Source organism: Flavobacterium sp. FG68, assembly GCF_057808895.1.
The window spans coordinates 115,343-173,013 of record NZ_JBMDIY010000002.1; the positions used below are offsets into that span (position 1 = coordinate 115,343).

Genomic DNA, 57,671 nt, shown 5'->3' on the forward strand with positions numbered 1-57,671 from the left:
AAGCAAATATCAAAATCACCGATATCGAAGGAAATTTAGTTTACGAAACCACTTCTGAAGGCGGAACTATAGAATGGGACACAACAGCCTTTGGAAAATATAAAGTAGCCTCTGGCGTATATATGGTTTTTATTTCTGCACAAGACGGAGGCGAAACAAAGGTCAAGAAAGTTATGATTATTCGATAGTATTCAGTCGCAGTCACAGTTTTCAGTTTTAATTTAGATTTCTTCAATCTAAAATCAACAATCTAAAATCTAAAATTCGTTGCAAGTCAAAACCAAAGCAATAGTAATCTCATCTTTAAAATTTCAGGAAAAAAGCTTGATCGTAAAATGTTTTACACTTTCAAGCGGACTGAAATCTTATTTTGTGCGCGATGCTTTTTCGAGCAGAAAAGCAAATCAGAAAATTGCTTATTTCCAGCCGTTGTCCATTTTAGAAATCGAAGCCGTTCATAAAAACAAAGGAACGCTTGAAAACTTCAAAGAGATAAAAAACGGAATCCCTTTTCAAACCATTCATACTGATATTGTAAAAAGTACAATGGTCATGTTTCTTTCAGAAATACTTCATTATTCTATTCAGGAAGAAGAAAAAAACGAATCCCTTTTTTTGTTTTTAGAAACCGCTTTAACTTGGCTTGATAATCATGATGAAATTTCTAATTTCCATTTGATTTTACTTTTAGAAATCACAAAATACTTAGGTTTTTATCCTGATGTTTCAGAAATTGATCTGCCTCATTTTGAAATGAATGATGGTGTTTTTACGCTTTTCAATAAAGGAAATGTACTTTCTGAACACGAAACCGGCTTACTTAAAAAGCTAATCGATTTAAAGTTTGATAATACCGAAAAAATCTTTCACGTAGTCGAAAGACAAATTTTATTGAAGGTATTAATTGATTACTACAGCTTTCATTTAGAAGGATTCAAGAAGCCAAAATCACTAGAAGTTTTGAAAGAAATATTTTCTTAAAACTGATTCGTATTTTTATATATTTGTGCAGCGAATTTTTATTAAAAAAATCTTAATTTTTCTTTTAATAAGTTAATTCGCGAACGATAAGCCTCAAACAAATATTAATTTTTTAACGAATCAATCACTATGAAGAAAATTACTTTTTCGATTATTTTGCTTTTATTAGTCAGCGTTTCGGCCATTTCTCAAAGGAAATACGACGAAATTGTTAACACAGAGAATGCCGTACAGGATTTGGTACAAAACGGAATTACAGGAATCGTTGTTTTTAAAGAAGGCGGAACTGTAAAAGGTTTGGATCCTGAAACTAAAAAAGTGGTTTGGACTTTGACCAAAGAGGATTTTGGAGGTAAATCTGCAGTGGATATCATAGCCGACACAGATCTTACAAAACTTTTTGATGATAAAAGCACTTTAACAAACGTTGCCGGAAGTCCTTATGTTGAAGCTTACATCAATAGTAAATACCTTATCATTAATACTGATACTGGAAAAGTGGTTTACAATTCATCAAAAGAATCTTTTTGGGTAACACAATCAGATTTTATTCCTGAAACAAATGAGTATTTGCTTACTTTGAAAAAAGATGGCGACATGGCAATTGCATTATTGGATATGACGACTGGCGAATTAAAATGGACTACTACTGTAGACAAAGCAAAATCATTATTTAGCTTTTCTTTAAAAGAATCTGTAAACACAAACGTTGCTACAGTACACGGATCAGTAATTTACTATTTACTGTACGGAAAATTATATTCTTTTGACAGAGCGACAGGAAAATTAAACTGGAAAGGAGAAGAAGATTATTCTAAATTCTTTTTAACTCAAAATGATAAAAATATTGTTGTAGTGAATAACACTGGAACTTTTTCGAATAAACAATATTTAAATGTATTGAATACAGAAACAGGAAAAAGTATCTGGAAAGAATCTATCAAAACAAAAAGAGTTGTTTATCTGGAAGATTGGGGAACAAAAATATTAGTGGCACATTACAGCGGATTTAACTTTTTTGATTTAAAAACAGGAGAAAAAATCTGGAAAAAAGATGCTCGTGGAGACGGATTGAAAAGAGTAATCCCTATCGATCAGGATTTCTTATACGTTGCAGAAAATGAAATGATGTTGATCAACAAAGACGGAGAAAAACTTTGGAAAAAATTCATCGAAATCTCTGATGATAAAGAAGACCCAATTTATTACTTAGGAAAAGTTGGTGAAAAAGTAATGTATCTTACAGGAACTTACGGAAACATGGTAGATTATAAAACAGGTGTTAAACTTTGGAAACGTAATATCTCGTTTGACAAAGATCGTCCGGTTTTGCCTACTTATGATGAAGCTACAAATTCGTACTTAGTATATAATGACGAGAAATTGTACAAATTTGATCCAAGCATTAGTGACAAACCAGAGCCATTTGCTAAAGTAAACATCAAAAAAGAAAAAGAATTAAACAGTATCGAATTATTCCCTTGGGGAGTTGTGCTTTCAGGACCACTTGAAGTTATGGGGGTTAATATGGATGGTACAGTTAAATATCACCTTACTTATTCACAGCCTGGAGAAGGAACAAGACGTCTTATTAAAAGTGCTGCTATTGTTGGAAGCATTGGTTTAGGTGTTGGTTCTGGAGTAAGTTCAGTTAAAGGTGCTGATTTGACTATGACATATCGTGATACTGACGGTAACATGAGAACTGTAGTTGCAAAAGGAGATCAGACAAATAAGGATCAGGCAAAAACTTATGCAGCTGGATCAGCGGCTTTAGGTATAGTAGCGGCTAAATTTAACTCTCGTTTTAATGCTATGAAACAAAACAGAGACTACTCTTATATTTTTGCAAAAGCAGATACCGGAGAAAAAATTCTTGTAAAAGTGAGTAAAGTAGACGGTCTTGAAGTTGATAAAATTATTTTCAACAATAACAAACCAATTTATGAAGTAGATCCTGCAACACAAAACATTTTTTATGTTTCGGATAAATCTATTCAGATCTTTAATAAAAAATAAGAAAAATAAAAACCCAAAGCCATCAGGATTTATTTCTGGTGGCTTTTTTTTTGCCTATGAAAAAAATAATACTCTTAATTACTTTGCTTGTAATTGGCTCAATTCAGGCACAAGAAAAAATAAGCTCAAAAAAGAAGAAATTTTATATACCCGTAATTAAGTATTCAGAATTTCCTGTTCTGGATAATGTTTTAACGCAGACCACTTTTTATCAAATGGATAAGCAGTTGATACAAGAAGAGCCTATATTGAAGAAAAAATTCTTTAATATAGAAGGCTTTATAAAAGATCCTGCAAACGGAAAACTAAAAATTTATTTAACCGTTGAACTACCGCAATATAAAGCAACAAAAATTGACAGTATATTTGATAAAGAGAAGAATGGCTGGGTATTTCAGGCTTTTTCTAATTATAGTGTAAAAATAAAAGTAGAAGCGAAATGTGCAGATAAACTTCTATTAACTCAGGATTTTAATACTGTAGAATCTTATTTACTTGCCTTTGGATCTAAAAAAGACAATTTGAAAGGTGCAGTTGATATGAACAATAAAAAGCTTGCACAAGCAGAGAAAGATGATAATTATACAGTTGCAGAATTAGGATTAGACCGGGTAATTTACAGTTCTGTTGAAGCAATACAAAGATATCTTAACTACACATTAAGGTACAAAACAGGTGAAGATAAAGTCAAGTTTGAATTTGTAACATCTAAAGGACATTCAGAATACAACCAGATGCTGGCATTTGAGAACGAAATCACAGCTCAAATGGCTAAAGTAACTTTGGAAAAAGGCTTAGACGAAAAACTGTTATTACCGCATTTGCAATATCTGGAAAGTTTATTAGTAAAATATCCGCCTTCGCCCGCAAATGAAAACATCCGATTTATAGTAACAAACAATTTAGCCGAAACGTATTTTTTACTTGAAAATAAAGAAAAAGCATTATTATATGCTAATTTACTTATTGAGAATGACAAACAGGATTCCAGAGGAACTGCTATCGTAAAAAGTGTAAATAGAGGTTTTTTTGTCGATAAAAAAATAAGAAGCCACACCACACGTTTTGCCGATCTTCAAAAATTAGGACTTAAAATTGCAGAAGAAAAAGAAGAAAAAAGATTAGCCTTTTTTGAAAAAATCCAGCAGCAAGATGCCGAATGGGAAAGTGAAAAAGCACGTCGTGAAGCTTATTTAGAAAAAGCAAAAACCCAAAGATTTAATCTTTTGGATTCAATTCCATATCAGTCAAATGCTAATTTACTGGCAAAAGTAGTAGATAATTTAGGCGGAAGCCAGGCTTTGAAAAAAGTAGAAAAAGCACATTATTTTTCTAAACTTTCAATAGAAGGAAATAACATACCTCAAACAGAAGAAAAATGGGCAACAAGCACAAATTATCTTTTGAAGAAAAAAATGCCCGAAACCTATTATGAAATTGTAAATGGTGCCGAAGCCTGGAGTCACGACGATCGTGAAAGTGGTTTAAATGCCAAATGGGCAAAATCGACAACTTATGATTACAATAATTTATCTAAGAATGTTGATTTAATTAATTTCCTTACAGATTTAAGACTGGATTTGTGGAATAATTTTGAAGTTTTACAAGATGAAATGTATGAAGGAAGATTATGTTATCATTTGAACTATTTTGAAAAAACCTTAAGTACAGGAAACAGAACAATTCCTAAAACAGATTATCACGTTTTTATTGATAAAGAAAATTACAATATCGTTTCGACAGAAAAAACAGAATTTGACAACGGAAATAAAAGCTTTTTTGAAAAAAGACTTTATGGAGATTATCGTCCAATCGCAGCATTAAATTCAGGAAAAATCCCGTATAAAATTAATTACGAAATTGAAGATTTTAACGGAGAAACCATTTATCAGGAAGTACGTGAAAAAGTAGAAATAAACCCTGTTTTTGGAAATAGAATTTTTATGAAAGAAGTCTATTTCGGAGGATTTAAATAAGAATTTATTCTTCTGAAGAAAATAATTAGAATTGGTTAGTTTTTGGAATGTGGACTCAAAATTTTGAGATTACTGTCAAAAATTGACCAATTCTTTTGTTTTTGTACCCATTATCTCAACAAAAGTTTGTGAAATTTAAAGAAATTGATGGACAATAATTCAAAATTCCTTACTTTCGCACCTCGTTTAAGAAAAGGATAAAATGAGTACAAAATTTACTGAGTACAAAGGACTTGACTTGCCAACTGTAGCGTCGGAAGTTCTTGATTTTTGGAAGAAAGAAAATATATTTGAAAAGAGTGTAACTACTCGCGAAGGTGCAGAGCCTTACGTATTTTTTGAAGGTCCGCCTTCAGCAAACGGATTACCAGGAATTCACCACGTGATGGCGCGTGCGATTAAAGATATTTTTTGCAGATATAAAACTCAAAAAGGCTTTCAGGTTAAAAGAAAAGCAGGCTGGGATACTCACGGTTTACCTGTTGAATTAGGAACCGAAAAAGAATTAGGAATTACAAAAGAAGATATTGGTAAAACAATTTCTATCGAAGAATATAACGAAGCGTGTAAAAAAACCGTAATGCGTTATACGGACGTATGGAATGATTTGACCGAAAAAATGGGTTATTGGGTAGATATGGAAGATCCATATGTAACGTATAAACCAAAATACATGGAATCTGTTTGGTGGCTTTTAAAACAAATCTACGATAAAGGTTTGCTTTACAAAGGATACACGATTCAGCCATACTCTCCAAAAGCAGGAACAGGATTATCTTCTCACGAAGTAAATCAGCCGGGAGCTTATAGAGATGTTACAGATACTACAATCGTAGCGCAGTTTAAAACTTTGCCAGAAACGCTTCCAGGCTTTTTACAAGGTTTTGGAGATATTCACATCTTGGCATGGACGACAACTCCATGGACATTACCATCAAATACAGCTTTAACAGTTGGGCCAAAAATCGATTATGTTTTAGTAAAAACATTCAATCAATATACTTTTGAGCCAATCAATGTTGTTTTAGCTAAAAACTTAGTTGGAAAACAATTTGGAAAAGGATTTTTCTTAAGTGAAGACGATGCTGATTTTGATAATGTTAAAAACGGCGACAAAAAACTTCCGTATAAAATCTTAACCGAAGCAAAGGGAGCTGATTTGTTAGAAATTCGTTACGAACAATTATTGCCTTATGTGTTGCCATATGAAAATGCTGAAAACGCATTTAGAGTAATTGCCGGAGACTTCGTAACTACAGAAGACGGAACAGGAGTTGTGCATACAGCGCCTACTTTTGGTGCAGATGATGCTAAAGTAGCAAAAGAAGCAAAACCGGAAGTTCCGCCAATGTTGGTTTTGGATGAAGAAGGAAATCCAGTTCCTTTAGTTGATTTACAAGGGAAATTCACTTCTCATTTAGGTGATTTAGCAGGTAAATATGTTAAAAACGAATATTACGATGCAGGACAAGCTCCAGAGAAATCAGTAGATGTTGAAATTGCAATTCGATTAAAAGAAGAAAATAAAGCCTTTAAGGTTGAAAAATACGTACATAGTTATCCACACAGTTGGAGAACTGATGAGCCGTTGTTATATTATCCACTAGATTCTTGGTTCATAAAAGTAACCGATGTAAAAGATAGAATGTTCGACCTGAACGAAACTATCAACTGGAAACCTAAATCTACTGGTGAAGGACGTTTTGGAAATTGGTTAAAAAATGCCAACGACTGGAACTTATCTCGTTCTAGATATTGGGGAATTCCATTGCCAATCTGGAGAACGGAAGACAAAAAAGAAGAAGTTCTGATTGGTTCTGTTGAAGAATTATACAATGCGATCGAAAAATCGATCGAAGCTGGTTTTCAAAAAGAAAACCCATTTAAAGGTTTCGAAATCGGAAACATGTCTGAATCAAATTATGATTTAATTGATTTGCACAAAAATGTAGTCGATCAAATTACTTTAGTTTCGGCTTCAGGTAAGCCAATGAAACGCGAAAGTGATTTAATTGACGTTTGGTTTGATTCTGGAGCAATGCCTTATGCACAATGGCATTATCCTTTTGAAAACAAAGATAAAATTGACGAAAACAAAGATTTCCCTGCAAATTTCATTGCAGAAGGAGTAGATCAAACTCGTGGGTGGTTTTATACCTTACACGCAATCGGAACTTTGGTTTTTGATAAAGTAGCGTATAAAAACGTAGTTTCAAATGGTTTGGTTCTTGACAAAAATGGACAAAAAATGTCTAAACGTCTGGGGAATGCAACAGATCCTTTTGAAACAATTGCAGAATACGGCCCGGATGCCACACGTTGGTACATGATTTCAAATGCAAATCCTTGGGATAACTTAAAGTTTGACATTGAAGGAATTGCTGAGGTTCGCCGTAAATTCTTCGGAACATTATACAACACGTATTCATTCTTCTCGTTATATGCTAATATCGATGGTTTTAAATACGCTGAAGCAGAAATTCCGTTAAACGAAAGACCGGAAATCGATCAATGGATCATTTCTGAATTGCATTCATTAATCAAATTTGTAGATGAATGTTATGAAGATTACGAACCAACAAAAGCAACAAGAGCCATTTCTGATTTCGTTCAGGAAAACTTAAGTAACTGGTACGTTCGTTTATGTCGTCGTCGTTTCTGGAAAGGTGAATATGCCCATGATAAAATTGCAGCTTACCAAACGCTTTATACTTGCTTGTTAACAATCAGCAAATTAAGCGCTCCCGTAGCTCCTTTTTTCATGGATAAATTGTACAGAGATTTGACAGCTTCGACAGGAACTGAGGATTTTGCCAGTGTTCACTTGGCTCAATTTCCAAAATTTGTCGAAAACTTTGTTAATAAAACGTTGGAAAGCAAAATGCAGAAGGCGCAAACAATCTCATCTTTGGTTTTATCATTGCGTAAAAAAGAGATGATTAAAGTACGCCAGCCTCTGCAAAAGGTAATGATTCCAGTACTTGACGAGAATCAGAGAGCTGAAATCGAAGCGATTTCTGACTTGGTAAAAGCCGAAGTAAACGTGAAAGAAATTGCACTTTTAGACGATGATTCGGGTATTTTAGTTAAGCAGATTAAGCCTAATTTTAAGGCTCTTGGACCACGCTTTGGAAAAGATATGGGGTTGATTTCTAAGGAAATACAAGCTTTTTCTGCAGATCAGATCAACCAATTGGACAAGCAGGGAACGTTAGATATTGTTATTGCTGGAAATAATGTAACTTTATCACTAGAAGACGTCGAAATAACATCGCAGGATATCGAAGGATGGCTGGTTGCAAATTCAAACGGAATTACAGTTGCACTAGACATTACAATATCTGAAGAATTGAAAAACGAAGGTATCGCGAGAGAATTAGTAAACAGAATTCAGAATATCCGTAAAGATTCAGGATTTGAAGTTACTGATAAGATCAAAGTACAAATAAAAAGAAACGGTCCATTAGAGGAAGCGGTTTCTAAAAATGAAGACTATATTAAGTCTGAGACACTAACAGATAATTTGGTTTTTGTTGACGCTTTAGAAAACGGCACAGAAATTGAGTTTGATGATATTAAAACATTGATATTAATTTCAAAATAAGTATAATACCATGATAGATGAAATTACAAGATACTCTGACGCTGATTTGGCAGAGTTCAAAGAAATAATCCAAAGCAAAATACAAAAAGCGCAAGCAGATCTTGATTTAATTAAGAGTGCTTACATGAATGATTTGAATAACGGAACTGACGATACTTCTCCAACTTTTAAAGCTTTTGAAGAAGGAAGCGAAACAATGTCAAAAGAAGCAAACTCTCAGTTAGCTATTAGACAAGAGAAGTTTATTCGCGATTTAAAAAACGCGCTTTTCCGTGTTGAAAACAAAACATACGGTATTTGCAAAGTAACAGGTAAATTAATCAGCAAAGAAAGGCTTAAAATCGTTCCTCATGCGACAATGAGTATCGAAGCTAAGAATTTGCAGAGATAATCAAAAATACATAATACAATAAGCGCTCCTTTTAGGGGCGTTTTTTTTTGTTTAATGTTTTGACTTGTTTGATTTTGCTGATAAAACAACGTAATGAAAGAAATTATTTATAATTAGTCAAAATAAATTGATTTAAAAATAAATTTATTTTGTAAGAATGTGATAAGTATAATTACCTAAGAAATTTTACAATAGTCACAAAAAAAACCGTCTTTATCGATGACGGTTTTTAAAAGTAAAATTGTTACGCTAGATTTTTTTCTAAATCTGCTTTGTGTTTTCTTAAAACCGCTCTTGTCATCCCAAGATTTGCTTTTGTTGCATCTGCAGCAAGATAAATCATGAATTTTTTGTTTGGCGAAATGTCAATAATGTGAATTTGGTTTGAAAGCGTAATCAAAATATCTTCTATATCCTGATTTAAACCTAAGGCTTTTACCGCATTCAGTTTTGCTTTTACAACTTCGAGATTATAAGCAGCTGCCAGTTCAGGATCAAAAGCTGAATCTACTGTTATGTTACCAAAGCTTAATCCTGTCTCAATTTCTGTTACAGCTACAGCAATAAAGCCGTTTACGTTAGTTTTCATTTCATTCAAAAAAACGTTTAAAAAGTCGTTACTCATAGTTCTTGGGGTTTGTGGTTAATAGATGTATGTTTATTTTAATAGAGAATTTTTGCTTAATTCTACAGATAATTCATCAGTAGAGTGCATTAAGATACCAAGGTTGCTTCCTTCACGTGAAAATGCAATCACGAAGTTAGAACCGCTGATTTTATTTCCGACGACAACCCCATCGGAACTTTTTAAGTAAAGTTGTTTTAAAGAGCCTTTTTCCAGGTCAATTAGAAATTTTTCGCTCATGGATAAAATTCCTGCACTCATTGCAGCAATACTGTCGCTGTAATCCAGATTAAGAGAAGTGATTAGTTTTCCTTTTCCGTTTAAGATTAAAGCTGCACTGGCTTTTGTTTCGACCAAAAAGTTGTTTAGAATAGTAGTTATTTCATTCATAGTTTTGTAAGATTTGAGGAAAGAGTTAAAATTAATTCGTTTTTGGTATATATTATCAAATGTAGTTGTGAATATTCCTAAACAATTGTTAATTCTTTTTAACAAATATAAATTAAATTATGTATTATTGTAAAACCAAATCGTTAAATATTTTATTTTTTTACTTAAAAAACTTACACTATGGCTAAAGTATTGAAATTCAAAGATGTAAATTCCGATGTTGAGCACAGAATGAAGGAATTTGAAAAATTACGCGTTAAATTTAAGGCAGAAGTTAAAAAAGCAGAAGCCAAGAGAGCTGCCGCTGGAAAACCCAGTAAAGGAATTTTTAAATCTATCTCAGAATTCTTTTCAGATAGTCCGGCAAATGCTGTTGCAAAAAGATAGATTAAAAACTAATAATAGAAGCAAATTATTTTGTTTAAGTTTTATTACAAAACAATTAACGTTCCCAAGGGAGCGTTTTTTTTGATTTAATTGTTATTTTTGCGCATCAAAAAATCATAAAATGTCATTAAGAAAAGCGTATTTCCTTATATTTTTAGTTCTAATTGTCGATCAGCTCTCTAAAATCTATGTAAAAACAAACTTCGTTCTAGGTGAAGAAGTGGTGCTTTTTGATTGGTTTAGAATTCATTTTATTGAAAATGAAGGAATGGCTTGGGGAACAAAAATTCCGGGAGAATACGGAAAATTGATTTTGACTGTTTTCAGAATCTTTGCCGTATTCGGAATTGGGTACTGGCTTGCTGATGCTGTTAAGAAACGTCACTCCACTTATTTGATTGTTTCAATAGCTTTAATTTTTGCCGGAGCCGCAGGTAATATTATCGATTCTGTTTTTTACGGAGTTATTTTTGATGACAGCACACATAATCTGGCAACACTTTTCTCGCCGCATCCATATGGAACATGGTTTCATGGTTTGGTCGTAGATATGTTTTACTTTCCTATTTGGGAAGGGGATCTTCCATCGTGGCTTCCAATCTTTGGTGGAAAACATTTTATGTTCTTCAATGCTATTTTTAATGTTGCCGATATGGCGATTTCTACAGGTGTTGGAATCTTGTTAGTTTTCAATAAAAGAGCATTTCCAAAACACTAAATAGATTATATTTAAAATTCAAAATAAAAATTCCAAATTCCAATGTTTGAGTGTTCATTGCACGCAGATATTGGAATTTGGAATTTTTATTTTTTGGAATTTGAAAACTTTACATTATTGAGGTTTGATATTATTGTACTATTTTTACAATACAAAAAACCAAACCTATGCAAAGTCCGTCTTTTTCCATTTATGATGCATCTGCAGGATCAGGAAAGACGTATACTTTAGTTAAAGAATATTTAAAAATTATTCTTTCATCAAAAACTCCCGATGCTTACCGTAATATATTAGCCATAACTTTTACAAACAAGGCAGTTCATGAAATGAAAAGCCGTATTGTGGGAAGTTTGTCTGAATTTGCAAAAGACGAACCTTCTGCAAAAGCCGTCGATTTAATGGAAGATTTGTCACGAGATATCGGACTTTCAATTATTCAGATTAAAGTAAAAGCGCAAAGTATCATCAAGCATTTAATTCATAATTATGCTGCTTTTGATATTTCTACCATTGATAAATTTACACATAAAGTAATTCGTGCTTTTGCACACGATTTAAATCTTCCCATGACTTTTGAAGTCACTCTGGATACCGAAAATTTATTGGTAGAAGCCGTTGATGCCATTATAGCCCAGGCAGGTCAGGATGAAACACTGACTAAATTGCTGATCGATTTTACAATGGAAAAAACCGACGATGATAAAAGTTGGGATATTTCCAGAGAAATTCTTGAAACCGGACGCTTGGTTTTAAATGAAAATAATCGAAATGAAATTCTTCATTTTAACGATAAAACAATAGAAGAATTTATTGAGATTAAAAAGAAAATGCTCGCGTTGTGCAAAGAACTGGAATCAGAAAACGAGCAATTTGCAATAGAAGCACTTTCATTAATTGATAAAAACGGAATTGATTTAAAATCATTTTCAAGAGGAACATTTCCAAATCACTTAGAAAACATTCGAGACGGAAAATTTAATCCACGAAATAAAACTTTTCATGAATTTGATGATATTGCCATTAATAAAACTGCAAAAGACAAATCATTAATTGAAAATATAATTCCGGAATTACTTCAAATTTTGGTCAAGGTTTATAAGAATTTTGAAAAACGAGATTTCTACAAAGCCTTTTTAAAAAATATTACGCCGCTTTCTTTGCTAAATACAGTGAGCAACGAATTGGCAAAAATTCAATCAGAACAAAATGTTTTATCCATTTCAGAATTCAATGCGATCATTCATCGTGAAATTCAGAATCAACCTGCGCCATTTATCTATGAACGTTTGGGCGAAAGATATCGCCATTTTTTCATTGATGAATTTCAGGATACTTCAGAAATGCAATGGCAGAATTTAATTCCGTTAATCCATAATTCACTTTCCGGTGAAGATGATTATGGTAATAAAGGAACTTTAATGATTGTGGGCGATCCTAAACAATCTATTTACAGATGGAGAGGAGGAAAAGCCGAGCAGTTTATTGAACTAGGGAAAGAAGAAGTTTCTTTTTTTAGTCATGAAAAAGTGCTGAAACATTTAGATACAAACTACAGAAGTTATAGCGAGGTTATTAATTTTAATAACGCCTTTTTTAAATTGATTTCTTCTGAATTTATAAATGAGGATTATAAAGATTTATATGAAAATCATAGTTTTCAAAATACAAATTCAAAAAAAGGAGGTTATGTAAATATTTCTTTTCTTCCAATAATCGAAAAAAATGATTTTGCCGATGAAGAAGAGGTTGTTGAAAAATCAGATTTATATGTTTTAGCGACTTTAAATACAATTCAAAAAGTACTTCGGGAAGGTTTTAAATATAAAGACATTGTTGTTTTAACTAGAAAAAGAGATCAGGGAATTGCAATTGCAAATTATCTGACAGAGCAAAATATTCCGCTTTTATCATCAGAGACATTAATGATTCAAAATGCGACAGAAGTTCGTTTGATAATTAATCTTCTGAGATATTTAAACAACAATGCCGATTTAGAATCGAAAGCTTACTTTCTTCATTTTTTAGCTGAAAATAAAGAAATCGAAATGCCAATTCATGATTTTATTGCTCAGGGAATGTCACAGCAATTTGAAGAAGATTTTGAAAAATGGCTTTTGACATTTGATGTTTCGCTTTCTTTTGAAAATGTTCGAAAAAAATCACTTTATGAAGCTGTAGAAATAATCATTTCAAAATTTGTACCTCCGTCAGAAGGAAATGCCTACGTGCAGTTTTTTCTGGATATTGTTTTAGAAAGAGATATTAGAAACCAAGCCGGAATAGCTGATTTTTTGAATTACTGGGATAAAAATGCTGAGAAATTCAGTATTCCGTCACCGGAAGGAAATGATGCAGTTCGAATTATGACCATTCATAAATCAAAAGGTTTGGAGTTTCCGGTTGTAATTATGCCTTTTGCAGAAGAAGATTATAACAGAAAACCAAAAGATAAATTATGGCTCGATACCGAAGAATCTGATTTAGGCGTGCCAAAAGCCTTAATTGATAATAGTAGTGCAGTTGAAGGTTTTGGTGAAAGTGCTTCGGTAGTTTTTAATTTGAAAAAACAGGAAGAATTATTAGATAATATTAATGTTCTATACGTTGCCTTAACACGCGCCGAAGAGCAATTATATATTATTTCCCAATCTTTAAAAGAAAGAAAAGACGGTGAATTTCCAAATAATATGGCATCGTATTTCATTAAATTTTTAATGCACGAAGGAGTTTTTGATTCTGAAAAGCTGGAATATGAATTTGGAAATAAAACAAAACTTTCTAAATCTGAAGAATCTGTTGATACTCTAAAGATAATTCCAATAGTAAAAGAAGTTTTAAATCCTAAAAATATTAAAATAGCACAGCGTGAAGCCTTAATGTGGGGGACACATCAGCAGGAAGCAATTTCGTATGGAAATATTGTGCACGAAATTTTGGCTTTTATAAAAGATAAGTCAGATATAGATCTTGCAGTTGTAAAAGCACTTGAAAATGGTTTAATTACCATTGATCAATCTGAAATGGTTTTAAGAACACTAAATGAAATTGTAAATCATGACGAATTAAGTATTTGTTTTGATGGTAATTATAAAGTTTTAAATGAACAGACCATAGTTCAAAAAGAGGGGAAGATTTTAAAACCGGACCGCGTTGTATTGACTAATAATAAGGAAGCTTATTTACTGGATTATAAAACTGGTGCAATTAATTCAAAATATCAGCAACAAATTCAAGAATATCAAGATGCTATTGAAGATTTAGGATACAAAGTGTTAAAAAAGGTTTTGGTATATATAGGATCGGAAATTGAAGTGGTAAATTTGTGAAAATATTAATCAGATGTTAAAGAAATAACTACTCTTTTTACGGGTTAAGTTGTTAATATTTAACGTTTTAAATAGATAAAAATGTACGGTAAAATTAAAGAGCATCTGCAAAGTGAGCTGCAGACAATCGAAGAAAATGGAATTTTTAAAAAAGAGCGAATTATAACTTCTGCTCAAGGTGCGGAGATTACAATTTCGACAGGAGAGACAGTTTTAAATTTTTGTGCCAATAATTATTTAGGTCTTTCGTCGCATCCGGAAGTAGTTCAGGCTGCAAAAGACGCAATGGATACACATGGTTTCGGAATGTCGTCTGTACGTTTCATTTGCGGAACACAGGATATTCATAAAACATTAGAAAAAAAGATTGCAGATTTTTATGGTACAGAAGATACCATATTATATGCTGCAGCTTTTGATGCAAACGGCGGCGTTTTTGAACCTTTATTAGGAGAAAACGATGCGATTATTTCAGACAGTTTAAATCATGCTTCTATTATAGATGGAGTTCGTTTGTGCAAAGCAGCTCGTTATCGTTATGAAAACAGCAACATGGAAGATCTGGAACAGCAATTAATAAAAGCAACTGAAGCTGGAACTCGTTTTAAACTAATTGTAACCGATGGTGTTTTCTCTATGGATGGATTAGTTGCTCCGCTAGATAAGATTTGCGACCTGGCAGATAAGTACGATGCATTAGTTATGGTCGATGAATGCCATGCTGCCGGATTTATTGGTGCAACCGGAAAAGGTACACTCGAAGCAAAAGGAGTAATGGGACGTGTTGATATCATAACAGGTACATTAGGAAAAGCATTAGGCGGAGCAATGGGTGGATACACCACTGCAAAAAAAGAAATAATAGAAATTTTACGTCAGCGTTCCAGGCCATATTTATTTTCTAATTCATTAGCGCCAGCAATTGTAGGAGCTTCCATAAAAGTTTTTGAATTATTAGAAAAAGATACTACACTTAGAGATAAATTAGAATGGAATACTAATTACTTTAAAAAAGGAATGAAAGAAGCCGGATTTGATATAATAGATGGTGATTCTGCAATAGTACCTGTAATGCTTTACGATGCCAAATTATCACAGACTATGGCTAATGAGCTTTTAAAACAAGGTATATATGTTATAGGATTTTTCTTTCCTGTAGTTCCTAAAGATAAAGCAAGAATAAGAGTCCAGCTTTCAGCTGCTCATACTAAAGAGCACTTGGACAAGGCAATAGAAGCATTTAAATTAACAGGTAAAATGTTAAAAGTTATATAATTACCACATTAGTGTAATTTTTGTAGGTTTTTTTTAACATTTGATTTTGTATTTAAAAAATTTGGTGTTACTTTTGCTTGTAATTAACTAAATTGTAATTAAAAAAATTAAGTATGAAACATCTTAACAAACTTTTAGTTGCTGTAATGATGGTGATGGGTTTAAGTTCTCACGCACAAGACAGTAACAATCCATGGGCTATCTCTTTCGGGGTGAATGCTGTGGATACAAGGACTAGTGCAAGTCCAGATCATGTTGACTTTTTCCCTGCGCACTTTTCTCAGCCATTCGCAGTAAAAGACAATTGGAATATTCTTCCTTCTTTATCTTACATTGGTGTGTCTAGATATGTAGGTAGTGGTTTCTCAGTTGGTTTACAAGGATCTGTAAACAAAATTGATAAATACGTTCTTTATGCTCCAACTGCTGCTGGACATGATTCAAGAGGTATGATCGTTTACAATCCTGGAGACTTAATGTACTACGGAATTGATGCTACTATTAAATACAGCTTCCAAGAATTAATCAAATCTAAAGTGATTGATCCTTCGTTATCTGTTGGTGGTGGTTACACTTTCTTCGGAGATAGCAGCTACGGAACTGTAAATCCAGGTGCTGGAATTACTTTCTGGTTTACTGATGCTATTGGTCTTGAGTTAGCTACAAAATACAAATGGTCTGTAAGCGGAAATAGAGAAGAAGCGGATGGTGTTACTCCAGATGCTCCATCTCACTTCCAACACACTGCTGGTCTTGTATTCAAATTTGGTGGTAAAGACACAGACGGTGACGGTATCTACGATAAAGATGATGCTTGTCCAGATGTTGCTGGTTTAAAACAATTCAACGGATGTCCTGATACTGACGGAGACGGAATTGTTGATGCTTCTGATGCTTGTCCAAACGAATTTGGTTTAGCTGCATTAAACGGATGTCCTGATAGAGACGGAGACGGTGTTGCTGACAAAGATGACGCTTGTCCAGATACTGCTGGTTTAGCTGCATTAAAAGGTTGTCCTGATACTGACGGAGACGGAATCGCTGATAAAGACGATAAATGTCCTACAGTTGCAGGTCCTAAAGAAAATGGTGGTTGTCCTTTCTTAGACGCTGATAAAGATGGTGTTTTAGATAAAGATGACGATTGTCCTACAGTTGCTGGTCCAGCTAGTAACAGAGGATGTCCTGAAGTATCTTCTCAAGCTTTAGAAGATCTTAAAGTTCAAGCTAGAGCAATCTACTTTAACTCAGGAAAAGCTACTTTCAAAACTGGTGACAAAGAAACTCCAGCTAGATTAGACGCTATTAAAGAAATCCTTAAAAACTATCCAAACGCGAAATTCTCTATTGAAGGACACACAGATAGTACAGGTTCTGCTAAAATCAACGACAAATTATCTCAAGACAGAGCTGATGCTGTGAAAAATGCATTAATCGAAAGAGGTGTTAACGCTGAAAACTTAGAGTCTAAAGGATTTGGATCTTCTCAACCAGTTGCAAGTAACAAAACTGCTGCAGGTAAAGCACAAAACAGAAGAACTGAAATTAAACACATAGGTTCTAAATACCAAGGTAAACTATAATTTACTTTTGTAAATAAATACTAAAAGCCATTCTTAATTGAATGGCTTTTTTTATTTTTATACAATGATAAATACATCTTTCTTAGAGAAAATTGCAGCTGTCGTAATTCAGGATTATTCAGATAAACTTGCAGAAACTACTATTGTTTTACCTAACAAAAGGGCTAAGGTTTTTTTAATTGAAGCGCTTAAAAAAGAAACTTCTAAAACAATACTTTCTCCTGAAATTATAAGCATTGAAGATTTTGTGCAGGATGTTGCTTCAATTCGGTCTGTAGATTCAATTGAACTGTTATTTGAGTTTTATGAAGTTTATTTATTAGTTACTGAAAAGCAGCATCAGCAATCTTTTGAGTTGTTTGCTAATTGGGCAAAAACACTTTTGCAGGACTTTAACGAAATTGATCGTTATCTTTTGGAACCGAATCATGTTCTGTCTTATTTAAAAGATATTGAAGACATTAAGAAATGGGGAATAGAAGTCGAAAATAAAACTAAGCTTTTAGAAAACTATATTGACTTTTGGAAACTGCTGCCCCTGTATTATGATTCATTATACAATCATCTTTTAAATAAATCAATTGGTTATCAAGGTTTGATTTATAGAGAAGCTGTAAATAATCTGAATCATTTTTCAAATACTATTTCCAATCGTAATTTTATTTTTGCCGGATTCAATGCCTTAAATGCAGCAGAAGAAAAAATTGTGCAGCATCTTTTAGCGCTTGATCAGGCCAAAATTTACTGGGATGTAGATCAAGCTTTTTTAAATGATCCTTTTCATGATGCAGGACTTTTTGTTCGTCGTTTTAAAGAAAGTTGGAAACATTATAAATTTCATCCTTTTGAATGGATTGTAGATGATTTTTCTCAAACCAAAAACATTCAGGTTATTGGTACACCAAAAACAATTGGGCAGGCTAAATTGGCCGGAAGCATTATTGAGAATTTAATTAATGAAAATCCAGACGCTCCTCTTGATAAAGTTGCAATAGTACTAGGAGAAGAAAATCTTTTAATTCCGGTTTTATATTCTCTTCCTTCTTCGGTTGGGGCTTTAAATATTACAATGGGATATTCAGGGAAGAATAACCCTTCGCAGATATTGGTAGCTAAATTTTTCAAAATGCATACCAATGCGCTTTCACGTGCTGGCGGCAGTTATGTTTTTTATTATAAAGATGTTCTGGATATTTTGACGCATCCTTTAGTTGAACCGTATGCCAAGACAAATCATATTGTTAGAATAATCAAAGAGAATAATTATACTTTTATTACGCTGAATAAGATTTTAGAGCTTAATCAAAATCCATCTGAATTGTTTTCTTTATTGTTTCAGAAATGGGAAAACGGATCTGTAGCGGTTCTTGAAAATATTTCGGCAATATTACTTTTGATAAAACAGAATTTTAGCAATGATAATGAAGAAGAGAAAATTGCTAAAACTTTTGTGTATGCTGTTTTTAAAGTGATTAATAAACTCATAAATTATTATTCGCAGCATAAACACATTGATAATATTGATACACTTCATGCTATTTATAAGCAGATTATTGATGTAGCTGAAGTTTCTTTTGAAGGGGAACCTTTGCGTGGATTGCAGATCATGGGAGTTCTTGAAAGCCGTGTTCTTGATTTTGAAACCGTAATTGTCACTTCGATGAATGAAGGTAAATTTCCAGCGGGAAAATCTCAGAATTCATTCATTCCTTATGACGTGAAGAAAGAATTAGGTCTGCCTACTTTTAAAGAAAAAGATGCTATTTATACCTATCACTTTTATCATTTATTACAGCGCGCAAAAAATATCTATCTAATTTATAATACCGAAAACGACGGATTAGATGCCGGAGAACGCAGCCGTTTTATAACCCAGCTTGAAGTCGAAAAAAAATCAAAGCATAATTTGACTTTTGATATCTATAATCCGGTATTACCAGCTACGGCATATCAGCCAATGGTAATTCCGAAATCAGAAGCAGTTATGGAGCGTTTAAGAGAAATTGCCACTGCAGGTTTTTCTCCTTCGGCATTGACGAGTTATATCCGTAATCCAATTGAGTTTTATTTTCAAAAAATCCTGCGCATTCGTGAAGTCGAAGAAGTAGAGGAAAACATAGCTTTAAATACACTCGGAACAATTATTCACGAAACATTAAAAACGCTGTACGAACCTTTTATTGGAAAATTTATTTCAGAATCTGATTTATTAAACTGTTTTAAACTGTTAGATGATGAAGTGCTGAAACAATTTAAATTGGTGTATAAAGAGGGTGAAATTAAAAAAGGGCGAAATCTTTTAGCTTTTGAAGTTGCAAAGCGAAATGTCTCTAATTTTTTGAAAATGGAATTAGAATCAGTTAAAAATGGAGATGCAATTAAAATTATTGCTTTGGAAACTAGATATGAAAGATATCTGCATCATCCAAGTTTACCATTTCCTGTTTTAATTGGCGGTGAAGTCGATAGAATTGAACTTCGTAACGGAAAAATAAGAATCATTGATTATAAGACTGGAAAAGTCGAAAAAACAAACGTTATACTTAAATCGTGGAACGGATTAACACAAGAGCTTAAAAATGATAAAATTATTCAGGTTTTAGCTTATGCATTTATGTTTGAAGAAAGTGCAGGAGATATTCCAATTGAAGTTGGGATTATTTCTTTTAAAAATTTGAAGTCAGGATTTTTGCCTTTTGGATTTAAAGAAGAAAAAGATCTGGATATAACAGTAAGCAAGACAATTTTGAATAGTTATATAGAAGAAATAGTTGTATTGCTAAATGAAATATTTGACAGCAATATTCCTTTTGAAGAAAAAGTGTAACTAGTTACTTACAATGTTTTTAGCCTCAAAATTAATTTATTCTCGATAACTTGATCATTGAGAAAATCTCAAATTATCTATCGCTAAACAAAATTACCCTGTTTTTAACATTTGCCGGTTTGTTGGGATAATTTGAAATCAAAAGCGAAAATAAGATTTCAGAATAAAAAACCTTTATCTCAAATTTAAAATGAGTTTTTAGATCATTTTAAATTTACTTCTTAAAAGGATTTCTCAAGTAAATTGTTTGAAGTTTAAAGATTAAATTTAAGAATCCAAAAATTAAAAAGAAAAGAATAAGTCTTGTTTAGGACAATTTTGAAAATGTAATCCTGATCAAAAAGGATTGTTTTTAGCAAACAAATGTAAGCTTCATAGCATAAAGGAAAAAGCCGCAATTATTATTAAATAATAATTGCGGCTTTTTGTAAGTAGTTTTTAACTAAATATTTTTTTAAAGAAACCTTTCTTTTCAGATTCTTTTGAATTTGGAGTATTTACTGGTCCGTTTTCAAAGCGAAATCTTCTAAACTTCATCAGTTTTACATTTAAATCAAAGCGTAATTCGTCAACTGTTTTCATTGGAATAATTTTTAGCAAATTTAAGAAAAACTTCTATTAAACTGATTATCTGTACTTATCAAACCTATGTTTTGAATTTTTTGAACTAAAATGTTTCATTTTTGAGTAAATCTCTTTTTTCTGTTAAATATTTTTGAAGATTTTCTTTTAAAGATCGAGTTAAATTATACTATAAATAAAAGTGAGTCAGATAGTTGGGTGTTCTATTTTTTTAACAAGTGTTCATCAAACAATTTTATTTATTAAAAATAACTTTGACATTCTTAAACATTTTAACATTATGATTGACTTAAATACATTGGTTGAAGAAACAGGCGCAGAGTCTGGAATTACCTTTAATATAGACGGAATTTTATTAGAATCTGTTAATCTTGAATATGACGGAAATGTTGCCGCAATGATTGGAATGATTTTAAAAATGTGTTTAGAAATGTCTGAAGATGTTAACAATGGTGACTTAAAACAAGTCATGATTAAAAACAATGACGGGATCGTGGTTGCAAATAAAGATCAGGATGATAATTGTGTTGCCTTGCTGTCTAAAGATATCAGTAAAATGGGCCTGCTGCTTAGAAAAATGGATACCGTTTTCAATAATTAATTTAAACCAATATATATAAAACATGTCAGATTTTTTACAGAATTTTCAAAATGATTTAAGAGAGAATGTTAGCGGATTTATTGCAGTTTCAGTAACTGAGGTTGAGACAGGAATGTCTTATTGCTCACTTTCTATAAATCCAGATTTCGATCCGGAATTAGCCTCTGCTTATAATCTAGAAGTTGTAAAAGCAAAATTAAACGCCATTAAAGCTCTAGGATTAGATCAAAAAATAAACGATATTTTAATTACATTAACAGATCAAATACATATTATAGACGTTTCTGAAGACGGACAGTATTTTATTTACTTAGCTGTTGATGCAAAAAAAGCGAATCTTGGATTAACAAGAGCGACTTTGGGGAAATTCAAAAAAGACATCATTTCAAAACTATAAGTTTTGCTTCTAATAAAAAAAGGCCATTTCGAAATTTCGAATGGCCTTTTTTGCTTTTAATATCTCAATTATTTAGTTGAAGAAATCTAACAAGATTGGTTTTAGTTCTTCTTTATTTTCGATGTGACTCATGTGTCCATCTTCAGAAGAAACCAATTCTACAGTTGTGTCTTCAATTTGAGCAAGACTTTCCTCGTAGTTTAAAACAGGATCTTTTTTACCTAAAATCAATAAAACCGGAAATCTGTTTTCGTGTAAAAGCCATTCGCGGTCTTTTCGTATTTTCATGCCTTCAAGCGAAGCCACAATTCCCTGCAAAGGAGTTTTTAAAGCTTGTTCCTTTACTTTTTCAATTTCGTCTGCTAAGCGGGTTCTGTTACTTTCGCTGAATAAATTCGCAATCGCCAAGCTTACAAAGTTTACATAATTTTGTTTTACTGCTTTAATGGCGCGCGTTCTGTTTAATTTTTTTTCGGCACTATCTTCTTTAGAAGTCGAATTTAGTAAAACTAATTTTTTAATGTTTTCCGGGAATAATTCGGCGAAAGCCAAAGCAACATAGCCGCCCATAGAATGACCTAAAATAGTTGCTTTTTCAATTTTTAAAGATTCTAAAACTTCGTAAACAACACTTGCATTGTTTTCCATTTCATGAACGTAACCTAAAGAATCAGATTCTCCGTGACCTAATAAATCGATTGTAATGACACGATATTTTTCTGAAAACAATTCAACATATTCTGCCCACATTTTTTTGTTTTCCAAAAAGCCATGAAGCAGTACAATTGCGCTTCCTTCTCCAGAGTCAGTAAAAGATATTTTGGTGTTTTTATATAAAATGTTTTTCAAAACGATATTTTTTGTTGTGATACGCAAAGTTAAGAAAGCTGAAGTAAAATATTGTGATGTCTTGATTTAATTGGGAAATCTTTAGAATAATTATAGATTTATTTATAACAGAGCGATATTTCTTCTCTAAAAATTTGATGACCTATTTCATTTACCTGCATAATTTCTAAATTTTTTATTTTTAAAATTAAATAAATGATACTGTAGAATACTACGGTCTTTGAGTGTACTTAAGCTGTTTTTAAGAACATTAAGTGATTTTGTTATTTTAAATTAGTCTTACATTATGCGTTTAATTACTTTAAATTCTATATTTTTGCACCGTTATTATATTTTATCAGAATGGCATTAATTAGTGATTTGACCACCAAAGTATTATTTGAAACCGAAAAAGGATACAGTTATCAATGTGATTTGACTAATAGTATAATCATCAATTTTGTTGATACGATGTCAAGTTATAAAATTCATGATTTTTTGATTTTTCAAAGAAAGGTTAATAGCGTTGACATTCTCAATATGCTTTATGACTTATCTGATCAGTCAGACGCGCAGCTGATTGAAACTACCAAAAGAAATTTTTCCAGAAATCTTACTATCTGTGAAATAGTGCAGTTAAGAGATTTATTAAACGGAACAAAATTTACTCTCAACTTACACTCTTTGCTTTGTAATACGGTCAACGTCGAGCTTATTTAGATTCTTACTTAGATTAAATCCAAATTTTCAGGCGTTTAGAGCTGTCTTCTTTAATTTTTGTAATTTTACATATATAAAAAATTAAAGGTTATGAAAGATTTACTAAGAACCAGTACTTCATTAGTTGAAGGAATAGAAAATATATTGAACTTACAGGCAAAAATTGAAAGCGACGCTTCTAATAAATATTTAGCTATGGCTGCATGGCTGGATAGAAACGGTTATGCACATACAGCATCGTATTTGTATAAGCAAGCTGAAGAAGAGAGAGAACATTTTCTAAAAATTTTTAAATTCATTACAGACATGGGAGGGATTGCAGTTACGCCATCTGTTCCAGAAGTGCAGCAAGAATTTGCTTCTTTTAGAGAAGTGTTTGAAATTGCTTTGCAAAACGAAATTGCAGTTACTCAGGCAATCAATAGAGTAATTGCAAAATGTAGAGCCGAAAATGATTATGCTACAGAAGATTTTATGATGTGGTATGTGGCTGAGCAAAGAGAAGAAGAGAAAAACGCAAGAAGAGCTTTAGAACTTTTTGAACTGATCAACGGAAACGAAGCTGATGGCAAATTTCAATTAGATCTTCAGATTTCAAAAATCGGATAATAAACGTTTATAAAATCAAAAAGCCCTTAATAACATTAAGGGCTTTTTGATTTTTATGATTTTAAAAATGAATTAATATCCGAGAAGTATTTTTCTCTCGCATCAAGCCATCCGTAATGTTTAGAATGTTCTAATAAAATGAGCTTAGAATTTGGAAAAGTTTGATGTGCCAATTCTCCAATTTCATTACTGATAATATCTTCTTTTCCCTGAATAATTAAAACCGGATTTTTGAAGGTTTTTAGCTTGTCTTTGCAGTCAAAATTCATTTTCTGCATATCAGACCATAACAAACCATTTATTGTCGAATTTCCCTGTGTTAACCTTTCAGCAATTATCGGGATAAATTTACGATCGTAAACATAAGCCGGAGCCATTGCTCTTCCGCGTCCCAGTCTTGCTTTGTGAGACGTGTCGCCTTTTTCAATTTTATCATTCCAGTAATCCAGAGAATCTTTTTCAGCTTTGCTTAAACCGGCTTCAATTAAATTCGGACTTTTTAATAAAGTCAAATCAACGCCGCCAGATGATGATAAAATTAATTTATCGATACTATTTGGATAAACTGTTGCATAATACGAACCTAACATTCCACCAAAAGAATGCCCAAGAATATTCCATTTTTTAATTTTAAGATGTTTTCGTAACGATTCGATATCATCGGCCATTATTTTCATTGAAATGGTCTTAGTATCTAATTTTGAAAGTTTTGATTTTCCGGTTCCTCTTTGATCGTAAATTATCGTTTGCTGATTTTCACCCAGCGTTTTCGCCATATCTTCAAAACCATTGCTGTTCATTCCCGGGCCGCCGTTTATAATTAAAAGCGGTTCGCCTTTTCCAAAAGTTTTGTAATAAGTTTTACTTCCGTCAGTATTAACTGCATAGCCTTCTGTCTGGGCAAAAATGTTTCCCAAAAACAATAAAAATCCAACTAGAAAAATCTTTTTCATCGTGAACTAAGAATTCATCAAAGTTTCGATTTCATCCACTTCAACAGGAATATTGCGCATTAAGTTAAAAGGTTCTCCTTTTTCTTGAACCACAACATTATCTTCCAAGCGAATTCCGAATTTCTCATCCGGAATATAAATTCCAGGTTCAACCGTAAAAACCATATTTGCTTTCATTGGTTCGTGAAGCAAACCGTAATCGTGCGTATCAAGACCTAAATGGTGAGAAGTTCCGTGCATGAAATATTTTTTGTAAGCCGGCCATTCTGGATTTTCGTTCTGAACATCGGCTTTAGAAATTAAACCTAAACCAATTAATTCCGAAGTCATAATTTTACCCACTTCAACATGATATTGTTTCCAAAGTGTTCCCGGAGTCAGCATTTTTGTAGCTTCATTTTTAACTCTTAAAACAGCGTTGTAAACTGCTTTTTGACGATCAGAAAAACGTCCCGAAACTGGAATCGTTCTGGTCATATCGCTTGAATAATTCGCATATTCTGCCGCAACGTCTAATAAAATTAAATCTCCGGCTTTGCATTGCTGATTGTTTTCGATATAATGTAAAACATTGGCATTGTTTCCAGAAGCAATAATTGGCGTGTAAGCAAAACCTTTAGAACGGTTACGGATAAATTCATGAGCTAATTCTGCTTCGATTTCATATTCCGTAACATTTGGTTTCACGAATGATAATAATCTGCGGAAACCTTTTTCTGTAATATCGCAAGCCTGCTGAATCAAATCAATTTCTTCGCTTTCTTTTACAGAACGAATTCTTTGTAGAATTGGATTACTTTTCGCAACATTATGCGCTGGGTAACGATCTTTCCACCATTTTACAAAACGCGCTTCGCGAGTTTCTACTTCAACAGTTGCGCGGTAATGTTCATTTGTATTGATATACATCGTATCGGCATACGTCATCATTTCGTTCAAAACTTTATGAAAATCCTGTAACCAATAAACCGTTCTAATTCCCGAAACCTGAAAAGCACGTTCTTTAGTCAGTTTTTCACCTTCCCAAACTGCTATATGATCATTAGTTTCTCTTAAAAAAAGAATTTCTCTTTGATGCTCATAAGGCGCATCTGGAAACAAAAGCAAAACACTTTCTTCCTGATCTACACCACTTAGATAAAAAATATCTCTGTGTTGCGCAAACGGCAAAGTACTGTCGGCACTAATTGGGTAAATGTCATTTGAGTTGAAAACGGCAACCGAATTAGGTTTCATTTCTGCCGTGAATTTTTTGCGGTTTTTTACAAAAAGAGCGCTGTTTATTTGATGATATTTCATAATAACTTAGTTTTTGAACTTCGAATTTCAAAATTAGTGATTTTTGAATAAGTGGCGTATAATTGATTTATTAAAGTTTTCTTATTTGTTTTTTGGGTTTGCCACGAAGGCGCTAAGGCACAAAGTTTTTTCTTCAAACTGTAATGAAATAATCTCGCAAAGTCGCAAAGACGCAAAATTTACGACTTTTTTGTCTTCCTGAGCGAAGTCGAAGGATTAGCGCAAATTTTTACACAATCTTGTCATCTCGACGAAGGAGAGATCTCCACAAGTAGCTCGACAAAGATTGATAAACACAAAGTCTTGTCATTTCGAGGAACGAGAAATCGCACTAGAAACTCGACAAAGATTGGCGATTCTCTTTGTAGATTCCCGAGTGCGATTTCTCCTCCGTCGAAATGACAATATTGAGAAATCCCAGAATCATAATTTGGGCGTGCCCCTCCGGGTCGGGCTTTCGGCTATATCTTTTATTCCGCTCCGCTGCATAAAAGGATACCGCCTCTATCCCTCACGCGAATTTGGTTTCATAAGAAAATTTTTATTTAATCTATTGTGGTTTTGTATATTCGTAAACTAGAATAATTGAATTATATAATAGTCAAAGAATGAGTTTAAATGAAGTGTTTTCAAATCGGGAATTGGCAACAATAGTTTGGGGGGTAATTATTCTTGTTTTAATAAATTTAAAAAAAGAAATTAGAGAATCAACTTTTAAACTGTTAAAGTCATTTTTTGTAGAAGGAATATTATTTACAGTTTTGTTACTAGTTTTTTATACAATATTTATGGTTTTGGTATTAAAACATTATAAATTTTGGAATTTTAATTTGCTTAAAGATACTGTATTGTGGTTTTTTAGTTTTGGATTTATGTCATTTTTTAAATTAAATGAGGCAAAAGAAATATCGTTCTTCTTTAAGGTTTTAAAAGATAATTTTAAACTTACTATTTTCTTAGAGTTTTTTCTGAATTTTTATACTTTTAGTTTTGTTACAGAATTGGTTATAATTCCAACTTTTACCGTTGTCTATTTAATGAATTTAGTTTCGCAAAACAAAGATGAATATCAACCAGTATTTAAATTAACTAAAATAATTATTGAACTCATTGGTTTATTTTGTATAATATTTGCTGTATATAAATTCATTTTTCATAATGAAAATATTCTAAGCGTATATAATCTAAATGCATTTGTTTTACCAATTCAACTTACGGTTTTAAGTATTCCGTTCTTTTATTTCCTGTCTTTATATAGTAATTATGAAAATCTTTTTTTGAGAGTGAAATTTATGAATAAAGATCTTGAAATACAACGTAAGATAAAACTACAAATTCTTAAAAAAGCAAACATAAATCTAAACACATTAAAAAGAATAGACGAAAAGCTTACAGGATTTAATTTATTTGAATTGACAGATATTAACCAGAAAGATAAAAATCAAGATTATAAAGATTTATAATACGTAGTAGTATTCATAATATTATAAAAAAAAACCGAAGCCAATCCAGCTTCGGTTTCTTATTTACTTAGAGTTAAATCTTTTTGGTAATTATTTTTCTTTAAGTAATTTTTCTAAATAAGTTGCTTTATCTTTTTCGACTTGAATCAATCTTTCATAAAGTTGTACATTTTTATCAATAGCTTCAAGAAGTTTATCTAATGGATTAAAAGTGCAATTATAGTTTTTTATAGAAGAAGAGTCGTCATTATAAGTATTTCCAATAATATTAAAAACAGCATCTTCAGAAAAATTTTTAATAGCTTCGCTTGAAACTCCTAATGCATCAGCAATAGTTTTTAATTTTTCGTCGTCAACGCTTTCGCTTCCTTCAATAATAGAGATAGATTGTTGAGTTGTGCCAATTGCAAGAGCAAGCGCTTCCTGCTTCATGTTTCTAAGCTCTCTAATACGGCTGATATTTCGACCGATATGTTTTGGTTTTATTTCTGTGCTCATAGTTCAAAGATATTTAAAATTCTGTTACCTTATTTGGTTTATGTAGAAAACAAGGTTTTTCTTGTGAGATACAAATTGTAAATCTTTTCGCGGGTAAAAATACAACTTTTCTGACTATCGTTTGATTTTCAATTTAGAATTACGTAATCTTGATATTCAAAAAAATACTTCGAACAATACCAATAAAATGCAGACTTTCAATTTCAAATTAACAACAATAGCCGAAATCAAAACCAAATATCCTTTTTTAACTGAGGATGAAAAGTTTGATTATTTTGATGAATGGGAAGACGGGGATTTTTTTCTAACGGCAGAAGAAAATGTCAATTTTGAAGAAAATTTTTATTTAGATCTTTATGAAGATAAAGAGAAAAAATGGCTGGCCAAATTGCTAAATCTTCCCGTCAAAAAAATGGACGAAATAAGAATTGAAGGCATTTTTATAAACGGAGATTTTTCTGTTAATGGTTCAATTATAAATGCCGAAGGCGATTATGGGCCGTATGTTTTTATTAATGGAAATGTAAACTGCCAAAGTCTTTTACTTGGCGGTGCCAATGTTGAAATAAAAGAAAACGTTACAGCAAAAGAAGTTGTGATGACGTATTACAATCATGGAAATTTCAATTGTTTAGGTTCGATAAATTCTCCGGTTTTTATCGTTACAGATCACAATACAGCATTTGCCGAAAGAAAAAATGATTTGTTTTATTATAATGACAGAGATGAAATTGACCCAAAAAACGAATGCGAATATGATGATGAAACCGACGAAGAAATTATCTCAAACGAACTTCGAAAATTACTCGATAATCCGTTAATTGAAACTTTTGAAGAATTGGAAAGAGATTTGGCAAGAGGTGAATTGGTTTTAAAACAAAACAATCCACCCGCTAAAACTTATCAATATTGGCATGATCGTGTTTTGGCAAATTACAGAGATCTTAAACTGGTTCCAAAAGAATTTAAAACCGAAGAACTTTGTAATCTGGCATTGAATATTACATTTCATGCTTTGCCGTTTGTCGATCAGGATTTAATAACTTCTGAACTCTGCGAAAAATTAGTAAGCAAAGATGGTTTTGCGATTCAGGTAATTCCTGATGAATTTATAACGGAAGCACTTTATTTTAAAGCAGCCGAAAACGGTACAACTTTAAGATTAATTCCAGAAGATTATTATTCGGAAGAATTGATTTTGTTAGTTTTTAAAAACGGAAAACATCAACCGGATATTAACGATGTTCCTTCTCAATTTATAACAGAAAACCTTCTTGTAGAATATGTGAAAATTGGAAAAGGATTGTGGCTCGATAAAGCCTGCAAAGCAACGGGAATTGATAAGTTGCAGGTTTTAAAGCAAGTAATCGATTCTGGAATAGAATATTTAGATAATATTTTTGGAAATCATTTTAGTAAAGAAACCGTTGAATATTCTTTTTCTGTTTATAAAAATCAAGAAGATTGGAAGAAGTATGTTCAAAAATACAAACAGAAATTTGAACGACTTGAGAAATGAAAGAGCTATTAATAGAAAGTAAAGGAATAAGAACCAAGGAGTATTTCATACCGCCTTTTGAGTTAAGAGAAGGGGAGTTGGTTATTTTGTATTTGTATGGAGGGGCTCATTTTCAAGGCATCAAAACGGAATTAGTGAATGTTTTTACTGGAAGAATAAAAAATGAAAATGTGATTGTCACGAAGTCGTTGACTTATGTAGATTATTTTAGAGAATCAAAATTTAGAAGTTTGTTTTTCCCACTAAGAGTTGGCAAATATTTAAAGAAAAGTGGAAATTTAGAAAGCAAATTTATCCAGAAAATTTATGAAATTCCCTGGATTAATAAAAAGACGAAAATAAACGAACTTCACTGGAATTCTAAAAGACTACTTTCATTATACACAACATTTTCTAAAACAAAACATATTGTTTTTGAATTAGCAGGACTAGGGCCTGATGATGCAAAAGAAAACTATGATATAGTTAGAAATGAAATTAGAAAAGGAGGTTCTGCGATACTTATTGATTGGGCTTCCGACATGAAAGATGATTGCGATAAATTTATAACTTTAGAATGGCTGATCGATTTTGAAGAAAATAAAACAGTGTTTAAAATCTAAATGGGTTAAATCGAATTAATTATGAAGCCAAAAATTAAAATCAGAAAAATCAAAAAACAAGATCTAGACTTTGTCTATAAAGCAATCTGTGAACTCGAAAATGAAGTTTTAGATTTTGAAGTTTTCAAGACGATATTCAATGAAAACATTTCAAACCCAAGAAATCTATATCTAATTGCCGAAAATGAAACGGAAGGTTTAGGATTTATCAGTTTTCATACCCAAAATCTCCTGCATCATTGCGGATTGGTTGGTGAAATACAGGAGTTTTTTATTCATCAAAATTATCGTGGTCAAGGCGTTGGAAGATTATTAATAAATGAGATTTTAAATTTTGCAGATCAAAATAATTTAAGAAGTATCGAAGTTACCACAAACAAAAAACGAGTAGAAAATGTTGCGATTTATGAAAATCTTGGTTTTACTTTGAGTCATAATAAGTTTACTATTTATAAATAATTATTCTCAAAGATTTCAATAGCCCCCAGTTTCAACTGGGGGTAATATTGGGACAAAAGACAAGGCTTTAGCCAAAAAGGAGTATTTAGGCTAAAGCCATTTATATTAAACTTTCTTAACCTCCAGCTAAAGCTGGAGGCAATTTAATTTATGTGTGACGACCTTTGTCAAAGTTTAAAACTTTGACAAAGGTTTTTTTGGCGCAAAGCTTGTCATCCTGAGCGAAGTCGAAGGACACGCAAGGAGCTCCGCTTGCAAAATCGACAATCTTTGTATAGCTGCTAACGTGTCCTTCGACTTCGCTCAGGATGACAAACGTTGTATTATAAAAACAAAAAACCGAAGCAATAGCTTCGGTTTTTTATTGGAATTTGGGATTTCAAAAATTGGAATTTACTAATCCACCCATTTATAATATCTCGCTCCAATCAAAACTGGAATCTCTTTTTCAATTCGGTCTAAAACCCATTCATTTTTTGGAGTTCTTACGCTTTGTTTTAATTCTTTTTTATGAAGACTTTCATAAGTATTGAAATCAATTTCTACGCTTTCGGCTAAATTTTCAAAAAGTTTGACATCTGCCAAAGGTGATTTCCATTCTGGTTGAATTGTTCCTTCAAAAACTTTTGATTTCGATCCGCTTCCGTAAGCTAAGAAACCAAATTTAGTTCCCGAAATTGCTGCATTCGTATCATAAAAATGAGCCAAAGTCGACAATAATCCCATGAAAATAGAACCTGTGTAAAGATTTCCAATTAAGGAAGAAGCTAATTCTGCAGGTTGTAATTTCTCGGTTACAAAACTTTTGTAATCTTCAGATTTTGCTACTTCTTTAATTTTTGTCTGATAATCTGCAGGTGCAATATCATCGGCAATAATTTTTTCGGCACTGTCTAAAGCGTAAATTTCAGATAACATTCTTCTTCCCTGGAAAGAATATGGCAAATGCATCACAATACTATGCCAAGTGTTGTATAACGTTTCGGTTGTATTTTTTAATTTTTTAAATGAAAAGTAAGCATTTCGCGTACGATCCATATAACATTGATTTGAATATTGTCCGTCAAAAACCGGCTGGTCTTTGTGAATTTCGATTTCGGCTTCTAAATTGTCAAACCAGGAATCATTGTTGGTATTTTTTGTGATTTCTTCTTTAGAGATAGTTCTGTACGGTTTAAAGAAATCAAAAACACCTTTTGTACTTGTTGCCCAATTATCATCAAAAGCAATAATTTTTGGATTTGCCGTAATCAGCATCGCAACCGCTCCGGCACCTTGTGTATATTCCCCGCCAGAATTTAAATCATATTTAGCAAAATCGGTCGTAACTACAATTGCTTTTTTGGCCGGGTTTAATTTTACAAAATCAAGACAGTTTTGCAAAGCGTCAACTCCGCCAATACAGGCAAAAGTAAAATCTACAACATCGCATTCTGCCAATGAATCTTCGCCAAATTTTTGCTCCATTAAATTAATTAAATAAGAAGCAATTGGTTTTGAGCTGTCAATTCCGCTTTCGGTACCAACATAAATTCGGCTTATTTCGTTTAGGTTGATTTTATTATCAGTAATAAGTTTAGTTAAAGCATTTGCTCCAAAAACAACCGCATCCTGATGAACATCCGGAAAAGTCATTTTAAGTAATCCAAGACCTTTTTCTAATTTTTCTGGTTCAATATTTCTGGCAATTGCCAAAGTTTTTATGGGTAAGTGTATGTTTGCAACATCAAAAGAGATGGCATCAATTCCTGTTTTCATTCTTATTTTTTTGAGCTGCTAAAGGTAAAACTATGTTATGGAATGACAATTTTTTGCTTACATAAAATTATGTACAGCTGGTACTTTTGAAGAAAACAAATCAAAACTTTGAATAAAATATCAATATCATAATTTTTAGGAAACTCATAAGTATTGAAATTAGGCTGAAATCACTCTAAAGCAGTTTTTTATGCTTTTTTATACTAAATTATTTATTATTAAAAATAAATTTATACGTAAAAATACGTATACGTAGTCTATTTTAAAATGATTATAAATAACAACGAAATGGTTGTAGTTCTTTGGTAATTGAGTTATTTTTGTCTAATTTTTTAAAACAAACTACTTAAACACTTATGGCACAATCTGCACAGTTGAATGCTTCCATCTTAAAGAAAGTGGCTATGGCCCTTTCGGGAATATTCTTAATCACGTTTTTAGCGCTGCATGTTACCTTAAATTTTATTTCTATTTTGAGTGAAATCGTTTTCAACGAAGTCTCTCATTTTATGGGTTACAATCCGTTGATACAATATGTAATGCAGCCAGTTTTGGCATTCGGAGTAATTTTGCACTTCGTAATGGGATTCATTCTTACTGCTCAAAACAGCGCAGCAAGACCAATTGCATATGCGAAATACAACGGAGCTGCAAATGCTTCTTGGAGTTCTAGAAATATGATTATTTCTGGATTGGTTATTTTGGCTTTCTTAGGATTGCATTTTTATGATTTCTGGTTTCCTGAACTAGGCTATAAATATATAGCAGGAACAGCTCCAGATGCTACAAGGTATTACGGAGAGTTAGTTCATAAATTTCATAGTCCGGTACGTACAGGATTGTACTGTGTGTCTTTTATACTTTTAGGATTTCACTTATGGCACGGATTTGCATCTTCTCTACAATCAATGGGAATGCACAACAAATATTCTCGATTTTTAAGCAAAGTTGGTTTATGGTTTGCAGTTGTGGTGCCAGCCGCTTTCGTAATTATCGCATTATTTCATCATTTCAATAATTAATATCAATTATAATGGCATTAGATTCAAAAATTCCAAGTGGTCCTATAGCGGACAAATGGACAAATTATAAAGATCATATTAATTTAGTAAACCCTGCTAACAAACGTAATTTAGATATTATCGTAGTTGGTACAGGTTTAGCCGGAGGTTCTGCTGCGGCTACTTTGGCTGAGTTAGGGTATAACGTAAAAGCATTTTGTTTTCAGGATTCACCTCGTCGTGCGCACTCTATTGCTGCACAAGGAGGTATTAATGCTGCAAAAAATTATAAAGGTGACGGTGACTCGGTTTACAGATTGTTCTACGATACTGTAAAAGGTGGTGACTACCGTGCACGTGAGGCAAACGTTCACCGTTTGGCTGAAGTTTCTGCAAATATTATTGACCAGTGTGTGGCTCAAGGTGTACCATTGGCTCGTGAATATGGCGGACTTCTTGATAACCGTTCTTTTGGAGGAACTTTGGTTTCTCGTACATTTTATGCACAAGGGCAAACAGGACAACAATTATTGTTAGGAGCTTATTCTGCAATGAACCGTCAAATTGGTCGTGGAAAAATTAAAATGTACAACCGTCACGAAATGCTTGACATTGTAATCGTTGACGGAAAAGCGAGAGGTATTATCGCTCGTAACTTAATCACCGGAGAAATCGAAAGACATTCTGCTCACGCGGTAGTAATTGGTTCTGGAGGATACGGAAACGTATTTTTCCTTTCAACAAATGCTATGGGAAGTAACGCAACAGCAGCTTGGAAAATTCATAAAAAAGGAGCGTTTTTCGCAAATCCTTGTTACACACAAATTCACCCAACATGTATTCCGGTTTCTGGAGATCACCAGTCAAAACTGACTTTGATGTCTGAATCTTTACGTAATGACGGTCGTATTTGGGTTCCTGCAAAATTAGAAGATGCTCAGGCAATCCGTGAAGGAAAGAAAAAAGCAACAGATTTATCTGAAGAAGAAAGAGATTATTTCTTAGAAAGAAGATATCCTGCTTTTGGTAACTTAGTACCTCGTGACGTTGCGTCTCGTGCAGCTAAAGAAAGATGTGATGCTGGTTTTGGAGTTAACAAAACGGGTGAAGCGGTTTACTTGGATTTCGCAGCAGCAATTAAACGTTACGGAACGGAGGATGCTTACGTAAAAGGTTTAGATGATAAGGATGCTGCTTTGGTAACTAAATTAGGAGCTGCAATCGTGAAAAGTAAATACGGAAACTTATTCCAGATGTATTACAAAATCGTTGACGAAGATCCTTATACAACACCAATGATGATTTACCCAGCGGTTCACTACACAATGGGTGGAACTTGGGTTGATTATAACTTAATGACTACAATTCCTGGATGTTTCTCAATTGGAGAATCTAACTTCTCTGATCACGGAGCAAACAGACTTGGAGCTTCTGCTTTAATGCAAGGTTTAGCTGATGGATATTTTGTATTGCCATATACTATTGGAGATTATTTAGCTCCGGATATTAAAATGGGAGAAATTTCTACAGACTTACCAGAATTCGTTGAAGCTGAGAAAGCGGTTGTTGATCAAATTAATAAATTTATCAATAATAACGGAACTCATTCTGTTGATTATTTCCACAAAAAACTTGGAAAAATCATGTGGAATAAAGTAGGTATGGCTCGTAATGCTAAAGGTTTAACTGAGGCTATCGAAGAAATTGCTGCTTTACGTGAAGAGTTTTATAAAGATGTAAAAGTTCCTGGAAGCGCTTACGAATTTAATCAGGAATTAGAAAAAGCAACTCGTGTTGCCGATTTCTTAGAATTAGGAGAATTGTTCGCGAAAGATGCTTTACACCGTAATGAATCTTGTGGAGGTCACTTCCGTGAGGAGTACCAAACAGAAGAAGGAGAAGCACTTCGTGATGATGATAACTTTGCATATGTTGCAGCTTGGGAATACAAAGGAAAACCAAGTGATGCAGTATTACACAAAGAACCTCTTAATTACGAAAACATTAAATTAGTTCAAAGAAGTTATAAATAAGAATTTGGTCGAAAGCCAAAGTCTTAAAGTCAAAAGGCAAAATGTGCCAAGCGACTTTCGACTTTCGACTTTATGACTTTCAAACGAAAAAGGTATGAAACTTACATTAAAAATATGGCGTCAAAAAAACGCCCAAGATAAAGGAGGGATTGTAGAATATCCTATTGATGGAATCGAACCAGACATGTCTTTCCTTGAAATGCTTGATGTTCTTAACGAACAATTAATCAACAGAGGAGAAGAGCCTGTAGCATTTGATCACGATTGTCGTGAGGGAATCTGCGGAATGTGTTCTTTATTCATCAACGGTGAAGCACACGGACCAGACAGAGGTGTTACAACTTGCCAGTTACACATGCGTATGTTTAAAGATGGTGATACGATTTTTATTGAGCCATTTAGAGCAAAAGCTTTCCCTGTAATTAAAGATTTAGTTGTTGACAGAAGTTCTTTTGACAGAATTCAACATGCAGGAGGATTTATCTCTGTAAACACTTCAGGAAATACAATTGATGCAAATACAATTCCAATTAACAAACACGATGCAGATAAATCATTTGATGCTGCAGCTTGTATTGGTTGTGGAGCTTGTGTTGCAACTTGTAAAAACTCATCGGCAATGTTATTCGTTTCTGCAAAAGTTTCTCAATATGCATTATTGCCGCAAGGTAAAGTTGAGGCAGTTGACCGTGTATTAAACATGGTTCACCAAATGGATTTAGAAGGTTTTGGAAACTGTACAAATACAGGAGCTTGTGAAATCGAGTGTCCAAAAGGAATTTCGCTTGAAAATATCGCACGTATGAACCGTGAGTATTTAGCAGCAAGCTTGAAAGGATAATACAACAATTTAGTATATTTAAAAAACGCATTCATTAATTTGAATGCGTTTTTTTTGTACTACATTTATTCCGTAAATAATAACCAAAAACAAAATCATTTAATGAAAAGAATTTTACTATTTGTAATGCTGGTTTTCAGTGTTAAAAACTATTCTCAGGTTTCGGTTTCTCCGTCTGATAGAGGAGCAAACGAAAAATTTGAAAAAGGAGAGTTAGAAAAATTTAAGGCAACAACTACCATTTTTGTACTGCCTCAAATAAATCAAAAAGAAGATTACGAAAAAATTTTAAAAGAAGTCTGGACTGTAACGCCTTACAAATTAGTTGAGTTTAAAGATTTTAATATAACAGGTTATGCTGACGATGCCTATTCATTTGCAGAGCTTTTTGGAGATATAAGAGTAACAGGAAAAGGTACTGTTTATGTTCATACTAATTTTGGAATACAGCTTTTAGATCAGGAAAAATTTGAGAAAGGTTTTGCAAAGCTAAAATCTGATGATAAAAAGTATAGCAGAAAACTGAAAAGTCTTTTTAATGAAAATTTATCTTTTGTTGCAAGAGCCCCGCTTTCTGTTAATTCTAAATTTCTAGCAGATGCAATGGTAGCAAGATCAGATGAAAAGGCAGGTGTTCTTTATGATAGAATGTATACCGAAAAATCGTTTACAAACACCAATTTAGGAATGCTGAAAAACTATTTTCAGCAAATAAATAAAATCCTAACTAACGGAGAAAACATCGGACTTTATGACGATTTTGTAACTCCCGAAATTAAAAATCTAAAAGATAATACGCTATATATTCCGGAAGCTTATAAACTGGAGTTTAGCCCTTGGAGAATATCAGAAAAACTGAGAGACGAAAAAGATCTTAAAGAACTTTTAGAAGATTATAAATATAAGTATGAATTTATAACAGATGAAGATTTAGAAAAGAAGATTTTAAATAATGAAGAGATTTACTATTTAAGATATGTAAGCATGAATGCAAATAAATATCTGCAGGTTGTTAATGCTAAAACAGGCGATCCGGTATATTATTTTTATGGAGCGGCAACGTATAATTTAAAGGATAATGACTTTGAAAAAATCAGCAAAGCCATTAGCGGTAAATAATTTTTTAAGATAAAAGAAGAACGCATTCATTAATTTGAATGCGTTTTTTTGTGCTACATTTATTCCCAAATAATAAACAAAAACAAAATCATTTAATGAAAAGAATTTTACTATTTATAATGCTGATTGTCAGTGTTGAAAATTATTCTCAGGTTTACGTCGATTATACCTATAAGGGAAAAAACAATGAGGTTAAAAATGAAGACATGGAAAAGTTTAAAAAAACAACTACCATTTTTGTTTTGCCTGAATTAAATAAAAAAGAAGATTATGAAAAAATCTTAAAAGAAGTCTGGACAGTAACACCTTTTAAAGTTTTGGACCTCACTGAATTTAATAGGTTGGATTATACAGATGAGAAATATTCGATTGCTGATTTTACTGGAGATGTTACTACTACATCGAAAGGAACGACTTATGTACATACTTACTTTGAGATTGAAGTTTTTAATAAAGAGAGATATGATAAAGGATTTAATAAGCTTAAACCTGGTGAAAAGAAATACGATGAAAAATTGAAAAATATTGTAAATGAAAGTTTTACAAATATTGCCAATGCTCCACTTAGTGTTAATAATGAATTTTTATCTCGAGCAATGGGAGGAGGGACTTCCGAAGAGTTATATACGCGAATGTATACTAAGGACAGTTTTACAAACACTAGTTTAGGAATGCTGAAAAATTATTTTCAGTTAATAAATAAAAGAATTACTGAGGGAGAACATTCTAGTTCTTTCGATAGTTTCATTAATCCGGAAATTACTAATCTAAGAGACAATGTGCTTTATATTCCTGAAGCTTACATGATGGAATACAACCCTTGGAGGGTATCAGAAAAACTTAGAGATGAAAAAAATCTAAAAAATCTACTAGAAGATTACAAATATAAATTTCAATTTATTAGAGAGGAAGATCTTAAAAGAAAAATTTTAAATAATGAAGAAATTTATTATTTGAGATATGTTAGCATGAATGGAAATAAATATATTCAGGTTGTAAATGCTAAAACAGGTAATCCTGTATATCAATTTTACGGTGCTGGTTTTGCATACAATTTAAAAGATAATGATTTTGAAAAAATCAGTAAGGCAGCTTCTAAATAAATTACCAAACGCATTCATTAATTTGAATGCGTTTTTTTATTTCATTAGAAATAGTGATGTGTAATTAAAGCGTTCAAAATAAATTTGATTTCATATAACAACTGTTCTTAAAGCAGTAAAAGGAACAAATATGTTTACGATCAATATGCCTTTTTTTACCAATGATAATTATTTGTATTATCAATTACTGTTTACTTGTATTTTGTTTTTGCTGCTGTTTTTTATTGGCGGTTTTTCAGAATCTTTTGTAATAGAATATGGTTCTTATGTGTTTGGCGGAAGCATTATTATAAGCTTTTTGATTTCATTTTTTATAGATCATTACTGGCAGTTTTTACTGCATTGGTTTTTGTTGTCAATAGTTCAATTTCTTTTTTGGGCCGTGTTGATTTTTATTTGCGGACATTATGGAAAACCCCATAACGGAGACGGCTGGATAATCCTTTTACTTCCCGGTTATTTTTTGCCTTTTTTAATATTTGTTTCCATCTTAATAAAAGTGCTAAGAATTATAATCCAGAAATTTTAGCAGATAAAACATTTTACTTGGAAGAGATTTCAAATTATTAAATCACTATAAATAGTGATGCAGGTTTAAATAAGAGACGATAAATTTGATCTTATTATAATAGATTAAAAAATGTACAAAACCATCCGAATAATAGTTTCTTTATTAGTGTTAATTAATTTGTTTTCCTGCGCTCAGGAAGAAAATACCGAAAGAGAAAATATCCAAAAAGAAAGCATCAGTAAAAAATGGATCGTGCAAAATTCAACAGAATTTGAATCGGTTGAGTTTGATACAAACGGAAACTATATCATCATAAAAAACGAAACCAGTAAAACTTCAAAAAAGAACGCCGAAATTATTGTTTCTGGTACTTATGAAGTTTTAGATACAGATATTTTGCTCCTTTCTAATTTCGGTTCCATGAAAGTGGATGATAGTGATCCTGATAATATTACGTTTTCAATTAAATACGAAGGATCTGATACCTATACTTATCAGCTAAAAGTGACTAAAGCAGCTGAGTTTACCAGTACACCCAAAACAGATTTGTTATGCGATAATACCTGGAAATTCACCAAAAAAGAAACTATTATAGATACGGTTAGTTTAGTAAATTTTTCTAAAGCCGGAACTTGTTTTACGAATTTTAGTATTACATCTCAAGAAAAAGGAAGTTACTTAGAATTTGGTAAATGGCAATGGCAGGATGCCAGCGAAACTAAAATAATAATCACCCAAATAAAATCTCCAGAGTGGGTTTTGGATAAAGATGAGGAAGTAGAGTTTGAAATAAGTGGTTTAAATACTGGAAAACTTGAAATGAAAGAAGTTTTTGAAGGTAAAACTTATAATGTTGCTTTTGATGTTTTGAAATGAGAGAGTAAAGAATAAACTGAACACTAAAAATAAAGAGTAATAGTTAATAAATAGATAATAGAAAGTAAAAACGCATTCATTTGGTTAGTGAATGCGTTTTTTATGTTTTATTCGTAATACAATTGTGATTCACTAATTTCCTGTTTTTCTTTTCCTTCCTGCTGAATAAAACAAGTTAAAGTTGTTCCTCCAATTTGGTCAAAATAACTGATGTAGATTTCATGAAAACCTTTCTCAAGTTTAACCGCTCCATATGCTTCATGTGCCCAATGAATACCATCATTATTTACAATGAGTTCATTATCTATAAAAAGCTCTGATCCGTCGTCTGAAAGCGTCGAGAAGGTGTAATTTGCTGTTTCTGGAATAAAGATGTATCCGTTGAATTTTAAGCCGATATAACGCTGTAATTTTGTTTTCCATTTTTCCGCACTGATTTTTTCTTCATAAATTCCGAAAGAAATAGGTTTTGCAAGTTCGAAAATTTTGCCCTCCGTAATGTTTCCGATATGATATTCGTATTTCAAACCATTCTTGTAGGGTTGAATGGCTAAAGCAGGTTTTAAATCTGGATTTCGGACAATAATTTTATTGATAGAACTTTTTCTACCGCTTTCGCTGATTTGAACCACTTTGATAATTCTAAATTCGCCTTTTGGAATGTTTATCGTTACAGGTTTAGTATAAAGTTCTGCCGTTTCATCCGGATTATAACCATCAATGGTATAGAAAATCTGCCCGTTTTTAATTGTTGGTTTTAAGTCCAGAATATATTTTGATGCAATTAAAGCTGTTTCTTCAGCGCCAAAAGGAATTGGAACTTTATACATTCTTTTTTGCGCTTCCAGTTTTTCTAAATGATGCGGAATTCTGTTCAAAATAAAATTGTTGTAGTTTTTATTCTGAGGTTCTGTCCAGGCAATTTCTGCTAAAGCAAAAACTCTCGGATAAATCATATAATTTAATTTCGTCGGACTTGTCAAATATTCAGACCAAAGATTCGACTGCACACCCATAATATATTTTTGCTCTTCAACCGTTAAACTGTCTACAGGAGTTGGGTTATACTTGTATATTTTTTCAACCGTTGTTAATCTTCCAATTGTTAAAGGTTCCTGAGGAGAATAACCCTGATTATAATCTAAATAAAGAACTTGCTCCGGATTCATGATTACAAAATGTTTTTGTTTGGCCGCGCTGATTCCGCCAGATTCGCCTCGCCATGACATTACGGCTGCATTTGGAGCAAGTCCGCCTTCGAGCATTTCGTCCCAGCCCAGAATTTGTCTTCCGTGTGCGTTTAAGAATTTCTCGATTCGGGTTGTTAAGTAACTTTGTAATTCATGTTCGTTTTTTAAACCTAAGTCTTTAATTCTCTTTTGACAGTTTGGACATTCTTTCCATCTGGCTTTTGGGCATTCGTCTCCGCCAATATGAATATATTTACTCGGAAATAAAGCCATTACTTCGGTTAGAACATCTTCTAAAAAAGTAAAAGTTTCCTCTTTTCCGGCACAAAAAATATCTTCAAAAACGCCCCATGATTCTACCACTTTATAATTTCGATCGGGAAAACAAGATAAATTTGGGTAAGCCGTTACCGCCGCAGTTGCATGACCCGGCATTTCGATTTCGGGAATAATATTTACATAATGGTCTTCGGCAAATTTCACAACGTCCTTAATTTCTTCCTGAGTATAAAAACCGCCGTACGGATTTCCGTCAAAAAAATAAGGAAATCTCTCGAACTTATTGCCCACTAAAGTCTGTGCTCTTTTAGAACCAACTTCGGTCAGTTTTGGATACTTTTTTATCTCAATTCTCCAGCCCTGATCATCAGTTAAATGCCAATGGAAATTATTTAATTTATAATAAGACATTTGTGCAATAAAATCTTTTATAACATCAACTGAGAAAAAATGACGACACACATCGAGGTGAAGCCCGCGGTAGTCGTATCTGGGCTGGTCTTCGATGGAAACGCAAGGTAATTTTACTTCCTGATTTTTGGGCTGATTCGGCAAAAGCTGTAATAAACTCTGAACAGCATAAAATAATCCTTCTTCACTTCCTGTTACGATTATTTTTTTGGAAGAAATATTGATTTTGTAAGCCTCTTTTTTTGAAACTGCAGATGGTTTTTCGGCAATAAACAAAACTTCAATATTGCTTTTTTTATTTGACGTATTCGAATTAATAGCTGATTCAAAAATCTGCGCCGTTTTCAATTCTTTTGCGCTGTATTTATTTTTATCAAATGCAATTTTAATTTTTCCGCTTATGCGAATGCTGTCTCCGGTTGTTTTATAAAAATTTGGAGCGGGAATAATCGAAATATTATCTGAAGTACTTTGCGCATTTCCGAAAGAAAAACAGAAAATCAAAAAGAGAAATATACTTTTTTGCATGGTTACTTTTTTGTTTTGTTAAGCAAATTTAAGGTTTGTAAAATTAGTCTGCATTTTTTTTGCAAAAGGTATTGGCGTTTAAATGTCTTTAAAATAGCGTAATTAACTTTTTAATTACGTTGTGTTATAATTTGTTTCGCAAGAATATTGCATTTATTGTTTACATTTGTCCTTACAAAAACGAATTTGCATGAATAATGATAATGAAGTGGTTAATTACACTAAAGAAGAACGTAAAAATCTTATTTTAAAAGAGATTAACTTGCATACTCGTGTAAGTTTTGAAACCCTTTCGGCTAAATTATTTGTTTCAGAAGATACTGTAAGACGTGATATAAATGAACTTGAGTCAGAATCTTTATTGATTAAAGTAAAAGGCGGCGCGATGACAAAAGCCTATCACCATTCTTCCTCTAATCAAACTTATGCGGGTGAATCCAAACAAATTATTGCGCAAAAAACATTAGGCCTTCTTCATGACGGAATGGTTTTATTAATTGGCGGCGGAACGACAATTAGAGAATTCATTCGTTTAATTCCTAACGATTTAAGTTTAACTATTTTTACGGTTACCGTTTTATCTGCGGTTGAACTTCTGGACAAACCCAACGTTAAAATTATCATGATTGGCGGCAGTATTTCATCTTACAGCCAAATGTGTGTAAGCGGCGATGTTTATAATCAGCTGGCTAATATTAAAGTCGATTTATTAATATTAGGAACCAATGCTTTAGATATCGAAGGCGGTTTCTCAGATTCTGACTGGGAAACAGTTCAGGTAAAAAAAGCAATGATTCAGGCTTCAGAAAAAACAGCGATTCTTACGATTTCTGAAAAACTGGATACGGTTCTAAAAATGAAAATTGCCAACTTATCTGAGGTAGATTACATTGTGACGGAAGTTGATCCAAGCGACGAAAAATTACAATCGTATAAGAAGGCAGTTCCAAGTTTAGTTTTTATTTAATCCCAATTTTTCATTAAAAAGTTGATCCAGTTTTGATGAAAGATTTTATCTAAATCTTCATCAGAATATCCGTGGTTTTTAAAAATCAGAACCAATTTTTGCAAATCAGCAATCGTATTTAAATCGTACGGAGATTGTTCTGTTCCAAAAGCACCGTCCAAATCTGAACCTACACCAATGTGGTTCGCATTTCCGGCAAGCTGGCAAATATGATCCATGTGTTTAAAAACCGTTTCTAAATCACAATTCATTTCTAATGGCATCGAAATACCTCTCTGCCAATTCGGAACCAACATCCAAGCGTCTAAAGCGCCTCCAATAACAGCTCCTCTTGAAATCAAAGCTTTTATCATTTCATCGCTGTATTGACGATTGTGATCAACCAGACTTCTGCAATTGTTATGACTTGCCCAAACCGGCCCGTTATAATGATCTAAAGCCTGCCAAAAAGCATCGTCGCATAAATGCGTTGCATCCAGAATAATATTCAAACGTTCCATTTCTTTTAATAAATCAAGACCGTTTTGATTCATTTTTCCCGTTGCGTCCGTTCCGTTTGCGTAACGTCCTGGACCGTAATGCGCAGGGCCAATTGCTCGTAAACCATAATTGTATGCTTTTTCTAAATAAGAAATATCAATTATAGAATCAGCACCTTCTAAACTTAAAATATACCCAATAGGCTTTTTATCGTTTGGAGTTCCGTCGTTCCATAAATCAAGTTGTTTTTGGAGCGATTTTTTATCTGTAATCGGCGTTATTTCTCCCGCTTCTTCCATGGTTTTGTACCAAGTCAATTGCCCTTGTGTTTGTGCCCAGGCTTGTTCAGGAGAATTCCAACCCGGAATAATACTGCCCGGTTTTACAAATCTTGCAATTTGCGTTGCCACAACAATTCCGATATTACCGCGTCGCAAATCAGGAAATGAAACTGTGGCGCGTTCGCGATCAGGTTTGTCCGTCATCCCTTTTTCTAAATTGCGAAGAGTAGGAACATCATTTCTTAAATCACGATTCCATTCCATCGCATTCATGCTCAGGTCTAAATGGGCGTCTATTATAAACATATATTTTGACTTAAATTTTATATATTAATTTCTCTGCTTCGGGCGGCAACCTTCCATTGATCACAAATTTGATGTCCTTTATTTACAACCTGAACCGTATCATAAAGCGCGCAGGTAGGGCAGACGTGATAAGGAAGTGCATAAATAGTGTCGCCAATTTTATACTCGTTTTTTCCTTTATTTTCTAAAATCAAATGTTCTTCAGAATGTGCTGTCGGGATTAGATTTTCATCATTTAAAATCACTAATCGTTTCTCAATTGGATTTTCTGAAGCAACCGCTTTGTAGCCAATATCAATACAAAGCGCTGTATTTGTTGGTTTTGAAATTATGGTTCCAACGATAACCAAAGCAGGTTTGAATTTTTGTTCGGGTAGATGAATCTGATAATTGGAATCCCAAAAAACAAAAGTTCCCGGACTGCATTCTACATTTTCCTGAGTAGCATAAAACGGAAAAGTATTAGAACCGCCGGCAACAATTTTTAATTCATAACCCAGTTTTTGTTCGATTGCTTCTGTTTTTTCTTTTATTTCAGAAAATGAACTTGAAGCCGCATTCGTTCTTTCTTCGGCACTGCCTTTTAAATGACCATCGTAAATATGAATTCCTTCAAGATGAAGGTTTTTTAATTTAATAAGTTTATCGATTAAAGCTGTCCAATCTTCTGAAATTGAAAATCCCGTTCTGTTCATTCCGGTATTTAAATCCAGATAAATGTGCAGTTTTAAATTGTTTTCTTTCGCAATTTCATTTAAGGCTTTCGCCGAATCCAGATTGTCTGTAATGGTTGAAAAAGAAATATCAGGATATTTTTGAATTAACGAAATCCATCTTTCTTTTTTAATTCCAATGGGCTGATAGGCGAGAAGAACATCCGGAATTTCGTGTATTGCTCCTAGTTCAGCTTCGGCAATTGTGGCGCATTTTATTTTTTTGATATTGTAGATTTTAAACAATTCCAAAATTTCGCCAATTTTATGGGTTTTAATATGAGGCCTTAATTTTTGTGTGTCACCATTTACTGAACCAATAAGGCGTTCAAGATTAAACCGGATACGATCTTCGTAAGCGGCTAAAAATGGCGTATCAATGTTGATATCAGATTTAATTTTCCACCAATTTTCCTGCATAATTTAGTTTCTTGTTTTTTCTACAACTTCAATTAAATTTTGAAAAGCCTGCAATGCCTGTTCGTAATTTAAATTCAAAAGCATTTCTTTCGAAAATAAATTAGAACCAATTCCCACGCAGACAACTCCGGATTTAAACCAAGATTTTAAATTGCTTTCTTCGAGCGTTACGCCTCCGGTTGGCATTATTTTTAAACTTGGAAAAGGCGCTCGTATCGCTTTTACATATCCGGGACCACCGATTTTATCAGCCGGAAAAAGTTTTACAACCTCGGCACCTAATTTATTGGCGTGTAATATTTCATTTAAAGTAGCAGCCCCGGGAATCCAGTAAATATTATTTTTAAGGCAGTAAGCACCAATTTCTGGGTCAGTATGCGGACAAACAATGCAGTCTGCTCCTAATTGATGGTATATTGCTGCTTCATCAACAGACAAAATAGAACCAACGGCTATTTTAACATCCAGATTATTTGCTTTTTTAAAGGCTGTCATTTGAGTAAAAACTTCTTTTGCATCATTTGCGCGAGCAGCAAACTCGATAATTTTTATGCCAGCATCAGCCGCTGATTGCAATACTATTTGGGCTGTTTCAATGTTGATTTGGGTTACTAACGGAAGTACACCTTGCGTTTTTAAAATGCTGTACATATTCTTTATTTATCTATTAATTCTATTACTTGAGCCGTTTTTAATAAAATGACCTATTTCGTTGAGATTGCTTATCGCGAAATCTCCGTGAATGCTTTGTTTGATAACACCGCAGGCTGTTGCCCATTCAATACATTCCTGCCCCGATAATTTATTGGATAATCCGTATAGCAATCCTGCGTTGAACGCATCTCCAGAACCAATTTGATCTGTTACAACATGTATTTTGTGTTCTGGCGTTTGGTAAAAATTATCTTCGTGTATCAATAAACCTTTGTATAAATGCGCCGGCCCGTCTGATTTTCTAAAACTCATTGCCAATGTTTTTAGAAAAGGCATTTTTATTTTTAATAATTCGAATGTTTTTTGAAAACGATTCTCGTCAGATTCTTTGCTGTCGGTTTTGATTCCGAAATAAATTTCAATCGCATCTAAATCTGCAACGTTTATCGTGCTGTATTGTAATAAATCGGGCATAATTTCCGACGGATGTTTTCCGTACTGCCATAATTTGGATCTGTAATTAAAATCAGAAGAAATTGGAAGGCCTTTTTTATGCGCTGTCAAAATTGCTTCTTTACAAGCTAAACCTGCTTCATTAGAAACTCCCGGACTTATTCCTGACCAATGAAAATGCGTAACATCTTTTAAAACTTTGTCCCAGTTAATTTGATCTTTTTGAATGGTTGCGAAAGAAGAATTGCTTCGGTCGTAAATAACCTGCGATTGTCTGATTTGATTTCCGGATTCAACAAAATACAAGCCCAAACGTTCTCCGCCATAAATACATTTTGAAGTATTTACTTTGTATTTCTGAATTTCGTTTAAAGCCAGTTGTGCCAAATCATTTTCGGGCAATCGGGTAATATAGTCGGTTTGGATTCCGAGTTGGGAAAGTAAAACACAAACATTGGCTTCGGCACCGCCCACATGAATTTTTATTTCATCTGCCTGAGTAAACCGGTTTCCATTGGCAACATTCATCCGAAGTAATAATTCTCCAAATGTTGCTATTCTTGTTTGTGGGATATTTGTATTCATGTTTTTTGTTTTTTGCCACAGATTTCACAGATTAAAAGGATTTCTTTGGATGGTGGTTAAATCTTTTGCCACGAATTACACGAATTTTCACTAATTTTTATATGCTTGAAGTAAAAAAAGTAATTCGTGAAAATTCGTGTAATTCGTGGCGAAAAAAAAAATCCTTTTTAATCCTTATAATCTGTGGCCTATATATTTTTACATAACCACAGACTTAGAATCAAAGTATTTCCTTAACCAATTCAGATTGCTCTTTAATCTTTATCGTCTGTGGCCTATTTTTTAGAATAATTCGAAAACAGCTTCAACTTCAACAGGAATATTGTCTGGTAAAGAACCCATTCCTACGGCGCTTCTTACTCCAATTCCGTTTTCCTGTCCCCAAACTTCAGCGAATAATTCACTGCAGCCGTTTATTACATATGGATGTCTTAGGAAATCACCGTTGCAATTTACCATTCCTAAAACTTTTATCACTCTTTTTACTTTGTTCAGACTTCCAAAATTGGTTACAATTGTCGAAAGCATCGTTAAGCCAACTTGTCTTGCAGCCAGTTTTCCTTCTTCGATATCCATGTCATCGCCAATTCGGCCAATGATTAAAGATTTATCGTCGCGAACCGGACCGTGACCAGAAAGATACAAGTATTTTCCGTCGACTAAATAAGGTTTATATATGCCAAGAGGTTGAGGCGCTGGCGGTAATGAAAGGCCAAGGGTTTCAAATTTTTCTTGTGGTAATAAATTCATGATATTAATGTATAATTGAGTTTAAAATAAATACGAAAACAATTCCTAAAACAGATACTAAAGATTCCATAACCGTCCATGATTTGAACGTGTCTTTCAGGCTGATATTAAAATATTCTTTGAACATCCAAAAACCCGGATCGTTTACATGCGAGCACATTAAGCTTCCGGCTCCAACAGATAAAACTAATAGATTAGGGTCGAGACCAGTAGTTTGTAACAAAGGTAATAAAACGCTTGCAGTCATTAATCCGGCTGCGGTTGCAGAACCTACACAAACGCGAATAATCGCTGCCATCATCCAGGCCAATAAATACGGATGAATGTTTATTTGTGTTAAGGCCGCAACAATAGTTTCGTTTACGCCGCTTACAATCATAACTTCTTTCAAACTTCCGGCACCGCCTACAATTAAAACAATCAAAGCGACATCTTTTATCGCAAGGGCATAATCGTCCATTATAGATGGGATGCTTCGGTTCATTCTTATTCCCAAAGTGTAGGTGCAGAGCAATAAAGAAATAAGCATAATCATACTTGGTTCTCCTACTGTTTTGCAAATCTCAACCAACGTTTCATTAGTTGAAATTAAAGGCGATATTGAAGTTATAGTCAAACCAAAAACAGGAAATAAAGCCGAAAATAAACTCAGGGAAAAACTCGGAAGTTTACCATGGTTTACGACTTCTTCAACATTTAAAATTTCATGATCCGATTCGGTTTTGATGTTTTTAAGGAAATTAGAAAATAATAATCCGGCGATAAAAATAGTCGGAATTGCAATTATAATTCCGTAGACTAAAACGAGTCCAATATCAGCATTTAAAATACTGCTCAAAGCCATTGGTGACGGATGCGGGGGCAAAAAACCGTGTGCTACTGAAAGCGACGCCAGCATTGGAATTCCCAGATATACTTTTGACAGTTTGAACTGATGGGCTACTGAAAAGATTAGAGGTACTAACAAAACAAATCCAACACTATAAAATAGAGGTATCCCAACAATAAATCCAGTAATCATTAAGCCGAGTCGAACGTATTTTCTGCCCGTCCATCCCATGACTGTTTTGGCAATGACATTGGCGGCGCCTGATGAAACGGTAAGTTTACCAATACAAGTTCCGAAAACAATAATCAGCGTAATAGATCCTAACATTTCGCCCAAACCTTTTTGAACGGTCTGTGATAAAGTGCTTATGGGCAGGCCTAAAAACAGGCCTGCTAATAAAGCTGTTATGATAAAGGCAATAAACGGATTGATTTTAAGCCAAGCTATTTGTATGATTAAAAACGCAATGCATGCCGTAAGAATTAAAATGCTCATTTATCTTTTATTATTAATTCCGTTGAGAGTAATTTTTTATTAAACACATAGAAACATAGATTTTTTACTGAATAAAGAGTAACAAAAAAAGCCAGCTTTTAAAACATAGCAACTATGTTTGTTAATGCAAGTGAAACGCCTTTCTCAACACTTTCAAAAACTATGTCTCTATGTGTTTAATTACGTCAACGGTTATTATTTTTATTTATCCCACCAGATTTTTGTTGTAAAAAGGTCTTGTCCCTGACGTTTAACCGCTTCTGCTAAGTTAGTCGAATTCACTGAATATTCGCTGGTTGGATATTTGAAACGTCTTGGTATTGTGCCGTTTGTAACATTACCCGGAAAGTTTACCGGAATTAAAACCGGATAACCTGTTCTTCTCCAGTTGGCATAAACTTCCTGCTCGTCTACAAATAAGGCAATATAAACCTGAGTATGAATTTGATTCATTTTAGCCTCAAAAGATCCTGCAGCATTGTATGGATTTGCCGTTAAATATGGCGTTGCATCTGGAATTGTGTAAGCTACTCCATAAATTCCCATGTTTAAGAAAGAAGCCTGAACCCCTTTTTCGTATAAATCTTTATCAGATGCAGCGTACCAACCTCTTGCAGCGGCTTCAGCTAAATATAAATTAGTTTCGGCGTTGCTGATTAAAACAAGCGGTGCATCGTATCTAAAAACCGTACTTTGGTTAGGCTCAGAATACGTTGCCTGTTCAGCAGGAGTTGGGGCAATTTTAGTTCCGTTAGGGAAACCTTTTTGAACGGCAAGCGCTGTATTTTGAGTTGTTCCCTGCCAAACACCCGCATAAACACTAATTCTTGGATCGGCAGTTGATTGTAATAAATCGATAAATGTTTTAGCTAATTTTCCGCCTTCCACATTTTTTGTACCGAAAGAACCTGCTGTAAAATCTTGTTTTCTCGAATCGAAACCAACCGGATTTCTATTAAAATCATTTGGGCCATCCGTGTATTTCATGATCGCATTATCAGCGGTGTTTAAAATTACTCCGCCTGCAATAGCTTTTGTTACCCAGGTTTGTGCCAATGCAGCGTCAACTTTTGTTAATCGTAATCCTAAACGAAGCATTAACGAATAAGAGAACTTTTTCCATTTGGCAACATCCCCGTCATAAATAAAATCAGATTTGCCGAAACTAGGTTTTGCAGGATCTAATGCCGTCGCCGCTTCGTCTAATTCCTTCAATAAATCTTTATAAATAAATTCCTGAGAGTCATATTTAGGAAGAAAGATTTGTGTACTGTTGGCTTTTGCAGCTTCAGAATATGGAATATCTCCGTATAAATCAGTAAGTCTGTGGTATAAATAAGCTTTCCAGATTCTCGCAATATTCAATTTGTTGCTTTCGTTTGGATTGTTTTTTACCTCATTTATTACAACTTCCGTTTCATTTAAAGCGGTTGGATAAGCCTGATTAAAATAAGCAGAATAATAAACTTCATTACTCAAATATTTATCACCAGCTCCAGATGCTTCTTTATAAGTTGCATAATGCTGCAGCATTCCGCCGCATTCTAAAATATTAGTTGCAAAATAATTGTTGTTTAAACCGTCAAGCTGTGCTTTACTGAAAATAAAATTCGGATCTGGTTTTTCAACTGAATTAGGGTTCGTATTGATTTCTTCAAAATCATCGGTACAAGCTGTCATACTTCCTAAAAGTAAGCCTGCGATATATAAAAGGGTTATCTTTTTCATGTTTTTTAATTTAATTATTAGAAATAAAGCAAGCTTAAAATTTGACATTTAAGTTTAAACCGAAACTTCTTGTTTTTGGTACTCCAAATTGTTCTACACCCTGAGCATTTCCGGCACTAAATACAGATTCAGGATCTACGTTTGGTGTTTTCTTGTAAAGAATGAATAAGTTTCTTGCCACAAATGAAACCGAAGCGCCCTGAAGTTTTGACAATCCTTTTATTTTTTCAATAGGTAAATCGTAACCCAGAATTACTTGTCTTAATTTGATGAAACTTGCATCATAAACAAATTCAGAAGAAATGTTTCTTAAACCGTCATAATACGTTCTTAGGTTTTCAGGAGCAATTACCATATCAACCGGATTTCCGTTAACATCAACACCTTTAATTGGCAAACCGCTTTCACGACCTTCAAGCGTCAATTTTGTCAATCCCATACGAGTTCCGTACAAGTTAGTTCCAGAATATAAGCTTCCGCCAAATTTACCATCGATTAAAAAGCTTAATGAAATGTTTTTGTATTTGAATTCGTTGGTAAGTCCAGCAGCCCAAGGATGAACTCCCTGACCTAATTCTTCAAGTGGTCCCTGCGCAATAGTGGCAGATCCTCCGCTTACATTGTAAACCGTATTTCCGTTGGCATCTTTACGAGGTCTGTACCCTTTTATAATACTGTACGGACGTCCAACATCACTTGTAATCGTTACATATCCGTTTACAGAAGTTGCCATTGTAATGGAGTTTAACTGATCTGTAAGGGCTTCAACTTTATTTTCGTTGTAAGATCCGTTGAAACTTGCGTCCCAAGAGAATTTATCAGAATTGATGATTTTACCGCTTACTAAAAACTCAACCCCTCTGTTCCTCATTTTTCCTAAATTCAATAAAGCAGTATTAGCTCCAGAAGCAGTAGAAATTGTAGTTTCAACAATATCGTTTGTAGTCGCACGGTTGTACCAAGCAAAATCAAGATTTAAACGATTGTTGAAAAATCCTAAATCTGTTCCAATCTCAAATGTTGTAGATGTCAACGGACTTAAAGTCGCATTTGGAACTCTTGAACTTGTTGGCCCCTGAACCTGCTGGCCGTTATGTCCGCCCTGAATCATTGAATACGATTGGTTCAATGCATAAGGATCTGGCGTTGCGCCTCCCACTTCTGCCCATGAACTTCTTAATTTAGCAAACGAAACAAATTCTGGCAGTTTTATAATATCCGAAACAATTATACTTGTTCCAACAGAAGGATAAAATACCGTATTGTTTTCTTTTGAAAGGGTAGAAAACCAATCCTGACGGCCTGTTACATTTAAAAATACAATGTTTTTATAATCAAAATCAGCCGCACCGTAAACCGAGTTGGTTTTGGTTTTTCCGTAAGGATAGCTATAAGCCAAAGTTGATAAATTGCTTAAAGCATAAAAATCATTTAATACAAAATTTGAACCTTCAACTCTGGTTTCGTCTCTCAAGGTCGTACGAGAGTTAACTCCAACTAAAGCATTTAAAGAGAAATCATTATAGAAATTCTTTTTGGTATAATTAAGAATTGCTTCAGAATTGATGTTTGATAATTTCATTTTTGAACCCTGCGCATATCCAACCGGATTGTTTAAAGTTGTTTTTGGAATGTATCCGAAGAAATCATAATCAGTATAATCTTGTCCAACTCTACCTTGAAGGAATAACTCAGGAGTAAAATTCACCTTTACGTTCAACATCCCGATGAAACGATTTTTAGTGTCTTTGTTTTTAATTTTATTAACAACAAAATAAGGGTTTGTTGCTACAGCAACAGGATTCCATGCTTCTTCAATTCCGTTGGCATCATAACCTGGGGCAAGATTTCGAATGTCAACCGTATTACCAATCATGTAAGTCCCCCAGTTTGGATTTGCCTCCGCATCAGAAACCGTTACTCTGTTGTTTGATTTTTCTAAATTATATTGTGCTACAACATCAAATTTTAACCAGTTTGTTAAGTTCACATTACTCGCAATGTTGATGCTTTTACGGTTAAAATCAGAATTTGGAACCACACTTTGGTTATCCATATTCGAGAACGAAAGTCGGCCTGTAGCTTTTTCATTTCCTCCAGATAAAGCAAGAGAATTAATAAATGTTGTTCCTGTTTCGTAGAAATTTTTAATGTTATTTTTTTGCGCCACATAAGGTCTTGAAACACCGTCAAACTGAACTACGTTGCTTCCGTCAATTTTCGCACCCCAAGACCAGCGTCCGGCTGCAACAGCTTCTGCCTGCGTGGTTGGTTTCTTTCCGTTTGCTCCAGAACCATATTCATATTGCCAGTCAGGAATAATCGAAGGTGTTTCGAATGTAAATGAAGAATTATATTCAACCCCAATTCCTTTTTGGGCAGAACCTCTTTTCGTTTGAATTAAAATTACACCGTTTGCCGCATTTGCACCATAAAGTGCGGCAGCTGTTCCACCTTTTAAAACCGTAATCGTTTTAATATCATCGGCATTGATAACAGAAGTTCCGTCACCACGATCCACATTTATTCTCGTCGAACCGGCACCGTTTCCAATTCCTGGTAAATTAAGCTGCGTATTGTCAATTGGTAAATCGTTAACCACGTACATCGGCTGGTTGTTTCCGTTTAAAGACCCGTTTCCACGAATTACAACTCTCGTTGAACCATTTGCTCCGGTTGATGTACTGCTCACGTTTACTCCGGCAATTTTTCCAACTAATGCATTCGAAATATTGGTTTCTTTCGCTTTTGTAAATTCAGTTCCTTTTAATTCGGTAACAGCGTAGGCAACAGATTTACTGCTTTTTTTAACTCCAAGTGCTGTAACTAAAACTTGTTCCAGTACATTTTCGGCAGGTTTTAATCGAATCGTTAAATCTGAAGTTTTAAGTAAGGCAAATGATAAAGTTTCATAACCCATGTAACTTACAATAATATGAACTTCATTTTCCGGAACCTTCAATTTGAATTTTCCGTTTTCATCAGATATTGTTGCTATTTTATTATTGCTCTCGGCATAAATAGTAGCTCCGGCAATTGGCATTCCATCATCCTGACCTAAAATCTGGCCCGAAATTTCAACTTGATTGCTTTGTTGTTCAAAAAGATGCTTTTTTATTGCAATCTCTTTGGCGTTTGTGGAGAAGATGATTCCTCCAATAAACACTAATGAAATAAGCTTTGTTTTCATAATAGTTTGGTTTTCATGTTTTTCTTTTGGTTTTTTATTGGCAAATCAAATATATAGATTAATTTCAAACATTTGCATTTTTTTTGCAATAACTGCATTTTTTTTGCAATAAAATTTATCCAAGTATTTTTTTAATCTTAAAAACATTTGATTTTTAAAGGCCTTTTGAGAAAATTTTGCAAAATGAGCTTTTTCATTAAAAAAATAATTTTGGCTGAAAATTCGTATTTTTGAAAAATGAAAATCGCACTTATTCAATCAGAATTGGTTTGGGAAGAGGCTTCTGCAAACAGAAAAAACTTTGAATCGAAAATAAAACAGATCAATCAGCAGGTCAATTTGATTGTTTTGCCTGAGATGTTTTCGACAGGATTTACTATGAATCCTTCGGCAGTTGCAGAAACCATGGAAGGGGAAACCATTTCGTGGATGAAAACTGTTGCGAAAGAAAAAAATAGTGCCGTGACGGGAAGTTTGGTTATTACCGAAAATGGCAATTATTATAATAGAATGTTTTTTATTTTTCCGTCGGGAGAAATGCAGTATTATGACAAACGCCATTTATTTTCATTAGCCGGCGAAGACAAATTCTATACCGCCGGAACTCAAAAAGTAATGGTGGATTATCTGGATTGGAAAATCTGCCTGCAGGTTTGCTATGATTTGCGTTTTCCGGTTTTCGTGCGCAATGTCGAAAATTACGATTTACTTTTATATGTGGCTAACTGGCCAAAAGTACGCACCAACGCTTGGGACGCTTTGCTTAAAGCTCGCGCCATTGAAAACCTAAGTTATGTTGTGGGTGTAAACAGAATTGGACTTGACGCCAATAATTACGAACATACAGGACATTCGCAGGTTGTTGACTTTTTAGGAAATTACATTTTAGAACCACAAGAAACAGAAGGCGTTTTTGTGGTTGATTTAGATAAAAATGAAATGCTGGAAACCCGAAAAAAGCTCGATTTTTTAAGCGACAAAGATATTTTTGAGATTAAAATCTAGAAAGCTTTTCGCTGTTTTTCCTCTTTTTTCCTTTTTTTCTCGTCTTCTTTTTTCTCTATTTCGGGACTGTAAGGAATACTTAAATCTACGCTTTGATCAACGTCCCAATTGCTGCGGACATCAACTTCCTGCTGATAATAGAAAACTTCTTCGGCGTATCGTTTGTCGAGAAAACTTCCGGCATCGTACATTTTGTTTTTATTATCGTCGTAAATAATCCTAACCGTAAACTGAGTTGGCACTAATAAATTGAATTCAATTTTGGTATTTCCTTCAGAATATTCGCTGGCCAAAACTTCATCGCCTTTTTTGTTTGTTATTTCAACAATTATTGGGAAACGTTTTACGTTTTTCAAATTCAAAACTAAGTTTCCGTAATCAGCAGCCTCTTTTGTGGATAGTTTGTACGATAAAGTATCGTTTGTTTTTTCATAGAAATCAGTCAGCGCGCCCGGAAAAAATGTAAAATTGTATTTTTCCTGTGGTTCTTTTTTGAAATCAACATACAGCTTCTGATTGAATTCATCATATTCTGTAGTAAAATCAACCGCTGTCGAATCTTTATTAACTAATTTAATTTTCGTTTTATCAAACTTCACTAAAGGCGTTTCGGTTTCTAAAGTAAATCTTTCTCTAAAATTAATGATGCCATTTTGAACCGCTTTAATGTTCATCGTGTCCTTTTTCTGGTCTTTTACTTTAAAAGTAAATCTCTTTTTATACGTATCACGACTAACTTCTAACGATAAAGAATCGGCTTTTAAAGGTTTATACCAAACCTGAAGCGAATCTTTTTTAGGAAACTGCGTTACAATGGTTTCAAGAATCTGGTCGTTGTTTTTAAGGACAATTGTTGGTTTGTTGATCTTGAAATTTTGTTTTCCTTCATAAGGTAAAAGCAATCTGTTTCCTGATGCCTGAATTGGTTTTACCGCTTTTAACGGAAGTGTTTCCTTAAATAATTCCAAATCAAAAACCGTGTCATTTGGCACCGTAATAAAATGTTTAATAAACCCGATTTTATCATCTTTTGGGTTGTATTTATTATTGCTTGATTTATCTTTTAAAGCAACTAAAAGATATTTTCCGGCTTTTAAATTTTCAAATTCAAAAGTTCTTAAACTGTCTAAAGTATTGGTAACGTAACGCGGAAAATCTTTGTAAATAACAGAGTCTTTGTATTTGTCATTTGCTTCATACAACATTACAGAAACAAAATTATCTACCTTTTTTTCATACGAATCCTTAATGCTTCCTCTAAGTTTCAGCGAATCAATATAAGGTCCTGTTGAAAAAACATATTTAAACTGGTTTATCGCATTTCCTTCATTATTATCCGTAATACTTTGTCCAAAATTAAAGCTATACGTTGTGTTGGGCTGTAAAGTATCTTTGATTTTTATGTTTAAAAATTTACTAACGCCAGTTGGATAAATCAACGGCTCATTTTTCATTGGAGGGGAAATAACAAGCTGTTTGTTGAGGTTTTTCAACTTTACATATTCATCAAAAACCAATGTAATTTCGTTTCCTTTAAAATCAGTACTGAAATTTTTAGGAGTACTCGAAACCAAAACAGGAGCCAATGTATCTTTTAATCCGCCAGTTATACTGCCTCTTTTGGCGCAGCTCATCATTAATAATACCAATAAAAATGAAATGTATTTGAGTTTGCTTTTAAACATAGCGGTTTTTAAATTTGATTGCACAAAATAACAATTATATTTGCTTTAATTGAAATTTTTTGGCCATTTATTAGGATTTACAGCTTTTAGATTTACTTCTTTTTTTGAATAAGAAATAAACAATAGGCTATAATTTCTTACTTTTGAGTTCAAATATAATTTCCTTCGGTTTTGATAAAAAGAATTTTCTTGGTTTTAATGGTTGTTTTGTTTTCTGCCTGCAGTAAAAATGACAAACCTGTAATTGCTTTTTATTATTGGAAAACCAATTTGAAATTTTCTCAAACAGAAAAGGAAGTTTTAAAAGAGAATGACGTTCACAAGCTGTATGTTCGTTATTTTGATATCGGACTTCATCCTGAAACGCAATCTCCAATTCCCATAAGTCCAATCCATTTTCAGGAAAATACCCAAAATTTTGAAATTGTTCCCGTGGTTTTTATTCAGAATAAAGTAATGCTGCAAACTAATCTTGATATTGAAGATCTGGCTGAAAAGACAATTCATTTAATTGATGAAATAAATAAAAAGAATAAAATCAATTATACCGAAATCCAAATCGACTGCGACTGGACCTTAAACAGTAAAGACAATTATTTGAAGTTTATTGAGAAGATTAAGACGCTTTCGCAGAAAAAACTCTCAGCAACAATCAGGCTTCATCAGGTAAAATATTTCAGAAAAACTAAAATCCCAAATGTAGATCACGGCGTTTTGATGTTTTACAATATGGGAAGTATTGCGCCAGATTCGTTAAATTCTATTTACAGCCAGAAAATCTCAGACAATTATTTGAAGAGTTTAAAGAAATATCCGCTCGATCTGGATTATGCATTGCCAATATATTC

At 33.2% G+C, this 57,671-nt stretch carries 48 protein-coding genes (2 of these 48 running past the window's edge); 30 read left to right on the plus strand and 18 right to left on the minus strand.

Annotation, left to right across the window (positions count from 1 at the left end):
- The 6 genes from porZ to ACODSB_RS01890 all read left to right on the plus strand — a co-directional run.
- Positions 1-188 carry the 3' portion of a type IX secretion system anionic LPS delivery protein PorZ gene (gene porZ / locus ACODSB_RS01865; protein ID WP_488935794.1) on the plus strand. 2,095 nt of this gene lie to the left of the window's left edge, so 188 of the gene's 2,283 nt are visible here — the last part of the coding sequence; its start codon lies off the left edge, out of view; it ends in the stop codon at positions 186-188.
- Positions 189-267: 79 nt separating this feature from the next.
- Positions 268-981 carry a DNA repair protein RecO gene (gene recO / locus ACODSB_RS01870; RefSeq protein ID WP_488935795.1) on the plus strand — a complete coding sequence of 238 codons (714 nt, stop codon included), beginning with the start codon at positions 268-270 and terminating at the stop codon, positions 979-981.
- A 129-nt stretch (positions 982-1,110) separates the two neighbouring features.
- Positions 1,111-3,000, plus strand: coding sequence for an outer membrane protein assembly factor BamB family protein (locus tag ACODSB_RS01875; protein WP_488935796.1), 1,890 nt, complete (start codon positions 1,111-1,113; stop codon positions 2,998-3,000).
- A 56-nt stretch (positions 3,001-3,056) separates the two neighbouring features.
- Entirely contained in the window at positions 3,057-4,976 is a 1,920-nt protein-coding gene (locus ACODSB_RS01880) for a hypothetical protein (protein ID WP_488935797.1), read from the plus strand.
- A 202-nt stretch (positions 4,977-5,178) separates the two neighbouring features.
- Positions 5,179-8,580: an isoleucine--tRNA ligase gene (ileS, locus tag ACODSB_RS01885; protein WP_053473354.1), complete on the plus strand. Its 3,402-nt coding sequence runs from the start codon at positions 5,179-5,181 to the stop codon at positions 8,578-8,580.
- A 10-nt stretch (positions 8,581-8,590) separates the two neighbouring features.
- Positions 8,591-8,971 (plus strand): TraR/DksA family transcriptional regulator, encoded by a 381-nt coding sequence (locus ACODSB_RS01890; protein WP_017497677.1) that lies wholly within the window; start codon positions 8,591-8,593, stop codon positions 8,969-8,971.
- A gap of 244 nt (positions 8,972-9,215) precedes the next feature.
- Here ACODSB_RS01890 and ACODSB_RS01895 read toward each other — a convergent pair whose 3' ends face one another.
- Entirely contained in the window at positions 9,216-9,596 is a 381-nt protein-coding gene (locus ACODSB_RS01895; RefSeq protein WP_053473353.1) for a hypothetical protein, read from the minus strand.
- A 33-nt stretch (positions 9,597-9,629) separates the two neighbouring features.
- Positions 9,630-9,986 carry a roadblock/LC7 domain-containing protein gene (locus ACODSB_RS01900; protein WP_053473352.1) on the minus strand — a complete coding sequence of 119 codons (357 nt, stop codon included), beginning with the start codon at positions 9,984-9,986 and terminating at the stop codon, positions 9,630-9,632.
- 180 nt (positions 9,987-10,166) lie between these two features.
- Between ACODSB_RS01900 and ACODSB_RS01905 the strand changes: the two genes are divergently transcribed.
- The 6 genes from ACODSB_RS01905 to ACODSB_RS01930 all read left to right on the plus strand — a co-directional run bounded on the left by ACODSB_RS01905 (position 10,167) and on the right by ACODSB_RS01930 (position 20,102).
- The gene (locus ACODSB_RS01905) at positions 10,167-10,373 is read left to right on the plus strand and encodes a hypothetical protein (RefSeq protein ID WP_053473351.1); all 207 of its coding nucleotides are present in this window, start codon (positions 10,167-10,169) and stop codon (positions 10,371-10,373) included.
- 121 nt (positions 10,374-10,494) lie between these two features.
- Positions 10,495-11,091 (plus strand): lipoprotein signal peptidase, encoded by a 597-nt coding sequence (locus ACODSB_RS01910; RefSeq protein WP_073485592.1) that lies wholly within the window; start codon positions 10,495-10,497, stop codon positions 11,089-11,091.
- A gap of 167 nt (positions 11,092-11,258) precedes the next feature.
- Entirely contained in the window at positions 11,259-14,417 is a 3,159-nt protein-coding gene (locus ACODSB_RS01915) for a UvrD-helicase domain-containing protein (protein WP_488935798.1), read from the plus strand.
- A gap of 81 nt (positions 14,418-14,498) precedes the next feature.
- Positions 14,499-15,692, plus strand: coding sequence for a glycine C-acetyltransferase (gene kbl, locus ACODSB_RS01920; RefSeq protein WP_256636294.1), 1,194 nt, complete (start codon positions 14,499-14,501; stop codon positions 15,690-15,692).
- Positions 15,693-15,805: 113 nt separating this feature from the next.
- A complete protein-coding gene (locus tag ACODSB_RS01925; protein ID WP_180855893.1) occupies positions 15,806-17,275 on the plus strand; it encodes an OmpA family protein in 1,470 nt (489 codons plus the stop codon).
- Positions 17,276-17,339: 64 nt separating this feature from the next.
- Positions 17,340-20,102, plus strand: a complete 2,763-nt coding sequence (locus ACODSB_RS01930; RefSeq protein ID WP_488935799.1) for a PD-(D/E)XK nuclease family protein — start codon at positions 17,340-17,342, stop codon at positions 20,100-20,102.
- Between the two features lie 438 nt (positions 20,103-20,540).
- On the opposite strand, the gene ACODSB_RS01935 is transcribed toward ACODSB_RS01930, so the two are convergent.
- Positions 20,541-20,684 carry a hypothetical protein gene (locus ACODSB_RS01935; protein WP_165590703.1) on the minus strand — a complete coding sequence of 48 codons (144 nt, stop codon included), beginning with the start codon at positions 20,682-20,684 and terminating at the stop codon, positions 20,541-20,543.
- A 280-nt stretch (positions 20,685-20,964) separates the two neighbouring features.
- Between ACODSB_RS01935 and ACODSB_RS01940 the strand changes: the two genes are divergently transcribed.
- Entirely contained in the window at positions 20,965-21,285 is a 321-nt protein-coding gene (locus ACODSB_RS01940; RefSeq protein WP_053473346.1) for a roadblock/LC7 domain-containing protein, read from the plus strand.
- Positions 21,286-21,307: 22 nt separating this feature from the next.
- Positions 21,308-21,682 carry a hypothetical protein gene (locus tag ACODSB_RS01945; RefSeq protein WP_053473345.1) on the plus strand — a complete coding sequence of 125 codons (375 nt, stop codon included), beginning with the start codon at positions 21,308-21,310 and terminating at the stop codon, positions 21,680-21,682.
- A gap of 72 nt (positions 21,683-21,754) precedes the next feature.
- On the opposite strand, the gene ACODSB_RS01950 is transcribed toward ACODSB_RS01945, so the two are convergent.
- Entirely contained in the window at positions 21,755-22,531 is a 777-nt protein-coding gene (locus ACODSB_RS01950; RefSeq protein WP_488935800.1) for an alpha/beta fold hydrolase, read from the minus strand.
- Between the two features lie 342 nt (positions 22,532-22,873).
- Here ACODSB_RS01950 and ACODSB_RS01955 point away from each other — a divergent pair, with 342 nt between their 5' ends.
- Positions 22,874-23,230, plus strand: a complete 357-nt coding sequence (locus tag ACODSB_RS01955; protein WP_488935801.1) for a hypothetical protein — start codon at positions 22,874-22,876, stop codon at positions 23,228-23,230.
- A 90-nt stretch (positions 23,231-23,320) separates the two neighbouring features.
- Positions 23,321-23,839 carry a ferritin gene (locus ACODSB_RS01960; protein WP_180855885.1) on the plus strand — a complete coding sequence of 173 codons (519 nt, stop codon included), beginning with the start codon at positions 23,321-23,323 and terminating at the stop codon, positions 23,837-23,839.
- A 53-nt stretch (positions 23,840-23,892) separates the two neighbouring features.
- Here ACODSB_RS01960 and ACODSB_RS01965 read toward each other — a convergent pair whose 3' ends face one another.
- Together ACODSB_RS01965 and ACODSB_RS01970 are read right to left on the minus strand one after the other, a co-directional pair.
- Positions 23,893-24,792: an alpha/beta fold hydrolase gene (locus tag ACODSB_RS01965; RefSeq protein WP_488935802.1), complete on the minus strand. Its 900-nt coding sequence runs from the start codon at positions 24,790-24,792 to the stop codon at positions 23,893-23,895.
- 6 nt (positions 24,793-24,798) lie between these two features.
- A complete protein-coding gene (locus tag ACODSB_RS01970) occupies positions 24,799-26,091 on the minus strand; it encodes an aminopeptidase P family protein (protein ID WP_488935803.1) in 1,293 nt (430 codons plus the stop codon).
- 608 nt (positions 26,092-26,699) lie between these two features.
- Here ACODSB_RS01970 and ACODSB_RS01975 point away from each other — a divergent pair.
- Complete coding sequence (locus ACODSB_RS01975; protein ID WP_488935804.1) at positions 26,700-27,554, plus strand: hypothetical protein; 855 nt, start codon at positions 26,700-26,702, stop codon at positions 27,552-27,554.
- 90 nt (positions 27,555-27,644) lie between these two features.
- Here the strand turns inward: ACODSB_RS01975 and ACODSB_RS01980 are convergent, their stop codons facing one another.
- On the minus strand, positions 27,645-28,052 hold the full coding sequence (locus tag ACODSB_RS01980) for a helix-turn-helix domain-containing protein (protein ID WP_488935805.1): 408 nt from the start codon (positions 28,050-28,052) through the stop codon (positions 27,645-27,647).
- 121 nt (positions 28,053-28,173) lie between these two features.
- Between ACODSB_RS01980 and ACODSB_RS01985 the strand changes: the two genes are divergently transcribed.
- Genes ACODSB_RS01985 through ACODSB_RS01995 form a run of 3 tightly spaced genes read left to right on the plus strand, consistent with a single transcriptional unit; the run spans position 28,174 to position 30,632 of the window.
- Positions 28,174-29,571, plus strand: a complete 1,398-nt coding sequence (locus ACODSB_RS01985) for a polymer-forming cytoskeletal protein (protein ID WP_488935806.1) — start codon at positions 28,174-28,176, stop codon at positions 29,569-29,571.
- Complete coding sequence (locus ACODSB_RS01990; protein ID WP_053473336.1) at positions 29,568-30,173, plus strand: hypothetical protein; 606 nt, start codon at positions 29,568-29,570, stop codon at positions 30,171-30,173. The genes ACODSB_RS01985 and ACODSB_RS01990 overlap by 4 nt, the downstream gene beginning before the upstream one ends.
- A 21-nt stretch (positions 30,174-30,194) precedes the next feature.
- Positions 30,195-30,632, plus strand: a complete 438-nt coding sequence (locus ACODSB_RS01995; protein WP_488935807.1) for a GNAT family N-acetyltransferase — start codon at positions 30,195-30,197, stop codon at positions 30,630-30,632.
- A 396-nt stretch (positions 30,633-31,028) separates the two neighbouring features.
- Here the strand turns inward: ACODSB_RS01995 and ACODSB_RS02000 are convergent, their stop codons facing one another.
- Positions 31,029-32,390 (minus strand): hydroxymethylglutaryl-CoA synthase family protein, encoded by a 1,362-nt coding sequence (locus tag ACODSB_RS02000; protein WP_488935808.1) that lies wholly within the window; start codon positions 32,388-32,390, stop codon positions 31,029-31,031.
- A gap of 356 nt (positions 32,391-32,746) precedes the next feature.
- Between ACODSB_RS02000 and ACODSB_RS02005 the strand changes: the two genes are divergently transcribed.
- The 7 genes from ACODSB_RS02005 to ACODSB_RS02035 all read left to right on the plus strand — a co-directional run bounded on the left by ACODSB_RS02005 (position 32,747) and on the right by ACODSB_RS02035 (position 39,874).
- The gene (locus tag ACODSB_RS02005; protein WP_488935809.1) at positions 32,747-33,412 is read left to right on the plus strand and encodes a succinate dehydrogenase cytochrome b subunit; all 666 of its coding nucleotides are present in this window, start codon (positions 32,747-32,749) and stop codon (positions 33,410-33,412) included.
- A gap of 11 nt (positions 33,413-33,423) precedes the next feature.
- Positions 33,424-35,424: a fumarate reductase/succinate dehydrogenase flavoprotein subunit gene (locus ACODSB_RS02010; RefSeq protein ID WP_256636285.1), complete on the plus strand. Its 2,001-nt coding sequence runs from the start codon at positions 33,424-33,426 to the stop codon at positions 35,422-35,424.
- A gap of 94 nt (positions 35,425-35,518) precedes the next feature.
- Positions 35,519-36,265 (plus strand): succinate dehydrogenase/fumarate reductase iron-sulfur subunit, encoded by a 747-nt coding sequence (locus ACODSB_RS02015; RefSeq protein WP_053473331.1) that lies wholly within the window; start codon positions 35,519-35,521, stop codon positions 36,263-36,265.
- Between the two features lie 102 nt (positions 36,266-36,367).
- Positions 36,368-37,384: a hypothetical protein gene (locus ACODSB_RS02020; RefSeq protein ID WP_488935810.1), complete on the plus strand. Its 1,017-nt coding sequence runs from the start codon at positions 36,368-36,370 to the stop codon at positions 37,382-37,384.
- Positions 37,385-37,479: 95 nt separating this feature from the next.
- Positions 37,480-38,487, plus strand: coding sequence for a hypothetical protein (locus ACODSB_RS02025; RefSeq protein WP_488935811.1), 1,008 nt, complete (start codon positions 37,480-37,482; stop codon positions 38,485-38,487).
- A gap of 130 nt (positions 38,488-38,617) precedes the next feature.
- Positions 38,618-39,016 carry a hypothetical protein gene (locus tag ACODSB_RS02030; protein ID WP_488935812.1) on the plus strand — a complete coding sequence of 133 codons (399 nt, stop codon included), beginning with the start codon at positions 38,618-38,620 and terminating at the stop codon, positions 39,014-39,016.
- Positions 39,017-39,127: 111 nt separating this feature from the next.
- Entirely contained in the window at positions 39,128-39,874 is a 747-nt protein-coding gene (locus tag ACODSB_RS02035; RefSeq protein ID WP_488935813.1) for a hypothetical protein, read from the plus strand.
- 107 nt (positions 39,875-39,981) lie between these two features.
- Here ACODSB_RS02035 and ACODSB_RS02040 read toward each other — a convergent pair whose 3' ends face one another.
- Positions 39,982-42,282: a family 20 glycosylhydrolase gene (locus ACODSB_RS02040; protein ID WP_488935814.1), complete on the minus strand. Its 2,301-nt coding sequence runs from the start codon at positions 42,280-42,282 to the stop codon at positions 39,982-39,984.
- Between the two features lie 190 nt (positions 42,283-42,472).
- Between ACODSB_RS02040 and ACODSB_RS02045 the strand changes: the two genes are divergently transcribed.
- Positions 42,473-43,249 carry a DeoR/GlpR family DNA-binding transcription regulator gene (locus ACODSB_RS02045; RefSeq protein ID WP_488935815.1) on the plus strand — a complete coding sequence of 259 codons (777 nt, stop codon included), beginning with the start codon at positions 42,473-42,475 and terminating at the stop codon, positions 43,247-43,249.
- On the opposite strand, the gene ACODSB_RS02050 is transcribed toward ACODSB_RS02045, so the two are convergent.
- From ACODSB_RS02050 to ACODSB_RS02085, 8 genes are all read right to left on the minus strand, one after another.
- Positions 43,246-44,316, minus strand: coding sequence for a dipeptidase (locus ACODSB_RS02050; RefSeq protein WP_488935816.1), 1,071 nt, complete (start codon positions 44,314-44,316; stop codon positions 43,246-43,248). The genes ACODSB_RS02045 and ACODSB_RS02050 overlap by 4 nt on opposite strands.
- A 17-nt stretch (positions 44,317-44,333) precedes the next feature.
- Positions 44,334-45,449 (minus strand): D-TA family PLP-dependent enzyme, encoded by a 1,116-nt coding sequence (locus ACODSB_RS02055; protein WP_488935817.1) that lies wholly within the window; start codon positions 45,447-45,449, stop codon positions 44,334-44,336.
- A gap of 3 nt (positions 45,450-45,452) precedes the next feature.
- A complete protein-coding gene (locus ACODSB_RS02060) occupies positions 45,453-46,100 on the minus strand; it encodes a beta/alpha barrel domain-containing protein (RefSeq protein WP_053473323.1) in 648 nt (215 codons plus the stop codon).
- Positions 46,101-46,109: 9 nt separating this feature from the next.
- A complete protein-coding gene (locus ACODSB_RS02065) occupies positions 46,110-47,141 on the minus strand; it encodes a PfkB family carbohydrate kinase (RefSeq protein WP_488935818.1) in 1,032 nt (343 codons plus the stop codon).
- A 282-nt stretch (positions 47,142-47,423) separates the two neighbouring features.
- Positions 47,424-47,891 (minus strand): RidA family protein, encoded by a 468-nt coding sequence (locus tag ACODSB_RS02070; RefSeq protein WP_053473321.1) that lies wholly within the window; start codon positions 47,889-47,891, stop codon positions 47,424-47,426.
- A 4-nt stretch (positions 47,892-47,895) separates the two neighbouring features.
- The gene (locus ACODSB_RS02075; RefSeq protein ID WP_488935819.1) at positions 47,896-49,215 is read right to left on the minus strand and encodes a GntP family permease; all 1,320 of its coding nucleotides are present in this window, start codon (positions 49,213-49,215) and stop codon (positions 47,896-47,898) included.
- Between the two features lie 201 nt (positions 49,216-49,416).
- On the minus strand, positions 49,417-50,943 hold the full coding sequence (locus ACODSB_RS02080) for a SusD/RagB family nutrient-binding outer membrane lipoprotein (protein ID WP_488935820.1): 1,527 nt from the start codon (positions 50,941-50,943) through the stop codon (positions 49,417-49,419).
- Between the two features lie 34 nt (positions 50,944-50,977).
- Positions 50,978-54,133 carry a SusC/RagA family TonB-linked outer membrane protein gene (locus ACODSB_RS02085; RefSeq protein WP_488935821.1) on the minus strand — a complete coding sequence of 1,052 codons (3,156 nt, stop codon included), beginning with the start codon at positions 54,131-54,133 and terminating at the stop codon, positions 50,978-50,980.
- A 237-nt stretch (positions 54,134-54,370) separates the two neighbouring features.
- Here ACODSB_RS02085 and ACODSB_RS02090 point away from each other — a divergent pair, with 237 nt between their 5' ends.
- Complete coding sequence (locus ACODSB_RS02090; RefSeq protein ID WP_488935822.1) at positions 54,371-55,138, plus strand: nitrilase family protein; 768 nt, start codon at positions 54,371-54,373, stop codon at positions 55,136-55,138.
- Here the strand turns inward: ACODSB_RS02090 and ACODSB_RS02095 are convergent.
- Entirely contained in the window at positions 55,135-56,823 is a 1,689-nt protein-coding gene (locus ACODSB_RS02095) for an Ig-like domain-containing domain (protein WP_488935823.1), read from the minus strand. The genes ACODSB_RS02090 and ACODSB_RS02095 overlap by 4 nt on opposite strands.
- Before the next feature lie 171 nt (positions 56,824-56,994).
- Here ACODSB_RS02095 and ACODSB_RS02100 point away from each other — a divergent pair, with 171 nt between their 5' ends.
- Positions 56,995-57,671, plus strand: partial view of a hypothetical protein gene (locus tag ACODSB_RS02100; protein ID WP_488935824.1) — the 5' portion only. Its footprint extends 328 nt past the window's final position; 677 of the gene's 1,005 nt are visible here — the first part of the coding sequence; it begins with the start codon at positions 56,995-56,997; its stop codon lies beyond the right edge, outside the window.

Excerpts from the sequence above, each read along its gene's own strand:
- ACODSB_RS01875 (WP_488935796.1), top strand. The coding sequence starts at position 1,111 with ATGAAGAAAATTACTTTTTCGATTATTTTGCTTTTATTAGTCAGCGTT.
- ACODSB_RS01880 (WP_488935797.1), top strand. The coding sequence starts at position 3,057 with ATGAAAAAAATAATACTCTTAATTACTTTGCTTGTAATTGGCTCAATT.
- ileS (WP_053473354.1), top strand. The coding sequence starts at position 5,179 with ATGAGTACAAAATTTACTGAGTACAAAGGACTTGACTTGCCAACTGTA.
- ACODSB_RS01890 (WP_017497677.1), top strand. The coding sequence starts at position 8,591 with ATGATAGATGAAATTACAAGATACTCTGACGCTGATTTGGCAGAGTTC.
- ACODSB_RS01895 (WP_053473353.1), bottom strand. The coding sequence starts at position 9,596 with ATGAGTAACGACTTTTTAAACGTTTTTTTGAATGAAATGAAAACTAAC.
- ACODSB_RS01900 (WP_053473352.1), bottom strand. The coding sequence starts at position 9,986 with ATGAATGAAATAACTACTATTCTAAACAACTTTTTGGTCGAAACAAAA.
- ACODSB_RS01905 (WP_053473351.1), top strand. The coding sequence starts at position 10,167 with ATGGCTAAAGTATTGAAATTCAAAGATGTAAATTCCGATGTTGAGCAC.
- ACODSB_RS01910 (WP_073485592.1), top strand. The coding sequence starts at position 10,495 with ATGTCATTAAGAAAAGCGTATTTCCTTATATTTTTAGTTCTAATTGTC.
- ACODSB_RS01915 (WP_488935798.1), top strand. The coding sequence starts at position 11,259 with ATGCAAAGTCCGTCTTTTTCCATTTATGATGCATCTGCAGGATCAGGA.
- kbl (WP_256636294.1), top strand. The coding sequence starts at position 14,499 with ATGTACGGTAAAATTAAAGAGCATCTGCAAAGTGAGCTGCAGACAATC.
- ACODSB_RS01925 (WP_180855893.1), top strand. The coding sequence starts at position 15,806 with ATGAAACATCTTAACAAACTTTTAGTTGCTGTAATGATGGTGATGGGT.
- ACODSB_RS01930 (WP_488935799.1), top strand. The coding sequence starts at position 17,340 with ATGATAAATACATCTTTCTTAGAGAAAATTGCAGCTGTCGTAATTCAG.
- ACODSB_RS01935 (WP_165590703.1), bottom strand. The coding sequence starts at position 20,684 with ATGAAAACAGTTGACGAATTACGCTTTGATTTAAATGTAAAACTGATG.
- ACODSB_RS01940 (WP_053473346.1), top strand. The coding sequence starts at position 20,965 with ATGATTGACTTAAATACATTGGTTGAAGAAACAGGCGCAGAGTCTGGA.
- ACODSB_RS01945 (WP_053473345.1), top strand. The coding sequence starts at position 21,308 with ATGTCAGATTTTTTACAGAATTTTCAAAATGATTTAAGAGAGAATGTT.
- ACODSB_RS01955 (WP_488935801.1), top strand. The coding sequence starts at position 22,874 with ATGGCATTAATTAGTGATTTGACCACCAAAGTATTATTTGAAACCGAA.
- ACODSB_RS01960 (WP_180855885.1), top strand. The coding sequence starts at position 23,321 with ATGAAAGATTTACTAAGAACCAGTACTTCATTAGTTGAAGGAATAGAA.
- ACODSB_RS01965 (WP_488935802.1), bottom strand. The coding sequence starts at position 24,792 with ATGAAAAAGATTTTTCTAGTTGGATTTTTATTGTTTTTGGGAAACATT.
- ACODSB_RS01970 (WP_488935803.1), bottom strand. The coding sequence starts at position 26,091 with ATGAAATATCATCAAATAAACAGCGCTCTTTTTGTAAAAAACCGCAAA.
- ACODSB_RS01975 (WP_488935804.1), top strand. The coding sequence starts at position 26,700 with ATGAGTTTAAATGAAGTGTTTTCAAATCGGGAATTGGCAACAATAGTT.
- ACODSB_RS01980 (WP_488935805.1), bottom strand. The coding sequence starts at position 28,052 with ATGAGCACAGAAATAAAACCAAAACATATCGGTCGAAATATCAGCCGT.
- ACODSB_RS01990 (WP_053473336.1), top strand. The coding sequence starts at position 29,568 with ATGAAAGAGCTATTAATAGAAAGTAAAGGAATAAGAACCAAGGAGTAT.
- ACODSB_RS01995 (WP_488935807.1), top strand. The coding sequence starts at position 30,195 with ATGAAGCCAAAAATTAAAATCAGAAAAATCAAAAAACAAGATCTAGAC.
- ACODSB_RS02000 (WP_488935808.1), bottom strand. The coding sequence starts at position 32,390 with ATGAAAACAGGAATTGATGCCATCTCTTTTGATGTTGCAAACATACAC.
- ACODSB_RS02005 (WP_488935809.1), top strand. The coding sequence starts at position 32,747 with ATGGCACAATCTGCACAGTTGAATGCTTCCATCTTAAAGAAAGTGGCT.
- ACODSB_RS02010 (WP_256636285.1), top strand. The coding sequence starts at position 33,424 with ATGGCATTAGATTCAAAAATTCCAAGTGGTCCTATAGCGGACAAATGG.
- ACODSB_RS02015 (WP_053473331.1), top strand. The coding sequence starts at position 35,519 with ATGAAACTTACATTAAAAATATGGCGTCAAAAAAACGCCCAAGATAAA.
- ACODSB_RS02020 (WP_488935810.1), top strand. The coding sequence starts at position 36,368 with ATGAAAAGAATTTTACTATTTGTAATGCTGGTTTTCAGTGTTAAAAAC.
- ACODSB_RS02025 (WP_488935811.1), top strand. The coding sequence starts at position 37,480 with ATGAAAAGAATTTTACTATTTATAATGCTGATTGTCAGTGTTGAAAAT.
- ACODSB_RS02030 (WP_488935812.1), top strand. The coding sequence starts at position 38,618 with ATGTTTACGATCAATATGCCTTTTTTTACCAATGATAATTATTTGTAT.
- ACODSB_RS02035 (WP_488935813.1), top strand. The coding sequence starts at position 39,128 with ATGTACAAAACCATCCGAATAATAGTTTCTTTATTAGTGTTAATTAAT.
- ACODSB_RS02040 (WP_488935814.1), bottom strand. The coding sequence starts at position 42,282 with ATGCAAAAAAGTATATTTCTCTTTTTGATTTTCTGTTTTTCTTTCGGA.
- ACODSB_RS02045 (WP_488935815.1), top strand. The coding sequence starts at position 42,473 with ATGAATAATGATAATGAAGTGGTTAATTACACTAAAGAAGAACGTAAA.
- ACODSB_RS02050 (WP_488935816.1), bottom strand. The coding sequence starts at position 44,316 with ATGTTTATAATAGACGCCCATTTAGACCTGAGCATGAATGCGATGGAA.
- ACODSB_RS02055 (WP_488935817.1), bottom strand. The coding sequence starts at position 45,449 with ATGCAGGAAAATTGGTGGAAAATTAAATCTGATATCAACATTGATACG.
- ACODSB_RS02060 (WP_053473323.1), bottom strand. The coding sequence starts at position 46,100 with ATGTACAGCATTTTAAAAACGCAAGGTGTACTTCCGTTAGTAACCCAA.
- ACODSB_RS02065 (WP_488935818.1), bottom strand. The coding sequence starts at position 47,141 with ATGAATACAAATATCCCACAAACAAGAATAGCAACATTTGGAGAATTA.
- ACODSB_RS02070 (WP_053473321.1), bottom strand. The coding sequence starts at position 47,891 with ATGAATTTATTACCACAAGAAAAATTTGAAACCCTTGGCCTTTCATTA.
- ACODSB_RS02075 (WP_488935819.1), bottom strand. The coding sequence starts at position 49,215 with ATGAGCATTTTAATTCTTACGGCATGCATTGCGTTTTTAATCATACAA.
- ACODSB_RS02080 (WP_488935820.1), bottom strand. The coding sequence starts at position 50,943 with ATGAAAAAGATAACCCTTTTATATATCGCAGGCTTACTTTTAGGAAGT.
- ACODSB_RS02085 (WP_488935821.1), bottom strand. The coding sequence starts at position 54,133 with ATGAAAACAAAGCTTATTTCATTAGTGTTTATTGGAGGAATCATCTTC.
- ACODSB_RS02090 (WP_488935822.1), top strand. The coding sequence starts at position 54,371 with ATGAAAATCGCACTTATTCAATCAGAATTGGTTTGGGAAGAGGCTTCT.
- ACODSB_RS02095 (WP_488935823.1), bottom strand. The coding sequence starts at position 56,823 with ATGTTTAAAAGCAAACTCAAATACATTTCATTTTTATTGGTATTATTA.